The 57671-nt window shown below is 37.8% G+C and carries 63 protein-coding genes (1 of these 63 running past the window's edge); 49 read left to right on the top strand and 14 right to left on the bottom strand.

Going from position 1 to position 57671, the window contains the following annotated elements; all coding sequences use genetic code 11:
- Positions 1-826 carry the 5' portion of a class I SAM-dependent methyltransferase gene (locus tag A3GQ_RS0103680; RefSeq protein ID WP_028775905.1) on the bottom strand. Its footprint begins 179 nt before the window's first position, so the window shows 826 of its 1005 coding nt (coding positions 1-826); the start codon lies at positions 824-826; its stop codon lies beyond the left edge, outside the window.
- A 158-nt stretch (positions 827-984) separates the two neighbouring features.
- Here A3GQ_RS0103680 and A3GQ_RS0103675 point away from each other — a divergent pair, with 158 nt between their 5' ends.
- Together A3GQ_RS0103675 and A3GQ_RS0103670 are read left to right on the top strand one after the other, a co-directional pair.
- Positions 985-2157, top strand: a complete 1173-nt coding sequence (locus A3GQ_RS0103675; protein WP_051271172.1) for an aminotransferase-like domain-containing protein — start codon at positions 985-987, stop codon at positions 2155-2157.
- Positions 2158-2243: 86 nt separating this feature from the next.
- Entirely contained in the window at positions 2244-2591 is a 348-nt protein-coding gene (locus A3GQ_RS0103670; protein ID WP_156877528.1) for a hypothetical protein, read from the top strand.
- Positions 2592-2747: 156 nt separating this feature from the next.
- Here the strand turns inward: A3GQ_RS0103670 and A3GQ_RS0103665 are convergent, their stop codons facing one another.
- Positions 2748-3197 (bottom strand): hypothetical protein, encoded by a 450-nt coding sequence (locus A3GQ_RS0103665; protein WP_028775902.1) that lies wholly within the window; start codon positions 3195-3197, stop codon positions 2748-2750.
- 213 nt (positions 3198-3410) lie between these two features.
- Between A3GQ_RS0103665 and aroC the strand changes: the two genes are divergently transcribed.
- The 12 genes from aroC to aroA all read left to right on the top strand — a co-directional run bounded on the left by aroC (position 3411) and on the right by aroA (position 15711).
- A complete protein-coding gene (gene aroC / locus A3GQ_RS0103660) occupies positions 3411-4571 on the top strand; it encodes a chorismate synthase (RefSeq protein WP_028775901.1) in 1161 nt (386 codons plus the stop codon).
- A 1-nt stretch (position 4572) separates the two neighbouring features.
- Positions 4573-5673 (top strand): 3-dehydroquinate synthase, encoded by a 1101-nt coding sequence (gene aroB, locus A3GQ_RS0103655; protein WP_028775900.1) that lies wholly within the window; start codon positions 4573-4575, stop codon positions 5671-5673.
- Complete coding sequence (aroH, locus tag A3GQ_RS0103650) at positions 5674-6036, top strand: chorismate mutase (RefSeq protein WP_028775899.1); 363 nt, start codon at positions 5674-5676, stop codon at positions 6034-6036.
- A 220-nt stretch (positions 6037-6256) separates the two neighbouring features.
- Positions 6257-7753, top strand: coding sequence for an anthranilate synthase component I (gene trpE / locus A3GQ_RS23305; protein WP_051271171.1), 1497 nt, complete (start codon positions 6257-6259; stop codon positions 7751-7753).
- A gap of 18 nt (positions 7754-7771) precedes the next feature.
- Complete coding sequence (trpD, locus tag A3GQ_RS0103640; RefSeq protein ID WP_028775898.1) at positions 7772-8800, top strand: anthranilate phosphoribosyltransferase; 1029 nt, start codon at positions 7772-7774, stop codon at positions 8798-8800.
- A complete protein-coding gene (gene trpC / locus A3GQ_RS0103635) occupies positions 8790-9587 on the top strand; it encodes an indole-3-glycerol phosphate synthase TrpC (protein WP_028775897.1) in 798 nt (265 codons plus the stop codon). Before trpD ends, trpC begins: the two co-directional genes overlap by 11 nt.
- Entirely contained in the window at positions 9569-10207 is a 639-nt protein-coding gene (locus A3GQ_RS0103630) for a phosphoribosylanthranilate isomerase (protein WP_083964090.1), read from the top strand. Before trpC ends, A3GQ_RS0103630 begins: the two co-directional genes overlap by 19 nt.
- Positions 10188-11375: a tryptophan synthase subunit beta gene (gene trpB / locus A3GQ_RS0103625; protein WP_028775895.1), complete on the top strand. Its 1188-nt coding sequence runs from the start codon at positions 10188-10190 to the stop codon at positions 11373-11375. The genes A3GQ_RS0103630 and trpB overlap by 20 nt, the downstream gene beginning before the upstream one ends.
- Entirely contained in the window at positions 11372-12166 is a 795-nt protein-coding gene (gene trpA / locus A3GQ_RS0103620) for a tryptophan synthase subunit alpha (RefSeq protein ID WP_028775894.1), read from the top strand. Before trpB ends, trpA begins: the two co-directional genes overlap by 4 nt.
- Positions 12167-12207: 41 nt before the next feature.
- Positions 12208-13314, top strand: coding sequence for a histidinol-phosphate transaminase (gene hisC / locus A3GQ_RS0103615; RefSeq protein WP_156877565.1), 1107 nt, complete (start codon positions 12208-12210; stop codon positions 13312-13314).
- Complete coding sequence (locus A3GQ_RS23300) at positions 13311-14447, top strand: prephenate dehydrogenase (RefSeq protein ID WP_051271170.1); 1137 nt, start codon at positions 13311-13313, stop codon at positions 14445-14447. The genes hisC and A3GQ_RS23300 overlap by 4 nt, the downstream gene beginning before the upstream one ends.
- Complete coding sequence (aroA, locus tag A3GQ_RS0103605; protein ID WP_051271168.1) at positions 14428-15711, top strand: 3-phosphoshikimate 1-carboxyvinyltransferase; 1284 nt, start codon at positions 14428-14430, stop codon at positions 15709-15711. The genes A3GQ_RS23300 and aroA overlap by 20 nt, the downstream gene beginning before the upstream one ends.
- Before the next feature lie 46 nt (positions 15712-15757).
- Here aroA and A3GQ_RS0103600 read toward each other — a convergent pair whose 3' ends face one another.
- Both A3GQ_RS0103600 and A3GQ_RS0103595 read right to left on the bottom strand, forming a co-directional pair.
- On the bottom strand, positions 15758-17389 hold the full coding sequence (locus A3GQ_RS0103600; RefSeq protein ID WP_028775891.1) for a M20/M25/M40 family metallo-hydrolase: 1632 nt from the start codon (positions 17387-17389) through the stop codon (positions 15758-15760).
- 59 nt (positions 17390-17448) lie between these two features.
- A complete protein-coding gene (locus A3GQ_RS0103595) occupies positions 17449-18189 on the bottom strand; it encodes an IclR family transcriptional regulator (protein ID WP_028775890.1) in 741 nt (246 codons plus the stop codon).
- A 481-nt stretch (positions 18190-18670) separates the two neighbouring features.
- Here A3GQ_RS0103595 and A3GQ_RS0103590 point away from each other — a divergent pair, with 481 nt between their 5' ends.
- The 8 genes from A3GQ_RS0103590 to A3GQ_RS0103555 all read left to right on the top strand — a co-directional run bounded on the left by A3GQ_RS0103590 (position 18671) and on the right by A3GQ_RS0103555 (position 24597).
- Positions 18671-19795, top strand: coding sequence for a hypothetical protein (locus A3GQ_RS0103590; protein WP_028775889.1), 1125 nt, complete (start codon positions 18671-18673; stop codon positions 19793-19795).
- Positions 19796-19850: 55 nt separating this feature from the next.
- A complete protein-coding gene (locus A3GQ_RS0103585) occupies positions 19851-20399 on the top strand; it encodes a ReoY family proteolytic degradation factor (RefSeq protein WP_051271167.1) in 549 nt (182 codons plus the stop codon).
- Positions 20400-20454: 55 nt separating this feature from the next.
- A complete protein-coding gene (locus tag A3GQ_RS0103580; RefSeq protein WP_028775887.1) occupies positions 20455-20877 on the top strand; it encodes a DUF2487 family protein in 423 nt (140 codons plus the stop codon).
- Positions 20878-21050: 173 nt separating this feature from the next.
- A complete protein-coding gene (locus A3GQ_RS0103575) occupies positions 21051-21542 on the top strand; it encodes a QcrA and Rieske domain-containing protein (protein ID WP_028775886.1) in 492 nt (163 codons plus the stop codon).
- A 30-nt stretch (positions 21543-21572) separates the two neighbouring features.
- Positions 21573-22244: a menaquinol-cytochrome c reductase cytochrome b subunit gene (qcrB, locus tag A3GQ_RS0103570; protein ID WP_028775885.1), complete on the top strand. Its 672-nt coding sequence runs from the start codon at positions 21573-21575 to the stop codon at positions 22242-22244.
- Between the two features lie 24 nt (positions 22245-22268).
- Complete coding sequence (locus tag A3GQ_RS0103565; protein ID WP_028775884.1) at positions 22269-23063, top strand: menaquinol-cytochrome c reductase cytochrome b/c subunit; 795 nt, start codon at positions 22269-22271, stop codon at positions 23061-23063.
- A gap of 93 nt (positions 23064-23156) precedes the next feature.
- Positions 23157-23777 (top strand): DUF1405 domain-containing protein, encoded by a 621-nt coding sequence (locus A3GQ_RS0103560; RefSeq protein WP_028775883.1) that lies wholly within the window; start codon positions 23157-23159, stop codon positions 23775-23777.
- A gap of 49 nt (positions 23778-23826) precedes the next feature.
- Positions 23827-24597, top strand: coding sequence for a sporulation protein YpjB (locus tag A3GQ_RS0103555; protein ID WP_028775882.1), 771 nt, complete (start codon positions 23827-23829; stop codon positions 24595-24597).
- Positions 24598-24631: 34 nt separating this feature from the next.
- Here A3GQ_RS0103555 and A3GQ_RS0103550 read toward each other — a convergent pair whose 3' ends face one another.
- Entirely contained in the window at positions 24632-25483 is an 852-nt protein-coding gene (locus A3GQ_RS0103550; RefSeq protein WP_028775881.1) for a YitT family protein, read from the bottom strand.
- A 134-nt stretch (positions 25484-25617) separates the two neighbouring features.
- Here A3GQ_RS0103550 and A3GQ_RS0103545 point away from each other — a divergent pair, with 134 nt between their 5' ends.
- The 9 genes from A3GQ_RS0103545 (at position 25618) to panD (ending at position 33574) form a co-directional block, all read left to right on the top strand.
- Positions 25618-25941, top strand: a complete 324-nt coding sequence (locus tag A3GQ_RS0103545; protein WP_028775880.1) for a nucleotide pyrophosphohydrolase — start codon at positions 25618-25620, stop codon at positions 25939-25941.
- Positions 25942-25956: 15 nt separating this feature from the next.
- Positions 25957-26733, top strand: a complete 777-nt coding sequence (gene dapB, locus A3GQ_RS0103540; RefSeq protein WP_028775879.1) for a 4-hydroxy-tetrahydrodipicolinate reductase — start codon at positions 25957-25959, stop codon at positions 26731-26733.
- 10 nt (positions 26734-26743) lie between these two features.
- Positions 26744-27442 carry a bacillithiol biosynthesis deacetylase BshB1 gene (gene bshB1 / locus A3GQ_RS0103535; protein ID WP_037463927.1) on the top strand — a complete coding sequence of 233 codons (699 nt, stop codon included), beginning with the start codon at positions 26744-26746 and terminating at the stop codon, positions 27440-27442.
- A 12-nt stretch (positions 27443-27454) separates the two neighbouring features.
- Positions 27455-28576 (top strand): N-acetyl-alpha-D-glucosaminyl L-malate synthase BshA, encoded by a 1122-nt coding sequence (gene bshA / locus A3GQ_RS0103530; protein ID WP_028775877.1) that lies wholly within the window; start codon positions 27455-27457, stop codon positions 28574-28576.
- A 1-nt stretch (position 28577) separates the two neighbouring features.
- Positions 28578-29822 (top strand): CCA tRNA nucleotidyltransferase, encoded by a 1245-nt coding sequence (locus A3GQ_RS23295; RefSeq protein WP_051271165.1) that lies wholly within the window; start codon positions 28578-28580, stop codon positions 29820-29822.
- The gene (locus A3GQ_RS0103520) at positions 29800-30774 is read left to right on the top strand and encodes a biotin--[acetyl-CoA-carboxylase] ligase (protein ID WP_028775876.1); all 975 of its coding nucleotides are present in this window, start codon (positions 29800-29802) and stop codon (positions 30772-30774) included. Before A3GQ_RS23295 ends, A3GQ_RS0103520 begins: the two co-directional genes overlap by 23 nt.
- 719 nt (positions 30775-31493) lie before the next feature.
- The gene (gene panB / locus A3GQ_RS0103515) at positions 31494-32345 is read left to right on the top strand and encodes a 3-methyl-2-oxobutanoate hydroxymethyltransferase (RefSeq protein ID WP_028775875.1); all 852 of its coding nucleotides are present in this window, start codon (positions 31494-31496) and stop codon (positions 32343-32345) included.
- Positions 32332-33246: a pantoate--beta-alanine ligase gene (gene panC, locus A3GQ_RS23290; RefSeq protein WP_051271164.1), complete on the top strand. Its 915-nt coding sequence runs from the start codon at positions 32332-32334 to the stop codon at positions 33244-33246. Before panB ends, panC begins: the two co-directional genes overlap by 14 nt.
- Complete coding sequence (panD, locus tag A3GQ_RS0103505) at positions 33191-33574, top strand: aspartate 1-decarboxylase (protein WP_028775874.1); 384 nt, start codon at positions 33191-33193, stop codon at positions 33572-33574. The genes panC and panD overlap by 56 nt, the downstream gene beginning before the upstream one ends.
- Before the next feature lie 478 nt (positions 33575-34052).
- On the opposite strand, the gene A3GQ_RS0103500 is transcribed toward panD, so the two are convergent.
- A complete protein-coding gene (locus A3GQ_RS0103500; protein ID WP_028775873.1) occupies positions 34053-34790 on the bottom strand; it encodes an SDR family oxidoreductase in 738 nt (245 codons plus the stop codon).
- Positions 34791-35156 (bottom strand): MerR family transcriptional regulator, encoded by a 366-nt coding sequence (locus A3GQ_RS0103495; RefSeq protein WP_028775872.1) that lies wholly within the window; start codon positions 35154-35156, stop codon positions 34791-34793.
- 293 nt (positions 35157-35449) lie between these two features.
- Between A3GQ_RS0103495 and A3GQ_RS0103490 the strand changes: the two genes are divergently transcribed.
- The 7 genes from A3GQ_RS0103490 (at position 35450) to A3GQ_RS25520 (ending at position 40844) form a co-directional block, all read left to right on the top strand.
- On the top strand, positions 35450-35890 hold the full coding sequence (locus tag A3GQ_RS0103490) for a MarR family winged helix-turn-helix transcriptional regulator (protein WP_028775871.1): 441 nt from the start codon (positions 35450-35452) through the stop codon (positions 35888-35890).
- 111 nt (positions 35891-36001) lie between these two features.
- Positions 36002-36952 (top strand): ring-cleaving dioxygenase, encoded by a 951-nt coding sequence (locus A3GQ_RS0103485; RefSeq protein ID WP_028775870.1) that lies wholly within the window; start codon positions 36002-36004, stop codon positions 36950-36952.
- The gene (locus tag A3GQ_RS0103480; RefSeq protein ID WP_028775869.1) at positions 36949-37554 is read left to right on the top strand and encodes an alpha/beta hydrolase; all 606 of its coding nucleotides are present in this window, start codon (positions 36949-36951) and stop codon (positions 37552-37554) included. The genes A3GQ_RS0103485 and A3GQ_RS0103480 overlap by 4 nt, the downstream gene beginning before the upstream one ends.
- Before the next feature lie 104 nt (positions 37555-37658).
- Positions 37659-38570, top strand: a complete 912-nt coding sequence (locus A3GQ_RS0103475; RefSeq protein ID WP_028775868.1) for a macrolide 2'-phosphotransferase — start codon at positions 37659-37661, stop codon at positions 38568-38570.
- A 93-nt stretch (positions 38571-38663) separates the two neighbouring features.
- Positions 38664-39173, top strand: coding sequence for a DUF4309 domain-containing protein (locus tag A3GQ_RS0103470; RefSeq protein ID WP_028775867.1), 510 nt, complete (start codon positions 38664-38666; stop codon positions 39171-39173).
- Positions 39174-39431: 258 nt separating this feature from the next.
- Complete coding sequence (locus A3GQ_RS0103465; RefSeq protein ID WP_028775866.1) at positions 39432-40190, top strand: SDR family oxidoreductase; 759 nt, start codon at positions 39432-39434, stop codon at positions 40188-40190.
- A gap of 147 nt (positions 40191-40337) precedes the next feature.
- Positions 40338-40844 carry a gamma-glutamylcyclotransferase family protein gene (locus A3GQ_RS25520; protein ID WP_051271163.1) on the top strand — a complete coding sequence of 169 codons (507 nt, stop codon included), beginning with the start codon at positions 40338-40340 and terminating at the stop codon, positions 40842-40844.
- A gap of 18 nt (positions 40845-40862) precedes the next feature.
- Here A3GQ_RS25520 and A3GQ_RS0103455 read toward each other — a convergent pair whose 3' ends face one another.
- Together A3GQ_RS0103455 and A3GQ_RS0103450 are read right to left on the bottom strand one after the other, a co-directional pair.
- Positions 40863-41360 carry a GNAT family N-acetyltransferase gene (locus tag A3GQ_RS0103455; RefSeq protein ID WP_028775865.1) on the bottom strand — a complete coding sequence of 166 codons (498 nt, stop codon included), beginning with the start codon at positions 41358-41360 and terminating at the stop codon, positions 40863-40865.
- Positions 41357-42331, bottom strand: coding sequence for a helix-turn-helix transcriptional regulator (locus tag A3GQ_RS0103450; protein WP_028775864.1), 975 nt, complete (start codon positions 42329-42331; stop codon positions 41357-41359). The genes A3GQ_RS0103455 and A3GQ_RS0103450 overlap by 4 nt, the downstream gene beginning before the upstream one ends.
- 141 nt (positions 42332-42472) lie before the next feature.
- Between A3GQ_RS0103450 and A3GQ_RS0103445 the strand changes: the two genes are divergently transcribed.
- Positions 42473-43849 carry a tetratricopeptide repeat protein gene (locus A3GQ_RS0103445; protein ID WP_028775863.1) on the top strand — a complete coding sequence of 459 codons (1377 nt, stop codon included), beginning with the start codon at positions 42473-42475 and terminating at the stop codon, positions 43847-43849.
- A gap of 15 nt (positions 43850-43864) precedes the next feature.
- Positions 43865-44665, top strand: coding sequence for a non-homologous end joining protein Ku (gene ku, locus A3GQ_RS23280; RefSeq protein WP_037463922.1), 801 nt, complete (start codon positions 43865-43867; stop codon positions 44663-44665).
- Positions 44666-44740: 75 nt separating this feature from the next.
- Here the strand turns inward: ku and A3GQ_RS0103435 are convergent, their stop codons facing one another.
- Both A3GQ_RS0103435 and A3GQ_RS23275 read right to left on the bottom strand, forming a co-directional pair.
- Positions 44741-45268, bottom strand: coding sequence for a Pycsar system effector family protein (locus A3GQ_RS0103435; protein WP_028775862.1), 528 nt, complete (start codon positions 45266-45268; stop codon positions 44741-44743).
- Between the two features lie 221 nt (positions 45269-45489).
- Positions 45490-45822, bottom strand: a complete 333-nt coding sequence (locus A3GQ_RS23275; RefSeq protein WP_037463919.1) for a hypothetical protein — start codon at positions 45820-45822, stop codon at positions 45490-45492.
- A gap of 112 nt (positions 45823-45934) precedes the next feature.
- Between A3GQ_RS23275 and A3GQ_RS0103425 the strand changes: the two genes are divergently transcribed.
- A complete protein-coding gene (locus tag A3GQ_RS0103425; protein WP_028775861.1) occupies positions 45935-46342 on the top strand; it encodes a GNAT family N-acetyltransferase in 408 nt (135 codons plus the stop codon).
- Positions 46343-46403: 61 nt separating this feature from the next.
- Here the strand turns inward: A3GQ_RS0103425 and A3GQ_RS0103420 are convergent.
- The 3 genes from A3GQ_RS0103420 to A3GQ_RS0103405 form a co-directional block, all read right to left on the bottom strand.
- Positions 46404-47584 (bottom strand): IS3 family transposase gene (locus A3GQ_RS0103420; RefSeq protein ID WP_156877527.1). Its coding sequence is split into 2 segments (ribosomal slippage): positions 46404-47293 and positions 47293-47584, totalling 1182 coding nucleotides; the frame shifts between segments, so codons are not numbered across the junction.
- Between the two features lie 107 nt (positions 47585-47691).
- The gene (locus tag A3GQ_RS0103410) at positions 47692-47889 is read right to left on the bottom strand and encodes a CDGSH iron-sulfur domain-containing protein (RefSeq protein WP_028775858.1); all 198 of its coding nucleotides are present in this window, start codon (positions 47887-47889) and stop codon (positions 47692-47694) included.
- Between the two features lie 20 nt (positions 47890-47909).
- Entirely contained in the window at positions 47910-48689 is a 780-nt protein-coding gene (locus A3GQ_RS0103405) for an alpha/beta fold hydrolase (protein WP_028775857.1), read from the bottom strand.
- A 109-nt stretch (positions 48690-48798) separates the two neighbouring features.
- On the opposite strand from A3GQ_RS0103405, the gene uvsE reads away from it, so the two are divergent.
- From uvsE to A3GQ_RS0103360, 8 genes are all read left to right on the top strand, one after another.
- On the top strand, positions 48799-49761 hold the full coding sequence (gene uvsE / locus A3GQ_RS0103400; RefSeq protein ID WP_028775856.1) for a UV DNA damage repair endonuclease UvsE: 963 nt from the start codon (positions 48799-48801) through the stop codon (positions 49759-49761).
- Between the two features lie 84 nt (positions 49762-49845).
- Positions 49846-50790 (top strand): thioredoxin-disulfide reductase, encoded by a 945-nt coding sequence (gene trxB / locus A3GQ_RS0103395; protein WP_028775855.1) that lies wholly within the window; start codon positions 49846-49848, stop codon positions 50788-50790.
- Positions 50791-51033: 243 nt separating this feature from the next.
- Positions 51034-53238 (top strand): ribonucleoside-diphosphate reductase subunit alpha, encoded by a 2205-nt coding sequence (locus tag A3GQ_RS0103390; RefSeq protein ID WP_037463914.1) that lies wholly within the window; start codon positions 51034-51036, stop codon positions 53236-53238.
- Between the two features lie 16 nt (positions 53239-53254).
- Positions 53255-54289 carry a ribonucleotide-diphosphate reductase subunit beta gene (locus A3GQ_RS0103385; RefSeq protein ID WP_028775853.1) on the top strand — a complete coding sequence of 345 codons (1035 nt, stop codon included), beginning with the start codon at positions 53255-53257 and terminating at the stop codon, positions 54287-54289.
- Between the two features lie 123 nt (positions 54290-54412).
- On the top strand, positions 54413-54787 hold the full coding sequence (locus tag A3GQ_RS23270; RefSeq protein ID WP_051271161.1) for a group I truncated hemoglobin: 375 nt from the start codon (positions 54413-54415) through the stop codon (positions 54785-54787).
- 742 nt (positions 54788-55529) lie between these two features.
- On the top strand, positions 55530-56300 hold the full coding sequence (locus A3GQ_RS0103375; RefSeq protein ID WP_245596730.1) for a MerR family transcriptional regulator: 771 nt from the start codon (positions 55530-55532) through the stop codon (positions 56298-56300).
- Positions 56301-56864: 564 nt separating this feature from the next.
- The gene (locus tag A3GQ_RS0103365; RefSeq protein WP_028775850.1) at positions 56865-57146 is read left to right on the top strand and encodes a hypothetical protein; all 282 of its coding nucleotides are present in this window, start codon (positions 56865-56867) and stop codon (positions 57144-57146) included.
- 9 nt (positions 57147-57155) lie between these two features.
- Positions 57156-57407 carry a hypothetical protein gene (locus A3GQ_RS0103360; protein ID WP_028775849.1) on the top strand — a complete coding sequence of 84 codons (252 nt, stop codon included), beginning with the start codon at positions 57156-57158 and terminating at the stop codon, positions 57405-57407.
- Positions 57408-57671: the final 264 nt, after the last annotated feature.

Genomic DNA, 57671 nt, shown 5'->3' with positions numbered 1-57671 from the left:
ATTGATTTGTCGGTGTTACACCATCTATAAGCAACAAGTATCTTGCATTAGGAAAAGCCTGTTTTAGAGAACAAAGTGTTTCCGTACATAATGAATCCGGATTGAGGTGATGGGTTATAAAATTGGTATAGAGGATATCCACCTCTGGATAAGAGCCTTTGAACGCTGTAATGTCCGCAAGATGTGCTTGTCCATAAAATTTTTCAGATTGAAAAGCCCAATGTAAATTTTTATTCGCTACATCAACCATTGCTTGGCTTTTATCAAATCCAAGCCCATTTACTTGAAATTCATTGCAAATGTCAATGATAGTGTTTCCTGTACCACACCATAGATCACAGAAATCGCCTTGAATATGAATCTCTTTCATTACTTTCTTCATAACTGGTAGAAAACGTTTTTTTACTAGATCACCAGTAAAAGCGACTTCTTCCATTGAAAAGTCTTCCAATTCCGCTTTTTCTTTTCCTTGCGCAATCATCACACTTTTTCCTAATAGCTTAGAATAGGATTCAAACCAATGCAGGAAAGAGGGTAATTCATCCATTACTTCATTGCCAAAAGTAGTTAATGAGTATTTATCATCTATTTTGTCGATAATTTCGCCATATTGTAAAACTAAGAGTGCTCCTTTAATTGCTACAGAATCTGGATATTTTTCACTATCATAGATTTCATTTATGTTTACGTCCCTACTTTGAAGTAAAGTTAGCAAACCAACGGAATGAATGACTACAAGTGCATTGGCACATAATCCATAAGTAAATACTTTAGCACCAGCACTAGGTGTGAAATTGGATGGGTATTTCCATATTTGTTCTGACAAAGATGTCCCTCCTAGCGAATATTGTTTCTTTATTAAATAATATTAATCTATAGTATAATGTAATTGTTTTTAATAGAATAGTTATTTTTTATTAATAAATGTTTTTTAATGGTAAATAAGTTCTGCTTTTTAAATTTGATATAGAAGGGGAGATGATAATGTCACCAGTTGATAATGGGAATTTGTTGCAGAAATTATTAAAAAAAGCATCCAGCGAATCACTTATCTCTTTCACAGCGGGTTTTCCAGCGAATGATATGCTGCCTGTGGAAGAGATTAGAAAGTGTTATGAGAAAGCTTTAAAAGATCATCAGATTTTACAATATAGTACCGATTCCAAAGGAAATCGCTCCTTGCGAGAAGAAATCAGCAAAAGACTGAAACACAAACATATTATTATAACAAGCGACAATATTTTAGTTACCACTGGGTCATCTCAAGCAATCGATTTGATTACGAGGATCACTGCTGCAAAAGGCGATGTTGTCTTGGTGGAAAGGCCTACGTATCAAGAGGTTTTAAAATCTTTACATCAACAGGGTATCCAAGCTGTTGGGGTGCAAAGTGATTGGGAAGGCATGCTTCCTGAAGATGTGGAAGAAAAAATAAGAACATTTCGTCCTAAATTTGTTTATGTTAATCCTACATTTGGCAATCCGAATGGAAAAGTTTGGAGTATAGAGCGGAGAAAACAACTTATTCAATTATGTAAAGCTGCTGGAGTTCTCATTTTAGAAGATGATCCTTATGGTGATCTTCGATTTCAATCGATGCATATCCCATCTCTATACGAATTGGATGAAGCTAGTGATCATGCTACTGTTGTATATGTTAGTACCTTTTCCAAAATTATCGCACCTGCTGTAAGGGTAGGTTATATCGCTGCAAATCCAACCATCCTACAATCGCTAGTACAATTGCAACATCTCTCTGTAATTCATTCGGGTACTATTGATCAACAAGCAATTTCCCATTATCTCCAAAACTATGATTTGGACAAGCGCAATGCTCTACTCGTAAAGGAATATCAATCTCGATTAAACGAAATGGAAGATGAATTGGTTGTCCAATTAGGGAACGAAGTAAAGTGGAACAAACCTACCGGTGGAATTTATTTATGGATGGAAATATCTCCTGATATTGATTCCATGCAGTTATTAGAAGATTCCTTAGCAAATGGTGTTTCTTATTTTCCTGGACATTTTTTCTACGTTGATGAGCCAGATGTAAATGGTATACGGTTAAATTTTACGTTTACTTCTAAGGAGAAGATTCGAACAGGAATACGAAAATTGGCTCAAGTTTATCAAGAGATGAAGGCGTCGGTATAAAATTAGAACAAAAAATCAACTATCTCGGTTGGTTTTTTGATTATGAAAATTTATCTGAAATTAGGTTACAATAACAATGATTATCCATGAAACCAAGGAGAGAAATGGATATTTCACGAGAGGCTTATGAGCGTGTTGGGTTTGTCTTTTCCGCAAAGGGAGAGCAGGATGATGTAGGAATTGCAACGGTAGGACGTTGGGTGAGGATTCAGCATTCAGGGAAGCGCCCCTTGGACAGCGTAACTCTTGAGATCGAAGAGTGGAAGGAATTCCTCCAGGTTGTAAACAAGGGAAACTGGAAGGAAAATCTGATTGCAGGAAATAGCCAAGTCACATACAACTTCCCTAAGTCTGGTGCAATGACCTGCCCGATGGAAATGTGGGATCGGTTCATCCTCGCAATCCAGCAAGGGAAATTTCCCCAAGTAACCTAAGTCTTTCGTTGGCCTCGATCATTCGATTGAGGCCAACTGCTTTTTAGGGATGTGCAAAAACAAAGTACTCTATAAAGCAGATCGAGCCTCTGATCGAATGATCAGAGACTCGACTTCTTCTTTCGATCCGTAAGGAACAGGCCGAAGAAGCTTCTCTCACTTTACCCAATAGATGAGCTTATTTACAGCGGAACAGATGTTCTTCACCGCCGATGAGGTATTGAAGTCTTCGTCGGACACGAGCTGATCCAGAAGTTTTTCCATTTTCTTCCGAATTAGCTCGAGTTCGATGGAAGCGTTTGAATAGCTTTTCAGGCTGAGCAGCCCTACAGCTTCCGCATCTGCTTCCAGAGCTACCATGTTATCGAGTGCGCTTTTGACTCGCTTGCGGGAGACTTCACGCTCCTTGAGGCTGATTCTTTCCAGCTTCAAGGTGTACATTCGCGTAAGGAGCTCACGAAGCTTCTTTTCTTCCAGTTCCTCTGGAGTAGTTGCCAGCTCAGGCAGAACCTTCTTCAGTTGATCGATCTGTTCTCCGGAAAGCTGGTATCCGTCGAGCTTGATCGCACCGATGACGTACGCAAGCGCTACACTTACATTGTCCATGGATTGCTCCAAATCTGAGGAATGGGCTGAATCTACTAAATTTATTATAAAGACATGAAATACTTTGTAAATTGAATTCTGAATATTAGTAGTTGCTCCCTTCTGCAATGAAATATTAGGGAACTGTTTTTGTTTATACTAGCCCTAGTGGACATTTTTTTGTTACACTTACAGATAACGATTTTGTAATTGCATAGATGAGGAGAGTTTAAGATGAGGTATTTAACAGCGGGAGAGTCACACGGACCCCAATTGACAATTATTATAGAAGGATTACCAAGCCAATTGCCATTATCCAAAGAGAAATTGGATTATGAATTACATAGAAGACAGTTAGGGCATGGTCGTGGTCGAAGGATGCAAATCGAAACAGACCAAGCTCAAATGTTGTCTGGTGTTCGTTTTGGAAAAACAACAGGTGCACCTGTGACATTGGTGATTGAAAATAAAGACTGGACACATTGGCAAAAAATCATGAATCCATTAGCTGATCCTGAGGAAGCTGGAAAACGTCGTATTTCACGTCCAAGACCAGGACATGCCGATCTCAATGGCGCGATCAAGTACAATCATCACGATATGCGAGATGTATTAGAACGCTCAAGTGCGAGAGAAACTGCCTCTCGTGTAGCTGTAGGGGCTGTAGCAAAACAAATTCTTGCATTATGCGGTATTCATATCGGAGGACACGTCCTTCGAATTGGTGAAGTAGAAGCAGAACGAGTAGATCTTACTTTAGAAGAACTGGTTCAACGTTCCGAACAATCTTCCGTACGTTGTGTAGATCCCAAAGCAGAGCAGCCGATGAAAGATTTAATTGATCAAGCAAAAAAAGAAGGAGACTCATTGGGCGGAATAGTAGAAGTAATTGTTGAAGGAGTTCCTATTGGACTTGGTAGTTTTGTCCATTGGGATCGCAAGCTGGATGCAAGAATTGCGGGGGCTATTGTAAGTATTAATGCATTCAAAGGGGTAGAATTTGGAATCGGTTTTGAAGCTGCTAAACGACCCGGTTCAGAAGTGCATGATGAAATTGTTTGGTCCGAAGAAGAAGGATTTGGTCGTGCTACCAACCGATTGGGTGGTTTTGAAGGTGGGATGACCACTGGACAGCCTATCATCGTTCGTGGTGTGATGAAACCGATTCCTACACTATATAAGCCTTTGATGAGTGTAGATATTGATACAAAAGAGCCGTTTGCTGCAAGTATTGAACGATCCGATAGTTGTGCGGTGCCTGCTGCAAGCGTAGTTGCTGAAAATGTCGTTGCATGGGAAATAGCCCAAGCTTTACTTGAAAAATTCCCGGCAGATACCATTGATGAATTGGTAGAGCAAGTGAATCAATACCGTGAAAAAACAAAGAGGTTTTAAGATGAGAGAATTACGTGTTTCGACAAAATCTAGGGCTTATTCTGTTTATGTAGGTACAGCACTATTGGCTCGTTTACCGGAATTGCTTAAACAACATAACATACAAACCAATCAAAAGTTGTTTCTTGTAACCGATAGTCACGTGGCTCCACTCTATTCAGAAAACATAGTAGAACCTCTCCGCAACGCTGGGTTTCGAGTTGATATGAGTGTGGTACCTGCGGGAGAAAGCAGTAAATCATTGGAGGTGTTGGATCGGTTGTATGCAGATGCCATACAAGCCGGTCTCGACCGCTCCAGTGTAGTATTAGCTTTTGGAGGGGGAGTAGTAGGAGATTTAGCTGGGTTTTTAGCAGCAAGTTTTATGAGAGGAATTCCTTTTGTACAACTACCTACTACCCTATTGGCACACGATAGTAGCATAGGTGGAAAAGTGGGAATCAACCATAAACTTGGTAAAAATTATATGGGTGCTTTTCATCAGCCTCTGTTTGTTCTATTTGATGTTAATATTCTAACAACTCTGCCTGAAAGAGAATTGACAGCTGGTTTTGCAGAAGTTATCAAACATGCTCTTATCTGGGACAGTAACTTTGTTTCTTGGTTAGAGAAGAACAATATGGCTTTGCGAAATAGGGATCTTCCTATACTAGAAGAAGCTATCTATCGTGGTTGTAAAGTGAAAATTAGCGTAGTTTCGGATGATGAGACAGAAAGTGGTATACGAGCAATTCTAAATTATGGGCATACCATCGGTCACGCTTTGGAGTCCGTTTCTAGTTATAAACGGTATACACATGGTGAAGCCATTGCCATAGGAATGGTAGGTGCTGCAATGTTAAGTGTAGAGATTTTGTCGGCACCTGCTCAATTGGTTGAAGATACAGAGCTTTTGTTACGAAAATTTTCATTACCAACAAGAATACAAGATCAATGGACAGAGGATTCCTTATTGCAATTGATGAAGAGAGATAAAAAGGCAAAACATGGAATCTATACTTTTATTTTGAGTAAAGAGCTAGGGCGAGTGGAAGTAGTTCATGATATTCCAGAAGAAAAGATAAGAAAAGTTTTGCATCAGTTAAAAGAGGTGAGTAGGTAATTGGTAAGAGGAATTCGTGGAGCTACAACAGTAGAGTTCAATACGAAAGAAGCTATTTTAGCTGCTACAAAGGAACTTTCCTTAGCGATCATTGAACGTAATGAGTTAGAAGCAGATGATGTTGCTAGTATTTTGATTACCAGCACACCAGACTTAAATGCGACTTTTCCAGCAGCAGCAGTTCGAGCATTACAAGGGTGGGAATTAGTACCACTCATGGGGGCTACTGAAGTAGATGTGCCAAATGGTTTGCCTTTGTGCATTCGGATGATGTTATTGGTGAATACGGATAGATCCGCAGAAAAAATCCAACATGTTTTTCTCAACGATGCGGAAAAACTCCGGCCTGATTTGAAAAAGTAATTTCATTATTGACAGAAAAGATCGTCCTCGTTTAGAGTAGAAGATAGTATTTATTACAGTGAGTTTGAGTAGATGAGTAGAGTAGAGAATTGGATATAGTTAGCGGAGTAGAGCTGAGTTTATATGCAAACAACAGCCAAAGCATCCCCGCTTTGGCTTTTCATATTTATTTTCCCTCTATATCCTTTTCTCTCCGATTTTATGAAGGAGGGAAATTGATTTGATTTATCCAACCAAAAGTGAAGTGCTTGCATTCGCCAAGCAGTATTCTCATATTCCCATTTGTAAGAAAATCCAAATAGATACAGTCACGCCTATTCAGTTGTTTCATGCGTTAGAAAAAGATGATTATTCTTTTCTCTTGGAGAGCGTAGAAGGGGATCAAAAATTTTCTCGGTATTCATTTATGGGTTCCCAGCCTTATCAGATATTAACAGGCAAAGATAGTATGCTAACCGTAACTACTTCAGATAGAATAAAAGTATTTCCAGCTGATGATCCACTTCCGCATCTAAATGAAATGTTAGAAGCGAGTACTTCTCCGAAATATGAAGGTTTCCCCCCGTTTCTCGGTGGTGCAGTAGGATATTTTAGTTATGAATTAGTTCAAGCATTTGAACCGAATGCGCTTCTTACCAATCCAACAGGTAAAACAAAAGCGTATGATACGCATCTTGCATTTTATGATCGGTTGATCGTCTTTGATCACCAAGAACAAGTATTATATTTGGTTATGCATCTCACTCCTCAAACGGATGGAGCAGATGACTATGAAAAAATAGTGACAAAGCTAGAAAACTGGAAAGTGCAACTGCAAAAAACGCAGCCTTTCATTGAACCGTTGCCGACTCTTGTAAGGGAAGAAGTAGATTTTAGTCAAGTTACTTCTAATTTTACGCGTGAAAACTTTTGTAAAGCAGTGGAGAAAGCAAAAGATTATATTCGAGCAGGCGATATTTTTCAAGTGGTGCCTTCACAAAAATATACGATAGATGGTATACATGATCCAATGATGGTTTATCGAATTTTGCGCTATCTTAATCCTTCTCCCTATATGTACTATCTTCAGCTAGGTGAGGAGAAAATAGTGGGGACTTCACCTGAAATTCTGGTCAGAGTACAAGATCGATTGGTAGAAACAAGGCCAATCGCAGGATCGCGTCCTAGGAGTCAGGATAAAGTAGAAGATGATAATCTAGAAAAAGAATTACTTGCTGATCCTAAAGAAAATGCGGAACATATCATGTTAGTGGATTTGGGAAGAAATGATGTAGGTCGTGTTTCTAAATTTGGTTCTGTACAAGTAACAGCATTTAAACAGGTGGAGCGATACTCTCATGTGATGCATATCGTTTCGCAAGTAACAGGGGAACTATCACCCAAACACACACCATTAGATGCATTTCGGGCTTGTTTTCCCGCAGGGACTGTTTCTGGATCTCCTAAAATACGAGCGATGGAGATTATTGCTGAACTTGAGCCAGAAGCACGTGGGATTTATGCAGGTGCTGTTGGATATTTTGATTATGCAGGAAATGTGGACACATGTATTGCGATAAGAACTATTTATTTTCGAGATGAGAAAGCTTATGTGCAAGCAGGTGCTGGAATTGTATTTGATTCCGATCCTGATAAGGAGTATGAAGAAACACAGCATAAAGCAAAAGCAATGTTACTTGCACTTCAACTCGCCAAAACATCAAAAATAGGCACATAGAGAGGGGAGAATAGAAATATGTTTTTAACATTACTCAATCGATTGCTAGAGGGAGAAGATTTGTCAAAAAACGAAACATTTTATTTGATGGAACAGATGATGAGCGGCTCTTTAAATGACATTCAGATTGCTGCTTTGTTGACAGCTCTTCGCATAAAAGGTGAGACAGTAGAGGAATTGATTGGATTAGTAGAAGGCATGAAAGCATATGCGACTTCTCTGCCTCGTGTTATTGCGGATAGCGTAGATACTTGTGGAACTGGTGGCGATGGGGGAAAAACGTTCAATATTTCTACTGCCACTACTTTTGTTGCGGCAGCAGCAGGAGTTTCTATTGCTAAACACGGAAATCGCGCTGTATCGAGTAAAAGTGGTAGTGTAGATGTTTTAGAACAATTAGGGATTACACTAGATTTAACACCTGATGAAGCGTGTAAACAACTACAAGATACTGGTGTTTGTTTTCTTTTTGCTCCACAATATCACCCTGCTATGAAACATGTGATGCCTACTCGAAAGGCTTTGGGTTTTCGGACATGTTTTAATCTTCTTGGACCATTAGCGAATCCAGCAAATGTACAACGGCAGTTGATAGGTGTGTTTTCTCCGAAATACACAGAGAAAATGGCAAAAGTACTTCAGGCTCTCGGTACAAAACATGCACTTATCGTTTCTGGATTAGATGGTTTAGACGAAATTACATTGACAGCTCCGACACAGATTAGTGAATTGAAAAATGGGCAAGTGGAAACCTACACCATTACTCCTGAGGATCTAGGCATTTCGTCGAGTTCTATCCATGAATTAGAAGGTGGGACACCAACAGAGAACGCAGCTATTATACTCGAGGTTTTGCAGGGGAAGAAAAGTGCAAAACGCTCCATTGTAGAAGTAAATGCTGCAGCTGTTTTATATGTGGCTGGTAAGACAGACTCGTTACAAGCTGGTATTTCATTGGCAGCAGATGTAATCGATTCTGGTTTGGCACTACAGAAATTACGCCAAGTAGCTCAAATCTCCCAAGAGGTGAAATCGCATGTTTCTTGAAAAAATGAAAGTGATCAAACAAAAAGAAATTGCAATACTCGAACAAAAGTACAACCAATCGGATTGGGATATTGCTGCATCCATGCCAAAGGGCCGCTCTCTCCGTAATGCAATTGAATCTTCTTCCTTTGCGGTTATTGCTGAAGTCAAACCTGCATCTCCTTCTAAAGGGATCATTGCATCGAATGTTAATCCAGTTGAACAAGGATTGAGTTATGAAAGAGGAGGCGCAAACGTTATCTCTGTATTGACAGAGACTGAATACTTTCATGGCAAATCTGAATCTCTCACGCAAGTGCAAAAAGCAGTTTCGATACCTGTCTTAAGAAAAGATTTTATTCTTGACCCTCTACAAGTGCTGGAGAGTAAGTTTTTAGGTGCAGACGCGATTTTATTAATTGTTGCTTTTCTAGACCGCACTACTTGTATTCATTTAGCCAACTTAGCACATCAGTTAGGCATGGAGGTTTTACTAGAGATTCATGAGGAATCTGAGGTGGATACCGCACTCCATGTAGACGCGGATGTTATTGGTATCAATAATAGAAATCTCCATTCCTTAGAAGTAGATTTAGTTACTACAAGTCACTTACGTCCCTTTATTACCACGAATGTACCAGTCATTGGTGAAAGTGGCATTCACTCTTTAGAAGATGCAAAAACGTTAGCAAATGCGAATATTAATGGAGTTTTAGTGGGGGAGTTTCTTATGCGCCACGAGAACCCATCCAGAGCAGTGGCAGAATTAAAGACGGTAGGTGAACAGCAATTAAGCAAATCTCGGTAAAATTTTGCGGATTCCGAACAAAAGACGACGTGAAAACTGCTGTTTCTCATGCTGTTTCTGCTATCGGATTTATATTAGTACCTGATCGTAAACGCACGATATCCTTGCTTCAATTAACATCGATGATACCTCTGATTCCAAAACAGATAGAAAAGGTAGGAGTGTTTCAAAATCCTACTCTAGAAGAAGTGAACAATGCTGCCTCTCTAGGGTTGTCTATGGTACAGCTTCACGGTCAAGAGACACCGGCTTTTTGTCAGCAGATCAAGAAAAACAAACAAATCCCGATTATCAAAGTTTTTTCGGAGAAAGAAATACAAAAGATCCCTCTTTATGAAGGATATATTGATGTAGTTTTACTGGATCATTCCGCAGGTGGAACAGGAACTACTATTGATTGGAGTTGCATTCCAGTAGCAAAGCAATTAACTGAGCGATTACAATTGCCACTTTGGATAGCGGGTGGATTGAATGAGTCCAATATAGAAAACTTAATAAGGGATTATGAAATAGATGGAATTGATTTATCCTCTGGAATCGAGACAAATGGCAAAAAAGATACGCAAAAAATGAACAAAATTATAGAGAGGATGAAACAGCATGACAAAATCGAGCAGTAGATTTGGGGCATTTGGTGGAAGATTTGTACCAGAAACATTAATGAATGCTGTTTTAGAGTTAGAACAAGGATTTGAATCGATTTTAAATGATCCGACTTTTGAAAAGGAAATGCGAGACTTATTGGTAAACTACTCTGGAAGGCCAACACCGTTAACGTTTGCTAAACGGTTGACCGAATTTGCTGGAGGAGCTGAAATCTATCTCAAGCGGGAAGATCTAAATCATACAGGTGCACACAAGATTAACAATACGATTGGGCAAGCACTTCTTGCGAAGAAAATGGGTAAACGAAAATTAATTGCTGAAACTGGTGCGGGACAGCATGGTGTCGCTTCTGCAACGATTGCTGCTTTGTTAGGAATGGAATGCAAAGTTTATATGGGTGAAGAAGATGTACGACGACAAGCTCAAAATGTTTTTCGTATGGAATTACTAGGTGCCGAGGTGGTTCCTGTTACATCAGGTTCAAGAACACTAAAAGATGCAACAAATGAAGCGATGCGTGCATGGGTTGCAGCAGTAGAGGATTCTTTTTATCTTATCGGTTCAGCTGTGGGCCCTCATCCATATCCACAGATGGTAAAGTATTTTCAGCGAGTTATTGGTGATGAAGCACGTGCACAAATGATAGAACAAACTGGCAGTTTGCCAACGGATGTTGTTGCATGCGTAGGTGGAGGTAGTAATGCGATCGGAATGTTTACTGCTTTTGTAGAAGATAGTGCAGTAAAGATCCATGGTGTGGAAGCAGCAGGTAAGGGATTGGATACAAATGAACACGCAGCTAGTTTGAGTCTTGGAAGACCTGGTGTGTTACATGGCTCCTTTAGTTATATCTTACATGATGAAAATGGACAGATTATTCCAGCTCATTCTATCTCAGCGGGATTGGATTATCCAGGAGTTGGACCAGAACATGCACATTTAAAAGAAATAGGAAGAGTACGTTATACAGCAGTAACAGATGAACAGGCAATGGAAGCGGTTAAGTTATTGTGCAGATTAGAAGGTATCATTCCTGCTATTGAATCTGCCCATGCACTTTCAGAAGCTGTACGTTTAGCTTCACAAGGCAGTGTTGCTGAAAAAATATTAGTTTGCCTTTCTGGTCGTGGCGATAAAGATATGGGAACGATTCGAGAATATTTTCAGGGGGAATCGGAGTGAGTCGATTAGCGAATGCTTTTCAAACCAACCAAACCAATTTAATACCATATTTAGTTGCAGGTTATCCTTCTGTTGAAGCTACGATTGATCTCATTCATTTGTTAGCAGAAGAAGGTGTAACTGCGATTGAATTAGGAGTACCTTTTTCAGACCCAGTTGCCGATGGTCCAATCATCCAGCTTGCCGCAGAAAAAGCATTGTCTAATGGAATAACATTGTCGGATGTTTTCGCGATTGCCCAAACCGTTCGTGATCAAGGGAATACTATCCCATTGATCTTGTTTTCCTACTATAATCCTTTGTTATCATACGGATTAGAAAAAGTAGCGATAGATGCTGAGAAAGCGGGTTTTTCAGGGTTCATCGTACCAGATTTACCATATGAAGAAAGTGATTTACTTCGAACGCAATTGGAACAGGTGAGTTTGGATTTGATCCCATTAGTTGCTCCTACTTCAGAAGAAAGAGTTGCTAAGATAGCTGCAACTGCCAAAGGTTTTGTATATTGTGTTTCTTCTTTAGGAACAACAGGGGTAAGGCAAAGTTTTGCTTCGAATTTGGACTCATTTTTACAACAAGTAAGATCCAGTAGTAGGGTGCCTATTGCTGTTGGATTTGGTGTTTCTACGGCATCACAAGTGCAAGAATTACGGACAAAAGCTGATGGGGTGATTGTTGGAAGTGCACTTGTAAAACAAGTTACAGAGATGGAACAAGCACTTTGTAAGGAAGATGAAAAGCAAGTTGCATTAAATACTATCCGTGGATTTGTCAAGAAACTTCTAAGCTAGTAAGATAGATAGAAAATAAGTAAGTTGGGGGATTAATCATGATATCAGCCAAAAAATCGATACAAGGCTTACCTATATATCAACCAGGGAAATCATTAGAAGAAGTGAAGAGAGAACTTGGATTGGAAAAAGTAATCAAGCTAGCATCCAATGAAAATCCTTTTGGTTGTTCACCAAAGGTATGGGAAGCTCTGACACAAATCAAAGAACAATTTCATCTTTACCCAGAAGATGATGCTCCTATGCTTCGGAAACAATTGGCTGAATCGTTGGAAGTAGATGAACGTAGATTGGTGTTTGGAAATGGTTCAGATGAAGTAATTCAAATGATAGCACGTGCCTATTTAGAATCAGGAATAGAGTCAGTCATGGCCACCCCTACTTTTCCAAGATATGGGACTGCAACCCGGATTGAAGGAGCTGTACCAGTAGAAGTTCCGCTAAAAGACGGGAAACATGATCTAGATGCAATGTTAGCAGCTGTTACAGAGAAAACCAGATTGGTTTGGATATGTAATCCTAACAACCCTTCTGGTACTTTCGTTGATCATGATGCACTGAACTCTTTTATTGATCAATTACCAGAACATGTCTTGGTTGTAATCGATGAAGCATATTTCGAATATGTTACAGATGATTCATACCCTGATTCATTATCGTTATTGGACTACAACCCTAGAATTATTGTATTGCGTACCTTTTCAAAAATATATGGACTTGCTTCTTTTCGTGCGGGATATGGTATAGCACATCCCGAAGTGATTCAACAACTATCTCGTGTTCGTGAACCTTTTAACTTAAATCGCTTGGCGCAAGCAGCTACTCTTGCAGCTTTAAAAGATGAGACTTTTGTTGTCTACTGCCGAAATCAAAATAGATTAGGTATGAAACAAGTGATGGAACAGTTAGATGAATGGAATATCGATTACTACCCATCCCAAGCTAATTTTTTACTAATTGATACAGGTTACGATGGGGATGAGGCATTTTCGTATCTGCTGAAACAGGGAGTTATTGTAAGATCTGGAAAAGCTTTAGGTTTTCCGACCTATTTACGTGTAACAATTGGTAAAAAAGAAGAAAATGAAGCTTTCCTTATTGGATTGAATAGTTATTTACAGGAGAAAAAAAGTAGGGTTGTCACATGAGAAAGAGAGTTGCGATTCTTGGTGTTGGCCTGATTGGGGGTTCTCTTGCTTTATCTTTCAAAGAAAGAACAAACTACCAAGTGATCGGTTTTGACACCTATTCCGATACAATTGAAAAAGCAATTCGACTAGGGGTAGTAGATGAAGGTTATACCAAACTCTCACAAGCTGTACATCATGCCGACTTTATATTTATTGCTGTGCCAGTAGGTCAGATCGGAATTTATATCAGGCAGTTAGCTGGTCTTCAGCTCAAAAAGGGTGTAATAATCAGTGATGTAGGAAGTACCAAAGCTGAAATTTCGAACTATGGAAAAATGTTAACGGAACAAGGTTATACCTTCATTGGCGGACATCCCATGGCTGGTTCACATCGATCTGGTGTTCAAGCTGCCCATTCTTTATTGTTTGAGAACGCCTATTATGTACTGACTCCAGAACCGGATACATCTTTAGCTGATGTGGAGGGATTAAGCCAAATATTGAAACAAGCCACACACGCGCAACTGGTCATTATGGATCCAGAATATCATGATATGGTAGTAGGTGCTATCAGTCATTTGCCGCATGTGATAGCTACTGGATTAGTTGCTCAAGTAGGTAATTATAATGATGCCAATGGATGGTTCCATCGGTTGGCTGCTGGTGGATTCCGCGATTTGACACGTATTGCAGCTAGTCATCCTGTCATGTGGAGAGATATATTACTTAGCAATAGAGATAAACTGTTACCTCTTTTAGATGATTGGATTAAACAAATGTCCGATTTTCAACAAGCCATTGATAGAGGAGACGCAGAGTGGATTGAAACGATCTTTGCTCGTTCCCGTGATTTACGGCAAGGTTTACCAGATAAAAAGCGTGGTCTATTAGCTCCTATATATGAATGTTATATAAATATTCCTGATGAGCCGGGACTTATCGGTCAGATAGCCACTTTGCTTGGAGAACATAAGGTGAACCTAAGCAATATTAGCATCATGGAGAATCGAGAAGAAGTTCATGGTATCCTTCGTCTAACCTTTCGTAAATTACAAGATTATGAGCGTGCTATTCCGATTTTAGAAATAGCAGGTTATACCACTTATACGGAAAATACCAAGGAGGATCACCATGTCCACATTAATAAGTAACCGAATTGAGCCATTTCGAAAGACAATTACGGTTCCGGGTGATAAATCTATTTCCCATCGCGCCATAATGTTTGGTTCTCTAGCAAAAGGAATCACAATGATCGAAGGTTTTCTTCCCGGTGCGGATTGTTTATCTACTATCGCTTGCTTTAAAAAGCTAGGGATACAAGTAGAGCAGACTTCACCGACTAGTGTAAGAGTAAAAGGAGAGTCCATTAAAGGTTTAAAGGCACCAAATACTGTATTGGACGTAGGAAATTCTGGTACTACGATACGTTTGATGATGGGAATTTTAGCAGGTACTTCGTTCACAAGCACATTGGAGGGAGATGCATCTATTGGAAAAAGACCAATGGATCGTGTCGTTAACCCTCTTCGTCTTATGGGAGCGAAGATATCAGGTAGGGAAGATGGGAAATTTACACCTCTTACGATTGAAGGAAGCTCTCTAAAGGGGATTACATATGAGAGTCCTGTTTCCAGTGCTCAAGTAAAGTCTGCTATTCTTTTGGCCGGTTTATCAGCCGAGGGGAAAACTACAGTTCTAGAGCCTGCTCTTTCTCGTGATCATACAGAAAGAATGCTAGGTGCTTTTGGAGTAGACGTAGAGCGGTTAACAAATGGAGCATCTATCTCAGGAGGCCAACACCTTACAGCCACAAGAATTACTGTGCCAGGTGACATTTCCTCTGCCGCTTTTTTCTTAGCAGCCTCCTTAATGGTCCCTGGCAGTATTTTATCGATTGAAAATGTTGGCTTAAATCCAACTCGTACTGGTATTATCGATGTATTTAAGGCGATGGGTGCTGAAATAAAGGTAACAAATCTACGAGAATCATCAGGAGAACCAATCGGAACCATTACCATCACATGTAACGAATTAAAAGGAGTGGAGATTGGTGGAGATCTCATTCCTCGTCTGATCGATGAAATTCCGATCATCGCTGTTGTAGCGACGCAAGCGAAAGGCAAGACGATCATCCGTGATGCAGCAGAGCTTAAAGTGAAAGAAACAAATCGTATTACTACTACTGCGAACGAGCTCCGCAAGCTAGGTGCCCAAGTTGTGGAAACTGAGGATGGTCTTATTATCGATGGTCCCACTCCACTTCGAGGTGGGGTTTGCGACAGTCATGGCGATCATCGAATAGGGATGGCGATGGCGATTGCAGGTCTTGCTACGGATGAGCCTGTAACGATTAACAATGCTGAAGCAATTCAAGTATCTTTTCCTGGATTCTATGATTTATTGAAGCAATTGTAAAAAAAAGAAAAACACCCTCTATACTCAAAAGGGTGTTTTTCTTTTTTTATTCTCTATTTTCGAGTAGCTTATGAATACAGGTAGGCAAAAGATCATACAACGTTTCAAACGTATAGGTGATATCAAGGCGTTCGGTCCGTTGATGAGCATCTTTGCCGACAGAACCTAAATTAATGACAGGAACATCAAATTCTTCTAATTCTTTTAAGGGGACAGAGTATCCTTTTTCCCATAAAGGCATGTTTTTCACAAAAGGTTGCAATGATGTAATGGGATACTGTAATCCGACATAACTTAGATCTGAAATGCCTCCGAAATAATTTATTTTTTGCAAGGAGATTTCATGATTTTGTCTGGCATAATCAATCATTTCGGTGGTGACTTGTTTAATCAGTGGGTGATTACGTGAACAGATAGCAGGATAGTAGGGTGGTGCGAAAAATAGTATCATCATTGGTGCTAGTTCTTTGCAAAGTATCGCTAGTTCATCTACTAGTTCGATCGTATATTCACGTTCATCCAGGTGATTTTCTTTTTGTGATAATACTCGCTTTTCGATTTTTTGTACTTGTTCTCTTCCGTATTTCTCGATTGCATAATCTAGTAGATCTTGATAGGTCAAAACACGAACGTTTACGTTTTGTGGTGTATAAGGTTCGTATTGAACATAGTTTTTGGCGTGTTTGGAGTATGTTTCTTCGATGTTTTTGGCAACTGTTTTTGCCGAATCCATTAAGGATTGGACAATACTGTCCATTTGCTTTTCTAATACAAATAAATTAAATAAAGTAACGGCACGATGTGGGATTTGTACCGAGTAATCCTTTTTTAATCCTTTTTGAATTAAATTGGTAGGAGGTGGGGTTGCTTCTCCATCGACTACCTCGCAAAAATCGGTATTCAACTCTAATTCAGAAGATAGTTGTGAAGCCATAAAGTTCGCATTCAGTCCGAGAAATGGTTCGCCAACATGTGTCTCTTGACCATAACATAAAAAACCTGGCAATACTTTTCCGATCGTGCCAGTATAGATGTATTTATTTTGGTCTCCAGGAAAACGTGTAAACATCGATTCGGAATTTAATACAGCTTTATATTTTAATTCATTTTCTTCAGCAAACTCTAATAAAGCAGGAACAGCTTTCCTCATGCCGATCGAATTTACTTCTTCATCAGGAACAGTAAGTAATAGAATATTACCATCAAATGTACCAGATGTAGCTTGCTCAATGATAGACATGTGCATGGCTAATCCGCATTTCATGTCCATAGTTCCTCTTCCGAATAACCATTCACTTGTCTCTAATTCTTGTTGAATATCAGGAGACAACTCATCTTTATGATTGTAATAGAGCTGTGTTAATTGCTTAGCATCGAAAGCGCTTTCTTTCCAAAGTCCATAATCTTCTACATCGACTACATCGAAATGACTTACCAGAATAACTGTATTTTGGACGCTTTCGTTTTTCTTTACAAGTGCCATAAGGAATTCTCGACCATCTCCTGTAGGGCATAACCGAAGGTGTTCAGGATGATGTTGATAGTAAGGTAGAGAGCTTAATTCATTGTGTACATGTTTAGGGAATTTTATTTCTGCTGAGCTACCAGTAACACTAGGGATTTTTACTAAATCACACAGTAAATCTAATAACTGTTCTTTGGTTTGCCATTTACTCATCTTGGATCCTCATTTCATTCCGTATTACGGAAAACTTTTCCGTTATCTGGTGAAAAAAATTAGTTTGCTTTGCCTAGTCGTTTTGAAATTTGTTCTGCTCCATTTTTTACTCGATCAATTAAAAAAGTTATTCGCTCTTCTGTAATGTTGTAATTTAAGATACCAATACTTAGTGCGCCCATTATTTGATTTTGAAATCCGATAATAGGGGAGGCAACAGAGGCGGTACCTTCTGTTTTTTCTCCATAGCTGATAGCATAACCAGATTTAGCAATTTGGGAAAGTTGATCTAAAATTTTTTCCCGTTCTGTTTTATGCACTTGTAATGTTTGTAATATTTCTAGTGTTTTTTCTTTTGGCATATTGGCAAGAATGGTTTTATTCGCAGCACCGATAGATAGGGGTATTCGTTCTCCGAGATTATCGATGATACGAACTTTTAATGGACTATCTATTCGTTCAATAATAATAGAATCCGTTTGATTAGGGATATTTAAATATATGCTTTCTTCTACTTCTAAAGATAGTTGTTCCATAAAAGGTCGTGCCACGACACGAAAATCTAAGTTTTCAAGCATTCCTAAACCAATTTCCATCCATTTATTCCCTATTTTATATTGCTTCGTTTCGGGGATTTGGGTTACAAGTTCATATTGAACCAAGCTACTGAGTAGGCGATGTACAGTGCTCAAAGGTAATTCAGTGTGATCCGCTATTTCTGAAATAGGCCAACACATTTTTTGTTGATCGGAAATCAGAAGTTGGATAATTTTCATCGCTCGGTCAATGGATTGAACCATTGGCATCCCCCTTTAATGGTAGATTCGAAAGATACTTATCTCATTTGTAACATATACTTACATTTGAAATCAATATAACTTTAAAAAATGAATTAGGAAATTTTTTTTAAGAAGATGGATATTATTCCGTTTCTATTTTTCGTTCTTGTAATTTAAAGGATAAATGAGATTTTCATCAGGTGGGATATCGGATATTTGATAATATTATTTTTTTATATTTGGAAATATATTATACTGAGGAATGTGTAGTCTGTTCACGATGAATTTTAAAAAAATAAAAATACAAGGGAATTTTGGGAAAGTAGCTTGATTTTTTCAAATTATCCACTTATACTATCTTTACAGTATGGTTTCTCTCTATTCCTTTCCATAATACAATTTATGTAACCGTTTTCGGAAGAACGGTTCTTTTTTTGTCTATCTTTCCCCTTTTTCGTCCAAACTGGAACTGTGAAGTTTGGTCCGAAAGGGGAGTTTTCTTTTGCGTATTGCAGAATGGCTGACGTATACAAGCATAGAACAATTGAGGCAACTCAATCGTACTTATCATGGACAAGAACTGGCGACTCACTCAAAGTATGATCTGATTCGTTCCTTGCTACCCAAATTAGGAACCAAAGAAAATTATCAAAAACAACTAAAGGATTTACCAGATATAGAATCGCGTTTTTTACAATTGCTCGTATTTGATACTGCATCTGCTTTTACAATGGAAGAATTACTTGCCAAAGGGAGGGCTGCACTTTGTAAAAAAGAAGGAGTGCCTAGAAACTTTGTTATAAAAGCAATCAAAAGAGGTTGGCTCTTTCAAGGGTATTCTCAGCGTACACACTATTTATATCATGTTCCTTCCGATACGAGAAAACAAGTAATTAACTGCTTCCTAGCTCCGTTTCGTGATTATGTGATGATTCGACCACCTCTTTATTATCGAGATGAAGGCACCGAAGTTGTCCATGATCTAAAGAAATTTTTGGATTTTTTAAGGCAGCAAATTGTCCGAACAACAGATAGTGGGGGTATTTATCGAAATCAATTGCGTCAGATGATGGATACATTTGCAATATCTGAAAATCTCCTAAGTGGAAAAGGCCCTAGATTCGGATTCGGAAGAAGTTACCATTTTTATCCGGATCGATTTTCTTTGCTATACGATTTTGCATTTTATGAGAAATATTTCCAAGAAACTCCAGAAGGATATTTGCGTTTAACAGAACAAAATTTCGGGAATATATTTGATACCGGCAAGGAAGAGTTGATCATTAACCTCTACCGGTTCTGGATAAGGTTGTATAAAAGACCTATTCCTAATTTACCAATTGTATTAAAGTGGGTTGGTTCTCTAGCACATTTGGGGTGGTTTCCAGTTCAAACAATCAAAGAAATTGTTGCTCCTTGGCTCCATCCATTCTATTATGAGTCAGAAGAACTACTTTTTGCACGTATTCTAAAGATGCTGGCTCATTTGGGAGTACTGCGTATAGGAGAAGAGAGCACAGGTGAACAATTTCTGACACTTACCTCTACAGGTGAAAAAATATTTTCTGATGTATCCGTTTTCCAAGAGAAAGTCATTGATGTTGCTTTTATTCATGGTAGGGATTGACCCTATGATTGTCGAATAGATAATTACCGGTGACTATCATTTGGGAGGGTGGGTATTGAGCACCATAACTGTTTCAGAGAAAAAGGAGTTTATTCATTGGTTTTTAGGACATCATGAGCTCCGTAAAAGGGAAGTAGCATGGTTGTTAAGTTACTTATCATCAAAAGACGAATTACTCGCGAGAGTTCATTTTGTAGAACATGTGTCATTATTGCCTAAGTCAATCATTATTTCAACAAAGTGTTCAGATATGCCACCTTTTCAGTTTTCTCGAAAAAAGCGTGTTGGTACAGATGTAGAATCTGTATTTTATGATCTGCAACTTTTCCCGGATGAAGATATATATATTGGGTTGTATTTTCAGGATAGGACAACATGTCCTAAATTTGCCGCCGTATTGGAGGGTAATCCCATGGAAAGACAAGACTTGGTGCAAGACCAGTTGCTCAGTCTGTTTGCGGAGATGCTTCTCGATCAATCGGTACGCAGGTTTCAAAAAAAGCAATTGTACACTAAAATAGATGAATCACTTATGAATCAAGATAAAGCTATGTTTCTAAAACTAAGCAAAGAACTCAAAAAACTGGTTGAAGAGAGCAAATAAGCAAACAAATAAGTAGCTCAGCTATGCTGAGCTACTTATTTTTGGAGGATAACACATGCGTTTATTAGAGCAAAGAGAAACAAATTGGTCTTCACTTGCGCCATACTTAGACACAATATGTTTACCTATTTATCAGTATCAAATGAATCAAAAAGAGTTAAAATTAGAAGAAGCTAGCTTGATTGAGTACATAACAGAAGAATTGGAGAAAAGATTAATAGGGAGGATGTTATTATTACCAGCCTGTAGTTTCATTGGACAAGATGAAAAGCTAATCACCCATACTATTTTAAGTATGGATAAAGGATTGGTACATAGTGGATTTCATTATCGCTTCTTGGTAATACTAGAACAGACATGTGAGATAGGAAATATAGATTCTTCCTTTCATGTTTTACAAGTAAAAAAAGATGTCGATAAAGACATAGAATTAGAGCGATTATATGAAAAAATACTAACCGTTTGGCAATCTGTTTAAACAGAGAGGATTTTCATTTTTTCGTTTTTGAAAACATCCTATCGGATTCCTTGACTTTTGTTTTACCGTTTCGCTATCATGGATATGTCCTAGTAAAGTATTTCATGTCCTAATAATGTAAGGTTCCAGTCCGTTGGACGGTGATGTTGTTATAGAGGGAGGTCGGATGTGTCGTGAGCAAGAAAATTTCCCGTCGGCAGTTTTTGACGTATACATTAGGTAGTACGGCGGGTTTCCTAGGTGCTGGAATGCTGTTCCCTATGGTTCGTTTTGCTGTTGACCCTGCTCTTAAGAAGGGTGGCGGTGGTAATTTTATAGATGTAAATTTACCACTTTCAGAAGTAACAGATAAACCAAAATCAGTTCAGTTTAAAGTGCACAAAAAAGACGGTTGGTACTCTTTTGATGAAGTATTGACTGCATGGGTTTTACGAGACAAAGGTAAGATCTTAGCACTTTCCCCTGTCTGTAAACACCTTGGATGTACAGTATCTTGGGAATCGAACCCTCAATTTCCTAATACTTTTTTCTGTCCTTGTCACTTTGGGCGTTATACCAAAGATGGTACGAATGTACCAGGTACACCCCCAGCGAAACCGCTTGATCATTACGAAACAAAAGAAGCAAATGGTAAGTTGTTGATTGGTCCTTTGATGAAGACATAATGTTTTTTTCCGATTGGAGGTGACGTGCTTATGTTACGCGCCATATACGACTGGGTGGACGAACGATTAGATATTACGCCTCTTTGGCGTGATGTTGCAGATCATGAGGTTCCAGAGCATGTGAATCCAGCCCATCATTTTTCGGCGTTTATTTATTGTTTTGGAGGACTTACCTTTTTTGTAGTAGTTATTCAAATTTTGTCGGGAATGTTTCTTGCCATGTATTATGTTCCTGATATTATCAATGCACATGCCAGTGTGAAATTTTTGCAAAATGAAGTAGCAATGGGTGCGATAGTCAGGGGTATGCACCACTGGGGAGCAAGCGTTGCCATTGTGATGTTATTTTTACACACACTTCGAGTCTTTTTCACAGGTTCGTATAAACATCCTCGTGAATTCAACTGGGTCGTAGGCATGTTAATCTTTTTTGTTATGTTAGGCCTTGGCTTTACAGGTTACTTATTGCCTTGGGATAACAAAGCTTACTTCGCGACAAAAGTAGGGGTAGAGATCGCTGCATCGGTACCGTATCTTGGCCCATATATTGCTACGTTCTTGCAAGGTGGAGACATTGTAGGTGCACAAACGATTGCTCGTTTCTTTGCTCTTCATGTATTTTTCTTCCCTGCGGCACTTCTTGCACTACTTGGAGCACACTTCATACTTATTCGTCGTCAAGGTATTTCCGGACCACTATAAACTTTGCGGGAGGAGGGAATCCACTTGGCACATAATCAAGATGGAAACCATAAAGAACAAGTCCACTATGTTGGAGACTCTCGCGTACGTGCTAACCGGAAGAAGATGTATCCGCCGGACTATACGGAGTTTCCAAGTAAATCGGAAGCATTTTTTCCCGATTTTCTATTGAAAGAGTGGATGGTTGCAGCTGTTTTTTTAGTTGGATTTATGACATTGGTCATGGCAGAAGAACCGCCACTGGGTGATATTGCTGATCCAACAAACACCGGATTTTTACCAGTTCCAGACTGGTATTTCCTATTCATGTATCAGCTTCTAAAGTACAAGTGGGCTTCTGGGCCATTTGTAATTGTGGGAACACTTATATTACCAGGTATTCTGTTTACTTCTCTGATACTGGCTCCTTGGTTGGATAGAAGTAAAGAACGTCGCCCATCCAAACGTCCAGTAACAATTGGTTTGATGCTTGTTTCTCTTGTTTCTTGTATTGCGCTTACATGGGCTGCAGAAGCAGAGCACGTAACACAATTAGAGTCCTCTGTTGGTAGTCCAACTGTGGATAAAAAGGTAGTAGATGCTAATTCGGAAGGGCAAAAGCTTTATTCTGAAAATGCATGTATACGTTGTCACGGTGATCAATTGCAAGGGAAGAATGGGCCTCCTCTTTTGGGGGTAGGTAATCGCCGGACTGCCGAGCAACTTCATACTTACATTAATGAGGGTAAAGGTGGCGTAATGCCAGCTGGTATGTTTCAAGGAACACCTCAACAACAACAAATCTTGGTGGATTGGCTGATGAAACAAAAACAAAAATAAAGTTATTGTTTTTACCACACAAGATATAGTTGTACTCTTGTAATTACAAAAACCCCGGATATCCGGGGTTTCTTTCTATAGAGGAGACATAGTATGCATGCACTACATCTATTTTTAAGCTGGAGAAAACAGCAATGGTTTTTAGCTATTTTATTTGTTGTTAATCTTATAGGTTCTATATATGGGTATTACTGGTATGGAAATCAGTTGGAGCAAACAAAATGGGAGCTACTAATTTTTGTACCTGATAGCCCAACTGCTAGTTTATTTTTCACGGGTGTCCTGCTTCTCTACCTTTTCAAGAAAAAAAGTGCATTGTTAGAAGCATTCGCAGCTATTACTTTATTTAAATATGGAATATGGGCAGTGGTGATGATTTTATGGGGAGCAATGCTATCACCGGATGGTTTTATTCCTTCTCTCACGTGGGAACATTACATGCTGATGTTTTCTCATTTAGGAATGGCTATACAAGCACTTATTTACGCACCGATATTTTCTTTTCGTTATCGAGAAATAGTCTTAGTTTCCTTATGGACTTTACTAAATGATGCACTTGATTATGGTTTGGATATACATCCTTGGCTCACTTCAGATTTGGAAGTATATGATCACCTAGTCGGGTGGTTTACCTTGTTACTCAGTTTCACTTCGATTTTTTTATTTTCCATATTTATAGAAAAAAGAAGATCAGAAACGACTTCTAATCTATAGACATAGAAGCATAAAGTTGTACCAATAAGACTTGAAAAAGGTGATCTTATTGGTACGAATATTTTGTATAGTAATACTTAGTCTTTTCTTTTATCCGAATATGGTAGATGCTGAACAAGCGTTTATGATATCGGATTCTAAACAGTGGACCTCTTCAGCTACACGCATTGTCAAAGAAGTAGATGCGGGAAGATATGTAGAAGCAAGACAAGAATTAGATGAATTAGCAAAGCAGTTCTCGCGTTCTAATTTTGCGGAAAAAGAGCTGAGTGTACAGGCTATTCAAGCGCTTTCCACTTGTATTATCGATTTGGAAGGGAGACTAAATCGTATTACTCCCAATCCAAACGAATTAAATTTTTATGCGAAGCGACTGCTCATTACGTTTGATGCTACAAGACATTCTAATCAGCCTATGTGGCAATCTTATTATCTTGTTTTAAAGCGCCAATTAGATAAAATGTTAGTGGATAGTACACAGAACAAAGATATAAGAGAAGAGTTGAATATTTTACATAATCACTATGTCATCTTACGCCCAGCTCTAGTAGTGACCAAAAGTCCAATCACTGTACAAAAAGTGGATTCGTTGTTTTTGTTTCTAGAAAGAGATTCCAATAAAGATCATCAGCAAGTAGCACTAGGCCAATTGAAGAAGTTGTTATTCCCTTTGTTTTATGGATCTGAGCAAGATGTACTGGCTGTGACGAATCCAAATGGTAAAGTTCCTATCTCCACTTTTTTATCCATTATTAGTGTGATTATCATTGGTATTTTAACGTTTGTTTCTTGGCGAAAAAGACTTCAATCCGCCATGTGAAGGAAAAGATAGGCGGTATGTAAGCCTATCTTTTTTAAATGGAGGTGCGCTCGAAAGAAAATCCTTCTCCATGAACTTCACGTGCATCATTCACAACTACAAAAGCATGGGGATCAATTCCATGAACAATATTTTTTAATTTAGGCATTTCTCGGAGAGATACTACAACATATAATACTTCTTTTTCATGTCCTGTGTACCCACCAGTACCTTTTAACTTTGTAACACCTCGATCCATTTTTTCTGTTATCAATTCTGCCAATGGTTGCGGAGAATGGGATATAATAAAAGCAGCTTTTGCCGTTTTTCCTCCTTCTACAACATAGTCAATCACTTTTGCTCCAACAAATACAGCTACTAATGTATACATGGCTTTATCCAAACCAATCAAGTAGATGGACACTAAGATGACGGTAAAATCGAACAATAAGAAAGTACGGCCAAGATTCCAGCCGAAATAACGGTCCATCAGTCGTGCGATGATATCTACTCCACCAGATGTACCACCTACTCGAAAAATAATACCAGCTCCTATTCCGACTAAGACACCAGTGAATAAAGCTGCTAATAAGAGGTCATCAGTAGGTTTCTGCCAATTTTTAGTTAATTCCAAGCATGCCGATACGGATGCTATACCTACAACGGTGTACCAAAATGTTTTTTTCCCAAAAACTTTATATCCAATAACCAGTAAGGGAATGTTTAATATAAATATCACTAGCCCAGGGGACCACTTAAAATAGTAAAATAGGATCAAGGCAATTCCGGTGAATCCTCCTTCAGCTAGCTTGTTAGCTAGGGCAAAGCTATTGATACCAAGTGAATAAATAAAACCTCCGACAAAGATAGCCAATAAGTTACGAAGATGAAATAAAAATAGTTGCAATGTGTTCGCCTCTTTCTTCTTATGCTGTGTCGTATTTTATTGTGTCTTATTCTATTATAGGGTTCCCAAAATTCCTTTCAATAGTTGCCGAGATGGAATTAGTGGTCTAACATGGATGGGTAAGGAGGAAACACATGACGAAAAAAACATTAGATGAAATGCAAAAGGAAGTAGATCGATATATAGGTCAGTTTAAAGAAGGTTATTTTCATCCTCTCTCCATGCTTGCAAGGATGACAGAGGAAGTGGGTGAACTTGCAAGAGAAGTAAACCATCAGTATGGTGAAAAACCTAAAAAAGCTACAGAAGATAAAAATACGATCGAACAAGAACTTGGAGATTTGTTATTTATTATCTCATGTTTTGCTAATTCGTTGGGGATTAGCCTTGAATCTGCATTTGAACAAGTAATGGAAAAATATAATACACGTGATAAAGACAGATGGACCAGAAAATAGAAGGAGATATACATCATGACGATTCGCATCATCGTGGCAGGAGCATCTGGGAAAATGGGTCAAGAAGTTGTAAAGCTAATTGAACGTACCGAACATTTTCAGCTCGTAGGTGCTGTCTCTCGTACATATGCTGACCAAGAAATAAACGGAGCAAAGTATTATGCTTCATTGAAAGAAGCACTGGAAGCAAATCAAACGGATGTAGTAGTAGATTTTACCAATCCGGAAATGATTAGGAAACATTTACAGATTTGTTGTGCATTTCGTGTAAGCCCTGTGGTAGGAACAACCGGGCTCACAGAAGAGGAATTGAATCATTTAAGAATGGAATTCAAACAAGCTAATTTAGGGGGGATTATTGCTCCTAATTTTGCTGTTGGTGCCATTCTTATGATGCGTTTTGCTGCTCAAGCAGCTAAATATTTACCACATGTCGAAATTATTGAATCTCATCATGATCGCAAATTGGATGCTCCTTCTGGTACGGCGTTAAAGACAGCAGAATTAATTACCGAAAGTCGCAAACAACTCAAACAAGGTCATCCAAGTGAAATGGAAATGTGGGAAGGTGCTAGAGGAGCAGAATATCATGGATTTCGAATTCATAGTGTACGATTACCGGGTTTAGTTGCTCACCAAGAAGTTTTGTTTGGAGGGACAGGACAGCTTCTTACTATTCGACATGACTCTTTAAATCGAGAATCTTTTATGCCAGGAGTACAATTAGCTGTAGAGAAGGTACTTGAATTAAATGAGTTGATTTATGGTCTAGAAAATATTATGGAAGTATAGGAGTAATATCATGAACAAAGTGGATATTTTAGCTTTTGGAGCACATCCAGATGATGTGGAATTGGGTGCAGGTGGAATACTAGCAAAACACGTAAGGGCTGGTTTTAAGACTGCTATTTGTGATCTTACTTATGCAGAATTATCTTCAAATGGAACAGTAGAAAATCGGCAAATAGAGGCAGAGCGAGCAGGGGAAGCATTGGGTTTGACAGCAAGGTATTGCCTTGGTTTTCCCGATAGAGGCCTAAGTGGGACCAAAGAACAAATTTTGTTAATCACACAGATTATTAGACAATTGAAACCAAAAATAATTTTCACACCCTATTTTCGGGATCGTCATCCAGATCATGTGGCATGTAATCGATTAGTAAATGAAGCAATATTTGATGCTGGAATTAAAAAGATAATTACACCTGGTAACGAAGAGATACATCGTGTTAGCAAAGTATACCATTATTTTATTAATGACCTTGCAGATGCGGATGTTATTGTAGATATAGGGTCGGTTTACCAGCAAAAGATTGCAGCGTTTAATGCGTATCAAAGTCAATTCGGGCGACAAGAGAACAATGCAGTTACTCCTCTAAATAAACCAAACTTTTTTGGCATGATTGAAGGAAGAGATAGACTTTGGGGACAACAAATTGGAGTTACTTACGGGGAAGCATTGGTTAGTGCACGAGCTATTTCATTAAGCTACCTATTGTAAGGAGAATCCATCATGAAAATTGGTTTTACTTGCTATCCCACCCATGGTGGCTCTGGTGTAATCGCAACAGAATTAGGGAAATTACTAGCAGAACGTGGACATGAAATACATTTTATTACGTATGATATGCCTTTTCGTTTAGGTGGCTTCAAACAAAATATATTTTACCATGAGGTAGAAGTAAGCAGATATTCCCTATTTAAATATCCACCTTATGATTTAACTCTGGCAAGCCGTATGGCACAAGTAGCCAAATTATATGAATTGGACTTGTTACATGTTCATTATGCTGTTCCTCATGCAGTTTCTGCATTTTTAGCAAAACAAATGGTAGGAGATCATTTGAAGGTAGTAACAACATTACATGGGACGGATATTACAGTGTTGGGTGAAGACCCAACACTTCACAATATCATCTGTTTTGGTATGAAACAAAGTGATGCTGTAACTGCTGTATCAGAAAGCTTAAAAAAACAGACACAAGAGTTATTCCGTGCAGATCAAGAAATTGAACGAATTTATAATTTTGTTGATCAGCGTACGTATCACCCAAGAAATGTTCGGTATTTGCGAGATAACTATGTGTGTCCAGATGAAAAATTAATTATTCATATTTCTAATTTTCGAGCTGTAAAGAGACCACATGATGTAATAAAGGTTTTTGACAAAATTCAAAAACAAATCCCTGCTAGGCTCTTGCTTGTTGGACAAGGCCCAGAATGGTCTTCTGTTCACGAATTGGTACAATCTCTTCATTTACATGACAAAGTAAATTTTTTGGGGAGACAGGATGATGTTGCTCAATTTATGTCGATAGCTGATCTATTAGTTCTACCATCAGCCAAAGAAAGTTTTGGATTGGTTGCTTTAGAAGCAATGGCTTGTGGAGTTCCAACAGTAGGTGCAAATATTGGAGGTATACCAGAAGTAGTCATTCATGGGGAAACCGGGTATTTAGCTGAGCTAGGTGATGTGGATAATATGGCAAACGATGCGATAAAAATATTAAAGGATGATGCTATGCATCAATTATTTGTTCAAAATGGATTGCATCGGGTTGATCAAGAATTTCGTGCTGATCGTATAGTGGATCAGTATGAAGCATTGTATAAGCGTGTGTTAGGGGAAAAATAAAATGAATGAGCAGTTATATGCTGCAAAAAAGGTTTTAAAAAAGCTTGAAAGAGCTGGTTATGAGGCATATCTAGTAGGAGGATGTGTGCGTGATAAACTTTTAAGAAAAGAACCTGCTGACTATGACATAACAACGAATGCTTTACCTTCAAAAGTGCAAAGTTTATTTTCTCATACTATCCCCACTGGTTTGCAACATGGCACGGTAACGGTTGTTTATAATAAACAAGTTATGGAGGTAACCACTTACCGAATAGAAGGATCTTATGTGGATCATCGACGACCAGATGAAGTCCAGTTTGTATCTCAGTTAAAAGATGATTTGATGCGCAGAGATTTTACTATTAATGCATTGGCGATGGACCATCAAAGTAAAGTATATGATTTTGTCAATGGTCAAAAGGACTTGGAGTTAGGATGGATTCGAACAGTAGGTAAAGCGGAGGAACGATTTGCAGAAGATGCACTTCGAATGCTTCGTGCGTGCCGATTTGCAGCTCAATTGTCTTTTCAAATCGATGCAACGACACTTCAGGCTATTGAAAAATGCAAATCATATGCCAATCATCTTGCAGTCGAAAGAGTAGTTGTGGAATTTAGTAAGATATGGAAAGCAAAACATTCTTCAAAAGGATTGATTCCTTTAGTACAGACTTATCTGGTAAAAGAATTGCCTCCATTTTATAATACAATAAGGGATACCAATATTACAGATCAAGAATGGGGCGTCTTGGACAAATTAAAAAGTTCAGAAGAAAAATGGATTTATTTTTTATATCTTGTTTTTCGCGAAAATGACATAAGCAAACAAGTTTGTTTTGCAAACATTTCGCAAGTAATTCCTAAATTTAAGTTTTCCAATACAGAAAAAGGGGAATTGCTTAATCTTCTTTTTCTGATTTCTACTTGGGATACAGATATTACAATCGAGAGAGGAAAGTTGTTGCTGTTACACTATCATATCGATATGGTACAAAAAGCACAGAGATTGTGGCAGTATATAACTAGGAAACAAAATGTAAGCCTGCCATTTGACAGTTGGTGGAAGCAGATGCCTATCCATCACTTTTCTGAATTAGCGATAAATGGCAATGATCTTCTTCGTGTAACAGGAAAACCTGCTGGTCCTTGGTTAAAAGAAACATTACAATATCTATATCAACAAGTCGCTTTTGGATATATTCAAAATATAAAAGTAGTTTTAGAAAAGGAAGGCGGAAATTATGGGGCAGGCCTTACGTCATAAAATCCTATCCGTCCTACTAGAAGATCGTTCTAATTTTTTGTCCGGGGAAGAAATTAGTAGGAAAGTAGGAGTTAGCAGAGCTGCTATTTGGAAACATATTGAAGAATTACGAAACGAAGGTTATGAAATAGATGCAAAGCCAAGGAAAGGATATCGTTTAATTTATCGGCCAGATCGTGTTGCGACAGAAGAAATAAAGAATGAGCTACAGACCGAAAATTTTGGGCAACATTTACGGTATGAGCCAGTGGCAAAGTCTACACAAATATTAGCACATCAGTGGGCAAGGGCAGGGGCTGAGGAAGGGTCACTTGTCATAGCAGATGAACAACAAGAAGGAAAGGGAAGGTTAGGACGTAACTGGCATTCTCCACCGAGAACCGGAATATGGATGAGTCTTATTTTACGGCCTAACATTCCTATCCAACAAGCTGCCCATCTAACGTTACTTGCATCAGTAGGGGTTTGCCTAGCTATTCGTAGAACGACAAAACTTCCAGTTAAAATCAAATGGCCCAATGATATTCTTATTGAAGGTAAAAAGGTTTGTGGCATTTTAACAGAGTTACGAGGAGATCAGGACAAAATAAACTATGTTATCCTTGGAATAGGTATAAACGTAAATCAGGAACCAGATGATTTTTCTTCAGAGTTAAGTGACATTGCAACTTCTCTTTCCATTGAAGGGAAAACAAAGTATTCAAGGGCAACTCTGATTGCCAATGTAATGAAAGAATTAGAAGACTATTATCAATTGTACTTATACAAGGGATTTGATCCCATTCGGATAAAGTGGGAATCGTTATCTGGTCTCATCGGACAAAAAATAACAGCTCGAACACCACAATCTTTGATTGAAGGTATAGCAGAAAGCTTGAATTCGGATGGATCGCTATTGATTCGAACGAATACAGATAATGTCACTATTTATTCGGCTGATATCAAGATTTAGAGGATAGACAAGTTAGAGGAATCGGTATCATTAGTAAATCAATAAACAGTGGTAACATAGAAAATCCGTTAAACTTGATCAAGTTTAACGGATTTTTGATATCCATATCTTATACTATGCTAGCGCTCTTGATACACAATTTGATCCGTTAAACTAAAGATCTACAAATGGAAAGGTAACATTGATATGGGCAAGCAAATATCTCGTTTTTAAAAGGAAAAGCGGTATCCATAGATCGAAGCTCTCATCATGAGCGGGTCGTCTTATTTTAAAAAAGTCTATCAAACCCCAAAATATTGATTCTGTTTAAATATTCATAAACAATAATTTTATAACATCAAAGCAGTATTCGCTCAGTGCATGAATTCAGTTGATAAAAGTACCTTTTTTGGAAGTTATGCATCTTATTATTATATAGAATATTTTATAAAAAAAAGGTAATGACTTATAAAATGATAAATTTAACCAATATAATAAGAAATTCCTATTGTTTTTTTGTGTTATTTTGGCTACTCTATCCATAGAGCAGGGTGATTGCATCCAATAATGGAGCGATACACAACATGCATTTACTGATTTCATCTGTTGATTTGTATCTACAGATTTTTTTGTTGTCAGTATGTATCGGCTAACTGCACCAGCCAGCTCTCACCTTATGAAGGAAGAGCTTTTTTTATTTCCTTTAGGGTATAATCATTTGCCTTAGGAGGGTATAACGGATGGGTGTAACTAGAAAAACATTAGAAAAAAAGGTATCGCAAGGTGAAAAAATTGCGATGGTGACTGCTTATGATTATCCAACAGCAAAATTAGCAGAAGAAGCTGGAGCTGAGATATTGTTAGTTGGAGATTCACTTGGCATGGTTATATTGGGTTATGAATCTACGATTCCAGTTACATTAGAGGATATGTTACATCATACGAAAGCAGTAACACGTGGTGCCAAGCAGTCCATGGTTGTAGCTGACCTACCTTTTTTAATTGCTCATCTTTCGACTGTGGAAGCATTAAAAGCAGCTGGTAAATTAATGCAAGAAGGATTAGCATATGGAGTGAAATTAGAAGGCGGAGATGCAATTCTAGATAAAATAAAAGCATTAACGGAAGCGGGAATTCCAGTGATGGGGCACCTTGGTCTGACTCCGCAATCAGTGAATCAATTAGGTGGATATGTCATTCAAGGAAGAGAAGAACCAGCAGTAAAAAAATTATTGATGGAAGCAAAGGCAGTAGAAGAAGCAGGAGCATTTGCATTAGTATTGGAATGTGTACCAGAAGAGTTAGCGAAAGAGATTACAGATATTCTTTCTATCCCAGTTATTGGTATTGGAGCAGGGAGAAATACAGATGGCCAAGTATTAGTCCTGCATGATCTTCTGGGAATGGGTGGAGATTGGTCTCCATCATTTGTCAAGCGTTTTGCTTCCGTGGGAAATACGATGCTAGTTGGTCTCCAACAGTATGTACAAGAAGTGAAAGGGCAAACATTTCCTAGTGAAGAACATGTGATCCATTTAAAAGAGGAAGTTAAATTAGCGCTATATGGGGGAAGAGTGGATGGAATTAGTTGAAACGGTACAAGAGTTAAATCATGTTTTACGCAATCATCGTAACAGCATTATTGGCTTTGTCCCTACAATGGGTTATTTACATGAAGGACATTTAAGCCTAGTAAAAAAAGCAAAAAAAGAATGTGACTTTGTAGTGATGTCAATTTTTGTGAACCCACTCCAATTTGGACCCAATGAAGACTTAGAACGATATCCAAGAGATTTGGAACGTGATTTCGATTTAGCAAGACAAGCTGGGGTACATGTATTATATCATCCAAGTATAAAAGAAATGTATCCGAATGAACCATTGGTCACAACAACAGTCTCAGAAAGTATCTCCAAAGTTTTGTGTGGCAAGTATCGTGAAAGTCACTTTGATGGAGTAGCAACGGTGGTTGCTAAATTATTTAACCAAATCAAACCAAATCGAGCATATTTTGGGCAAAAAGATGCACAACAACTAGCGATAATGGCTCAACTGGCAAAAGATCTATCTTTTCAAATAGCCGTTGTCCCCTGTGAGACAGTGAGAGAAGAAGATGGTCTTGCTCTTAGTTCTCGGAATGTATATTTGTTGGAAGAAGAGAGAAAACAAGCCGTAATTCTTTCTCAAACTTTAAGCGAAGTAAAGTCTGGTTTGATAGCTAGAAAATGGCAAACTCCCGATGAAATAAATAATTTTGTAAGAGACAGAATATCTACAAAACCATTAGCCAAACTACAATACATAGAAACACTTTCTTATCCAGATCTACAATCGACAACTAGTTTGTATGACAAACAAATTCTTGTAGCCCTTGCTGTATTTTTTGGCAAAACTAGATTAATCGATAACATTTTATTCTCAGCAGAAGGGGAAAGTCATGTTTCGAACAATGATGAAATCCAAATTACATCGGGCAACCGTTACAGAAGCTAATTTGAATTATGTGGGTAGTATTACGATTGACGGTGATTTAATGGATGCAGTAGATTTGTTACCAAATGAAAAAGTGCAAATTGTTAACAATAATAATGGAGCACGCTTTGAAACGTATGTGATTCAAGGGGAAAGAGGTAGTGGTGTAATCTGCCTTAATGGTGCAGCTGCTAGGCTTGTCCATCCTGGAGATAATGTGATAATTATTGGATATGCTATGATGAACGATGAGGAAGTAAAAACGTATCAACCTAAGGTAGCGATTTTAGATGAGAATAATAAAATCAACCAGTTGATAGGTAAAGAATTACCAGGAACCGTTTGTTAATGAATAAATCAAAAATAAAACCACTAGAGCATAAAACTCTGGATGGTTTTATTTTTGATTTAAGATAAACAGATATTTATTTGAGGATTTTTTCATTATGATTTAAACGATATGGATACAACCAGACAGTGTTTTTTGTTTTTCTCTCAGGTTAGGATGCATTGCTATGTTTGATTTGTAATCCATATTCATTATGAAATGTAGACCAAGGCAAACATAAAACAAATTAATCCAATCCCAATGAAAATGAAGAAAAGTCTTGTAATAACAAAGTGTCCTCTTTCTATCAGTATAGAGAAAATAAAAGCAAGGAGATTAGTTGGATTAGTATCAATGCTCGTCATTTCTTTAAAATCATGGATACTATCTCAAGCCTAAAAACATGTATTGTCTTACTATTGTTTTGTTAAACGGATATCAGGGATCACTTTTTTAATTACCTGTTTTGCCATATTGTACATCTTTTCATTTTTCTATGTTACCAATTAATCGGCTGTCTGTCTCGGAAGTAACCTCCATTTGGTCCATTTTCATTTAATGTTGCCAACCACACAGCTGTATCTGCTCCTTGTTCAATCGTATTGGGTGCGTCGGATCCTCCCATATCTGTTTGTACACGACCTGGACATACAGCGTTAACTTTGATATTGCTATCCATTACCTCTTGAGCAACTAAACATGTTAGAGCATTGAGCATCGATTTGGAAATTCGATAAGCAGAGGATGATCCATGTAATTGGATTGGTCCTTGACCACTCATTATTTCAAAAGAGGCTAAACCGGATGAAAGATTGACAATTCGTCCATATTTTTGCTTTTTCATCAAAGGAATAACAGCTTGTGTTATTCGAAAAGCACCAAAAAAATTGGTTTCAAAAGTTTCTTTTATTACAGACTCTTCAATTTTTAAAACAGAAACACCCCTGTCAAGAATTACCCCTGCATTATTCACAAGTATATCCAAACATCCAAAGTTATTCGTTATTCTATCTATCGCCTCTTCTATGCTTTTCTTGTTATTTACATCAAGGACTTGTAGATCGATAGAAAGACCTTCTTTTTGCATTTCTTCTACAACTCGTTGTCCTTTTTTTGCATCTCGGCAACCAATTAGAACATGATGATCTTGTAGAGCTAACTGACGAGCTATTTCTTTTCCGATGCCACGATTTCCACCTGTAACCAATGCTATTTTTTGTCTTTTGGAATGATTCACTTATTGTTCTCCTCTTACTTTATTTTTTAAATCTTCGACCACTTCCATAAGCTGCATTTCAGCTTTACGGAGAATGTCGATTTGTTCTCTGATTTCAGTTAGTTTTAATTCGCCTTTGCGGATGCCATTTTGCATACAAGCATCTTTGTTTTTGTTCCAATTGCAGTGGAATAAATCAGCTATCTCATTTGTTTTTAAACCCATCCTTAAATAAAGCTGAATCATCCGAATTTGTTCCACATCTATCTCACTGTATTGACGATAACCATTTTCTAATCGTTGTGGAGTCACAAGTTTTTTTTCTTCGTAGTATCGCAAAGATCGAAGACTTACCCCTGTCTTCTCAGCTAATTCGCTAATTTGCATAATATCACCTCATGAAGATTTTTTATTATAAATTCACTATAAACCATCACATCATGTGAAGGTAAAGGTGAAAAGGAAATTCTTTATAAAAAATTATTCGTTATATGAATGAATATAAAAAGTAGGAAGTACATGGTTAAGGAGGATCTAATTTTTTCTATGCTATACTGATAACAAGATAGATAACCTTCACTAGTAAACTCTTCAAAATAAAAAATGAAATAGCGCTTGACAATTACTTCATATTGTTATATCTTAAATTTAAGATAATTATTCAGAAAGGAGTGGCGCTGATGGCTACAACAAAAAATACATCATTGGAATTGTTTATTGCACTTTCTAGAGCACATCAATGGGTCAATGCACATGCTGATCGAGATATCAAAAAACTAGGATTAAATCGTACTGAATTTGGTGTTTTGGAATTGTTGTATCATAAAGGGCCACAACCTTTACAACGTATTGGAACAAAAGTGCTCATGAGTAGTGGAAATATTACTTATGTAGTGGATAAATTAGAAAAGAAAAACTTAGTTATTCGCAACGCATCTTCAAGTGATCGACGTCTAATATATGCCGAAATCACAAACAAAGGAATAGAGTTTATTGAAGAAGTTTTTCCAAATCATACAAATGTTATTGAACATGCAGTACATGGTTTATCAGATGAAGAAAAAAAGATAGCTAGTAAATTGCTAAAGAAATTAGGATTGTACGCAGAACAGCATTATTAGAAAACAGTGTTGTCATTTGCCTTTTATCTTAAATTTAAGATGTTTAAATATGAAATAATTAATTTGTTGAAGATCAAAGGGGAAAATAGAAAAAAGAAAGAAGTGTTCACAATGAGACAACCAACACAAGGAATACATCATATAACAGCTTTTGTTCAAAATGCACAAAAAACAGTAGATTTTTATGCTGGAGTATTAGGATTAAGATTGGTGAAGAAAACAATAAATTTCGATGCTCCTGAAGTTTACCATCTTTATTTTGGAAATGAAATTGGGAAACCAGGTACCATTATTACTTTTTTTCCTTGGGAGAACTCAAGAAAAGGACGAATCGGCGGAGGCCAAGTAGGTATAACAACATATGTGGTACCACAAAATTCATTGGATTTTTGGCGGAGAAGGCTGGAGCGTTTTCAAGTGAAAACGACGGAACAGGTAAGATTCAAAGAAAAATATCTACAATTTAAAGATCCAGACGGTTTACAACTGGAAATTGTAGAACGGGAGAACGGAGAAAACAGCAACTGGACTTTTGGAGATGTGTCCGTGGATAAAGCGATAAAAGGGTTCGGGGGAGCTGTACTTTATAGCACAAAACCAGAAAAAACAGCACAAACACTGGGAAATGTTATGGGTTTAAAACGAGTCGGTATGGAAGGATCTTTTATCCGCTTTCAAGCGACAGGGGAGATAGGAAATATTATTGATATCGATCAAAGTGTTACCTATGCTGGTTTGGGTGGTGCTGGTACCGTACATCATATAGCATGGAGAGCAAAATCAGATGAAGAACATGTTTTATGGAGAGAGCACGTGGAGCAAAGTGGTTATCATCCTACTACGATTATCGATCGTCAATATTTCCATGCCATCTATTTTCGTGAAGACGGAGAAATTCTCTTTGAAATTGCGACTGATCCTCCTGGTTTTGCAAATGATGAACCAGCAGAGCACCTTGGGGAAAAATTAATGTTGCCAGCTTGGTTTGAACAATACAGAAAAGGTATTGAGGAAGGATTACCCAAAATTGAAGTGAGATCACCAGAGGAGGAAGTCCAATGAAGCATATTTATAACCAAGGATCAGATAAATTATCTCCAGTTCTCCTTCTACTACACGGTACAGGGGGAACAGAGCGAGATTTACTCCCGCTTGCGGAAGTGGTTTCACCAACTTCTTCTGTCCTGAGCGTGCGTGGAAATATATTAGAGAATGGGATGCCTCGTTTTTTTAAAAGATTATCTGAAGGTGTTTTTGATGAAGAAGATCTCATTTTTCGTACAAAGGAATTAGAAGTATTCCTTGATAATGCAGCGAATGAGTATCACTTCGATCGACATAATGTCATCGCTATTGGATATTCCAATGGCGCAAATATTGCTGCTAGTATGCTCTTTCACTCTCAACACACTCTAAAAGCAGCGATTTTGCATCATCCAATGGTACCTCTTCGGAATAAGGAACTCCCTGATTTATCAGGCAAAAAAATTTTTATTGGAGCAGGAACCAATGATCCTATTTGTTCTCCACAGGAAACGAATGAATTAGAAAGAATGCTGGCAAGTGCTGGGGCATCGGTTTCTATTAATTTGGAATCATTTGGTCATCAGTTAACCTCATCGGAAGTAGAGGCAGCAAAAGTTTGGTTTCATAACAATTTTTAAATAAATAAAATATCAAGTGAGTGTTTCGATGTACCTGCTTTTTTCATTTTTCAATAAAATTGTGTACATTTAAAAATGTTATGTAAAAAGGAAGGTTGATAGGAATGTCTTTAACAGAGGAACATGTGTTAAGGTTAGCTAAGAAGCATGGTCTTTCTTTAAAGAAAGACACATTAAAGAATAATGATTCTGGTCTCGATTTTCAAGTGGTCATCGCAACGGATATGGATGATCAAGACTGGGTACTTCGATTACCAAGGAGGAAAGATGTACAAAGCAAGTTGCAGAATGAAAATAATATTCTGAAAGTAGTGAATAGCCAAGTTTTATTCGAAGTTCCCATATGGACTATTTGTACAGATGAGCTTATCGCTTATAAGAAACTAGACGGAGTTCCTACAGCAACTATTGACCATCAGATTATGAATTATCGCTGGATACTCGATAAAGATAATATCCCATCAACTTTTTATGAGACACTGGCAACTGTATTATCATCGCTTCATCAAATACCACATGAATTAGCTTCGAAAGAAGGGATATATGTAGAAACCCCTACTCAGTTGAGGGGGGGATGGGAAAAGAGAATGGATACTGTTAGGGAGCATTTTAAAGTTAATGAGCATTTATGGGATCGGTGGCAAAGATGGTTAAGTGATGACAAATATTGGCCGTCTCAGACTGGATTTATTCATGGAGATATCCATCCTGGTCATATTTTAATCCATGATAAGGCAAAAGTTACGGGTTTAATTGATTGGACGGAAGCGAAAGTTTCTGATACTTCCCATGATTTTGCTGCTCATTATCTTATTTTTGGAGAACAAAGTTTAAAAGAGTTGGTAAGGTGTTATGAAAAACAGGGAGGCTTTGTTTGGTCTCAAATGGTGGAGCATATACAAGAATTGACGATGACAAATGCAGTGCGGGTAGGTGAATTTGCAATGGAATCAGGTTTAGAAAAATACCATACGATGGCCGCAAATCTTCTATATTCTGAACCAAATGAACGATAGATTATTTTAATTTATTTATAAATTATGATATATTAAAATTGTAGTTTAATATAGGAGTATCGGTGTATATTTCTGTTGAAATGGGGTTTTTTAATGAAACGTTCCAGTCGATGGAGTTTCGCTTTGCTAATTGCGTTTTTATTTGTTTTTGCAACTACTCCTGTTTTTGCAGCAACAAATGTTTCTTCTTCTACTCTCCTAGATACAATTAAACAAAGATCTGTAAAAGCAAAAACACTTAATAGTCAACAATTTGCAGTTGGAAGTAGTTTAAATGATGTAGAGGATGCTTGGGGTCCAGCAGAGGATTTGAGTACTGTAGCTGCAAACTACTGGACTCGAAACATACGATTTCTTTATGATGGAAATACTCCCAAAAGAACGATAACTGCTATAGATGATTTTGATCCTCAATTACAAACCATTCGTCTAAAACAAGTGAAACAAAAATTCGGTAAACCGATCTCTGCTGTTGAGCAAGAAGGTAACTATTATGTGACCTATAAAGCAAATAATAATCATCATATTACATTCGTGTTCCAAAGCAAGTTTACCAATAATAATCCAACATTAGAAATGTATACGATATCTTCGGTCCAATAAAAAAGCCATGAGAGGTCTCTCTCATGGCTTTTTTATTATAAAATAAATATTAATCGTACAAACAGTGGTGAGGAATTGGATAAACGGAAAGGAAAAGGGAGGACATTACAGTGTATCCCGATACACTATCATTAAAAATCTCTTAAAGATTCTCTAGGGTTTGTATTGTATGTTAGCTTGTATTCGACCATTCCATTCATTTCGTAAAGGTGATGAGGGAAATCAATAACATACACTCATAAAGAAAGGATTGGTTTTATGTCTTTTGTTTCTGACCCTACCATTGCCATTGTAACGGGAGTTAGCCATCAAAAAGGAATTGGTGCAGCAATTTGTAAAGAATTGGCTAAATGCGGGATCGATATATTTTTTACTTATTGGGAAGCAGAAGAAGGTTGGCTAGACTATTTTTCCAAAGAAATAAAAAATAGGAATGTAAGATGTTTTGGTATAGAAATAGATTTATCCAAAAAAGATTCTCCGGATTTTTTAATGGATGTGGTTACGAATAAAATGGGAGTTCCTACTATTTTAGTTAATAATGCTGCTTATTCGACTAGAGACGGCTATCAAAAATTGAATGCAGACATATTGGACAAACATTATGCAGTGAACGTGAGGGCAACTTGCTTGTTAAGTGCGTTATTTGTTCAACAAATTAAAGAAGTTCAGTTAAAATTCGGTAGAATCATCAATATCACATCAGGACAAGCTCAAGGACCAATGGTAGGCGAATTATCTTATGTCGCCTCAAAAGGTGCTATTTCTGCATTTACATTATCTCTATCTGCGGAAGTAGCACCACTGGGAATTACGGTTAATGCAGTGAATCCTGGACCAACAGATACAGGATGGATGACATCAGAACAAAAAGAAGAGATGCTTTTAAAATTTCGATTAGGTAGATTGGGACAGCCGGCAGATGCGGCCCATCTGGTTTCTTTTTTGGCTAGTAAAAATGCAGGATGGATAACAGGGCAGGTCATAAATTCGGAAGGCGGATTTTTACGTCAATAGGACTTTAATTGGAATATTAAAAATATATATGCTAAAATGAATTAGATTCATTTTGTGCGACTGCAGAAGATTGTTTTGATTTGAGAAATTCGACCTGCGAATATAAAAAAAGAATATACTTATATTCTACGGAAAGAGTGGTTAAAAATGAGCACTTACTACTTTGCTTATGGGAGTAATCTTTGGTTCGAACAAATGAAAAAAAGATGCCCTGAATCAGTCCCTATCTCACTTGCTACCTTGTCGGGCTGGAAACTTGTATTCCAAGTATGCCCTACTGCCAAGAATGTAGCAGCCAATATTTTACCTGGTTCAGAGACGGATAAAGTAATCGGAGCTATTTATTCCATTACCGATGATGATATTCAAAATCTTGATAAATTTGAGAAGATTGACCTAGATTATTTTCATACATGGGTAAATATGGACGTAGATGGGCAAAACTTTTCTTGTTTAACCTATCAAATGAGCTCCGAGCATGAGCACCAAATTCCAACAACAGAGTATGTTTTGAGGTTAGTGAAAGGGTACCTCAATTGGGATATACAAATTGCTGCTTCTGTTCTTGAACCATATTGTGTGGATATAAAAGAAGAAGATCATCTATTAGAAAAATCGATTGTTACCAAGGTTTTAAATCAAAAGAGCCTCTAAGAGACTCTTTTTTTATATTTATAATTCATATTCCCAATCATTGGATGTGATAAAATGTCCCACTGGATATTCAAATTTGCATTCTTGAACTAATTTGAAGTTTAATTTGCGGCAAATAGCATTAGAAGCGGAGTTATCTATGCTTGGAAAAGCATGGATAGAAGTATGTTTTTTTTCTAGTCTAGCCTTGTCGATAGCTACTGCTACCGCTTTTGTTGCTATGCCTTTTCCTTGAAATTCAGGAAGTACAGCCCAACCCATTTCATAAATCTTTTCTTCTGTCCACGTTCTTTCCCAATATCCAACAGAGCCTACTACTTCTCCTGTAGAACAAAACTGAATGTAATACATTTTCCCAGTTTCACCAAGATTAAGATATCTGTTGTGGCGAGCGAGTATTTGGGCCTCCGTTTCTGGTCCTCCAAGATGTTCCATCAGTTCTGGCGCATTTAATTGGTGTAGTAATGATAGGCAACTTTCTGACCATGTTTCCAATTTGATGTCAGTGGATATCATGTAAGTCCTCCAGTTTGTTGATGATGATTAACCAATTCTCTCGATCGTTCTACTAATGTTTTCCGCAAAGATTCTGGCTCTACTATTTTTATGGATGAACCATAAAGTAGTAAAAAATTTGGGATAACCATGTTTAGATTGTCTCGTTCCACTAGAAACTGGATCTCTTCTTCCGTTTGTTGAACAAAATAATATTGGAGTTGCCAATGGTGACGAAGATATTGAATTGCTTCCTTTGTACCTTGTATGGTCATTTTAACATAGTTACCTTCATCTTTTTTAGGAGCTTGCCACTGTAGAAAAAAGTCAGTTGCGACGAAATTTTCAGGTCTGGAAAAGGTGGTATCCATTTTTTGTAGATTTTGCAGTCGATCCAAACGAAAGGTGCGATTTTCTGCGCGAAGATGGCAATACCCGATTACATACCATTTTCGATTCCAATGGACGATCCCATAAGGATTAATGAGCCTTTCCTCAGCAAAAGAGGAACCTTTTTTTTGATAATACAGCATTAATTGCAGGGAGTGGGCAATCGCATTTTCAATCGTTTGCAAGGTTTGTTCCTTTACGGCCACAATGGGTGGACTGACGACATCAAATCCTCTTGTATAATTATTTAGCTCTTTTTTTTGTTCTTCACTCATTTGATATTGGATTTTTTGAAGGGCGTTTTCCAGTGATCCTTCAAAAGGATAGCCTGCTTGTTTTGCGAATAAAGAGGCATAAAAGAGGGCTTTTCGTTCATCTGTATCAAAAAACAATGGTGCTTCCACAAATTGTTTGAGCAAGCGATAACCACCATCGTGTCCAGATTCTGCAACAATAGGTACTCCACTGGCACAGAGAGAATCAATATATCGATAAATAGTACGTACACTTGTTTCTAAGTGCTCCGCTAGTTCGGATGCAGTCATACGTTTTCTGGAAATTAGCAACCATAAGATGGACAACATATTATCTGCTTTTGCCATTTTTCAATTCCCTCGTTCTTGTTATATTTCTTCGTAAAGTATACATAACATTCATATTCCCCACAAGAAACTGTACAAAAGCATACAATTTCTTGGAAAGGAGATACTTTTTATAACCAGTTTTGAACGGGAGGTTTTAAGATGTTTCATGAGGTTTGGTTGCAAGATATGGAAGAACAAATAAATGAATTAAAAGAAAACTATCCTCATTCTTCAACTGATGAAAAGTTCAAATGGCGTAAGCGTTTTTCGGAGCTAAAACAAGCTTCCCATCTATTGTTAGAGGCTTGGGCAAAAGTAGAAGACAAAATGGCATCCATTTCAGCAGACCATCCAGAGTTGTCTTCAGAAGATGAAATGGAGATAGAAGACGAGTTTTGGCTTCATGAGTCTGTTGTTCGACAATTTCGCCAAGGGCAAGGTTATTATGGTTTAACAATGTTTCAAGAAGCAGAGAGTTTTTTTTCTGATGTAGTAGAAGAAGAACCAGATTTTTTATTAGGACGTTTGTATTTAGGATTAAGTCAATTTCATTCAAAAGATTGGGATGCTGCTTATCAGCATTTTCATCTAGTATCCGTTACAGCTACACAATCTCCGTTTTTAGCGTTTGCTCATCATATGATTGGATGTATACGTGTGAAGCAAAGAAATGAAACGGCTGCAATTCGATCATTCCAGCAAGCAATAGGACAGGATAAGGAAAATGCGGATACTTGGTTTAATCTTGGAGCTGCTTATTACCGATTAAAGCAATACCATGAGGCGATACCTGTGTTTTACCATGCACTTGCTCTTAATGAGCATGATTGGGAAGCAATGTACTACTTATCCAGCTGTTACCGACAGCATGGAGAGTGGAATAGTGTAACGTATTGGAGATTGGCGTCACTAGAAAAAACAAATCATCCACAAGTAATGCTATCGCTAGCTCATGATTATGAAGAGATGGAACAACCTGATCAAGCCATTATCTGGTATCGAAAATTACTGTCCCATCCAGAACACAGAAAAGCTGCCTATCATGGTTTAAGTTGGAACCATTGGACACTTAAAAACAAAACAGAAGCAGAACTATGGGTGAAAAAAGGACTTACTATTTTCCCGAATGATCCTGATTTGCTCTTTACCTTTATGTGGATTCAACTCGCAGAAGGAGATACAAAACGAGCGGAAAAAGCATATGAGATGTTGTCTGATGAGGTGAAAAGCGAACCGATTTGGCAAGCGATGAAAATGCGTATCTCTACGAGATCAGGAAAATTTGAAGAAGTAGATCAGTTAGCTCAAACATTAATAAACCAAGAGAAACCAATGGTACAAGCAATGGGTTACTATCATCAAGGCAGAACTATGTTGGAGATTGGTCGAATTCCAGAAGCGATGAATCATTTTCAATTGGCTAGAAAAAGGGCGACAAAATGGCAAGAGCCACTTTTTTATGAAGGTGTGTGTCATTTATTGGAAGGGAGACCCGAACAAACATTGGAATGCTGGGGACAACTTAATTTGACATAAGGTAGAGGTGATAAGATGCATACCATGTGGAAAGGTTCCATAAGTTTTGGACTTGTTAATATTCCGATAAAAATGTATGCCGCTACGGAAGAGAAGCCTGTTCGTTTTCGATCTTTACATAAAGAATGTCAAACACCGATTAAAATGGAACGTACTTGTGCTCATTGCAAGAAAGAAGTTTCTTGGTCCGAAGTAGTCAAAGGCTATGAGTACCAAGAAGATCGTTTTGTTGTAATGGAAAAGGAGGAACTGGAAAAGCTTCTACCCGATCAAGGAAAAACGATCGAGATTCTGGATTTTGTCGATCTAAAAGATATTGATCCTATCTATTTTCAAAAAACGTACTATCTTGGTGCGCAAGATGTAAAAAGTAAAGCATATGCACTTTTAAGAAAAGCGCTACAAGATTCTCAAAAAATAGCGATTGCCCAAATTACGATGCGATCCAAACAAACATTAGCAGTCGTTCGTGTATATCAAGATTGTTTGGTGATGGAGACGATTTTTTATCCAGATGAAGTAAGAGAAGTTGGATTAGTACCAGATGTACCACAAGATTTACAACTCAATGAAAAAGAAGTATTAATGGCCAATCAGTTGATTGAACAGTTAACGACTTCATTTGACCCAAGTAAGTACCAAGACGAGTATCGTATTGCTTTGGAAGAAGTGATTGAGAAAAAAATTCTAGGAGAAGAAATTGTAGAAGTGAAAGAAGTGCGTAATGAAAAAGTAGTCGATTTGATGGAGGCACTAAAAGCGAGTTTAGATGCAGCGAAACAGAAACCTGCTGAAGATCAAAGAGTAAGTTCATAGACTGAAAAGCAGGCGTCGCGTACCGATTAGATCGATACGCGACGGCCCTCTGACAGCTTCAAGGTGAGCGAAGGCTCACACGAGCAGTGTGATCCACCAGCTCAAGATGGTCACTGCCAGTACGGACACTCCGATCCAGCCGACCAGGATGCTGATCTTGATCCACTTGTTCTTGGTAGGGATGATGTGCGTCTGGAGATAGAGGCACTCATCCAGCAGACGGTTGTACTTGTCCTCGAAGAACGTCGGCGAGTTCTTCGCGAGCATCTGCTTGTTGAGTTCCTCCTTGGTGATCGTGTTGTTCATTCCCTTCGTTCGCGGATAGACCGCGATCTGGGTGGCGACGACTGCCGCCATCAAGAACAGGGAGGACACGAGCAGCATGCCCTTCAGCAGGTCCGAGAGGATGTCGGGAGAACTGCCGACCAGCGTCGCTGCAGCGATGGCGAGGGTACCGCCTCCGGTTCCCAAGAAGTTGGCCTTCGTGTCGGATGCCCGGATGATTTCTTGCGCGTTCTTGGTCGATTCCCTTACGTTCTCGACCGACTCCTTCTGCTGTGCAGGGGCCAGTGAGGAGATGGTGTCGTCGTTCTGAGTAGTCACGATGTGCCTCCGATGAGGTTTATCACCCCTGCTGTCAAAGGGTGAGTTCGAAATGCCATAATTATTATAATAGAATTTTTAACAAAAATCAAAATAAAATTTATATTTACAATTTTTACTTATTTATAAATCTGTTAATTTTGATTTTTCAACGGAAATTTTGTGTTTATTTTTTCGGATTATAAATAAAAAAAGACCAATCCTTTGGATAGGGCGGCCCTTTAATTTGCATGATCATCTGTAATGATTTTTTCTTTTTTTGAATTCCAATATCTCAAATAAGTATGTTCTCCAGTGGGTTCTTTTCTGATGATTTTCCCATTTTGATCATACCAAACTTCAATTGCTTCAAAGTCTTCTACAATGTAGTCTCCAAGTTTTTTGGAACCAACTTTTTGAGTGATAATCTCACTTTGATGAGTAGAAGTTTTCATATCTGCTATGGAAGGCACATCATTTTGTATTTTTACTGCATTTCTTTCCCATAAGAAAACAAGCAATACAACATTAATAAAAAGAAATGTCCCAATTAATGACATTTTGAGATGTGTCATTTTTGTTCTCCTCTGATTATAAGCCTTTAACAAGATGGTAGATTTTGTGGTGTTTTCGAATCGCATAACTATCGTCTACACTAGACATTATTATGATCAAAGGAGGCTAGACATGCCCGGTTTTGAATTAATTCGTCAGTTAGAAGAACACCAAATTTTGCAATTACATGATTTGTATTCTCATCAATGGTGGACAAGTGAACGTACTCTAGCAGATATAAGAACCATGCTATCTTCTAGTGACATGCTCTTTGCATATTGGGATCGTTATGCAGATAAATTAGTGGCGTTTGCAAGAGTACTGACCGACCATGTCTATCGTGCTATGATCTTCGATGTAATTGTAGATGAGCAGTTGCGTGGATTGGGAGTAGGAAAGCAATTAATGAATGATATTTTAAAAGAAACTGCGCATATCGAGCGTGTAGAGTTATATTGCAAAGAAGATAAAATTCCTTTTTATGAGAAATTAGGTTTTTCCGTACTGTCTACAACCCGATTGATGCGCAGGGAATCATAAATAAAACAAAAACACCTTTAATGTGAACTTACCCCTGTCAAGTAGACAGTGAGAAAAAAACCTACGCGACCAATGTTCTCCGGTAGAATACCGGAGAACATTGGTTTAATCTTTTCTGGAAACGTTCATGGTTATAGAAGCCAATGTAGTCTTGTACTGCTTGATGAAGTTCTTGTTCTGTTTTACACTGGGAAAAGTACAACGTTTCTGTCTTCAGATGAGAGAAGAAAGATTCGATGCATGCATTGTCCAAGCAGTTTCCTTTGCGAGAGTGGCTGCCTGTGACACCCAGTTTTTTGAGTCGCTGGTTGTACTGCCGAGATGTGTATTGGAAGCCTTGATCCAAGTGGAGAAGGGTTCCTTGCATGTCTCTTTTTCGTTGTAGTTCTTCTACTGTATCCATCACCAGTTTTAAGTCATTACGGGCAGATACTTTCCAAGCTACGATTTGGTTGTTGAACAGATCTTGAACAGCAGATAAATAATAGAAGCGGTTATTTATAGGTAAATAAGTAATATCTGTGACATAGAAACGATTTGGATGCTCGGTTTGAAACTGCCTATTCAACCGATTTGGGTGAATGACCGACGCTGTTTTTCCAAAATAACGACGCTTTTTCCGAATAACGGAACGGATATGTAACTCTTTCATCAAGCGATATACCCGCTTATGATTCACCCAAAAACCCGCCTTTCGTAAGGCAACGGTCATACGTGGGTAACCGAAAAAAGGGCGAAGACAATGAATTTCCATTATCTTTTCCTTTACGAATTGATCTTTTTGTCGAGCTGTTTTCCTTTCCTCTTGGGTGCTCTCCCACTTGTAATAACCTGATCGAGACACTTTCGCTATAGCTACAAGCCAAGTGAGCGGATAAGTTGCTTTTAACTTTTGGATGATTGCGAAACGATTTATTTTCGGGATCCACGCTCCTTGTGTAGGTTGGGATAACGCTTTTTTAAGTATTCAACCTGCGCTTTCAAGTAATCTCTTTCTTCCTCTACACTTTGAAAGGTTGTACGTGGTCGGCCTATGAATGGACTGTCACTGCTACCTCTTTTGTCTTCTAAAGATTCTTGATTTCGGTACTTTTTCACCCAAGCCTTCACTTGGGAAACGTTTCGTATCTCTAATTCCTCTGCAATTACTCGATAGCTTTTCCCTTGTTCTTCATGCATTTGTACTGCTTTTTTCTTTAACTCTTCCGAATAACGTTGAAACTTTTGACCTTTTGTCGCCATAGAAAATCCCTTCCAAGTAGAGTGTAACACCCACGCCTAACGGCGTGGGCTTTTTTACACTGTCTACTTAGAGGGGATAGTACCAAACTAAAGGTGTTTTTTTATAACTACTTTGCTCTGGTGACGCTTTCAAATTTACCTTTGTGACTACCATCGCAAAATGGTTTGTTATTCGATAGACCACATCTACATAACGAAATTGCTGGTTTCGTTTCAAATACATTTCCTTCTGCATCTACCAATTCAAAATCCCCTTGAATGAACAAGGACCCATTATCCCTTACTGTTATTTTAGCTTTACTCATTGTGCTACCTCCTTTAATACCTAACTCTCATTATGCCTATATTGGATAAAATCGGCAATGCAGGAATGAAGCGATTTTGCTGCTAGAGTGGGAAGTTGGTGCGATACTTTTTTTATTGTTTTTATCATGCGATTAGGTAGTTTTTCTTGAAGGATTCGCTTATCTTTCTGAAAATCAGTATCATCTTCTCCGAAAAGAATTAGATTTGGTTGTTGGATAACAGAGAGGCTAGTGGTGTAATCGAAAGTTAAACTATATTGATAGTATTCTTTTATTCGTTTTGGGTCGCCCTTCATCGCCTCTTGAAACAATCGTTCATATGTTTCTTTGCAATCCGAGTTACTCGTGCAAATAGCAGTAGCAAGTATCGAAATTGTAGTCTGATTAGACAAGGCAGAAGCTAGCCATATGAGTGATTTTAAATAAATACTTGTCGGTGCAACCATCGGGCTTATTTGTATTCCTGCATAAAATCGATCAGGGTAGTTTTTTAATAATGCCAATGCAATGGTTCCCCCAGTGGAATAGCCTGCGATGTACACTTTTGTAAGTTGTAAGTGATCCAATAAAGCCATTACATCTTTCATGATGAGAGGGTATGTGAAGGTTTCTTTACCTGAAGAACTTTTACCATGACCCCGAAAATCCATTGTAATGACTTGATATTGTTTTGCTAATTCTTTTCGTTGATAGTAAAAGTTAGCACTGGACAGAAGGGGTGGATGCAAAAATAAAATGGGGCTTCCTTCTCCGACGACCTGATAGTAAAGAGTGACATTATTTATATCGATATAAGGCATTTTCATCACCTGATTTATTTAATAGCATTTCTTTATTTTGGTTCAAAATAGACAGAAGTATGTTTGAGTTTTTTGAGAAGCACCGTGCATACTAATGATGGTGATAAAAATGATCATACGATTTGGATTTGTTGCGATGAGTACCCATGTATACAATTCATCTCCATCCAAAACAATGACAGTCAAAGCATTTCAATCTATACCTGATAAACGATTAGCACTTAGAAGAGTATTACGAATAGCAAAAGAAAATATTGCCCATACCAAGCGGATTTTATATCATGCTGCTCACAATGGAATATTATTTTATCGGTTTTCTTCTCGTCTTATCCCGTTACTTGGACATGAAGTGTTGGGTGATAAAGACTTTATTCGTGCTTTAAAAGAGGATTTTGCGGATATTGGGAAAGTAGTATTGGATAATAAGATGCGTGTTGGTTTTCATCCAGATCATTTTACGGTCCTCAATACGCCTCGAAAAGATGTACTTCGTTCTTCTGTAAAAGACTTAATTCGTCATGTTCGAATGTTGCAGTCAATGGGGTTAAATCAAGCTTACAAATGTAATATTCATATCGGTGGAGTATACAACGATAAAAAAGCAGCAGGAGAGAGATTCGTTGAACGCTTTTTGAGGTTAGATCCAAGAATCCAAGCATATATTTGTTTAGAAAATGATGATAAAACATTTACAGCACAAGAAACATTAGATATTGCTAAATCTGTAGGAGTTCCTATGGTTTTCGATCTGCACCATCATCGCTGTAATAATAATGGAGAGGCCATTGAAGACTTATTTCCGATCATTGTAGAATCTTGGACCAAAGAAGTTTTTCCTCCCAAAATACATGTATCCAGCCCGAAAAGTGAATCTGATATTCGTAGTCATGCTGATTATGTTGCTTTGGATGATATTGTTCCTTTTTTGCATGTAGCAAAGCAATATACAAAACAATTGGATATTATGATTGAAGCAAAACAAAAAGATGATGCTTTATTTCGGCTAGTAGAGGATTTAGCAGCACTTCCCGAAGTGAAAAAAATGGATGGAGGTATACTGGAAATAACTTAGAAAAATTAGTGCTGGTTTAGTAGCTGTAAAATAGGGTATAAATGTGGAGTGGTAATTTTTTCGTCTAGGAGGAACATTCAACTTATGCATAAAGCAATTGTACTGGGAACTGGACCAGCAGGACTAACAGCAGCCATTTATCTTGCACGAGCTAATCTTGAACCATTGGTAATAGAAGGGCCTGAACCAGGAGGACAATTAACAACAACAACAGAAGTGGAAAATTTTCCAGGATTTCCGGACGGTATCATGGGGCCTGAACTAATGGAAAATATGAGGAAACAAGCAGAACGTTTTGGAGCAACCTTTCGACGAGGTTGGGTAAAAAATGTGGATCTATCCAATCGTCCATTCACATTGTATCTAGGTGAAGAAGAGATACAAACAGAGACGTTAATCCTTTCTACTGGAGCTACAGCAAAATTGCTTGGTATTCCAGGTGAGCGTGAAAACATTGGACTTGGAGTAAGTACTTGCGCAACCTGTGACGGATTTTTCTTCCGAGGTAAGAAAATCATTGTTGTTGGTGGCGGAGACTCCGCAATGGAAGAAGCCAACTTTTTAACTCGTTTTGCTTCTGAAGTTCATTTGGTACACCGTAGAAACGAGCTTAGAGCTTCTAAAATTATGCAAGACAGAGCACGTTCCAATGAAAAGATCACATGGGGTTTAAATAAGACACCTCTAGAAGTAATTCGAAATGAACAGGGAGTTACAGGGCTAAAGGTGAAAAACAATGAAACTGGTAAAGAAGAGGTTATTGAAACTGGTGGTATCTTTATCGCTATTGGTCATAAACCAAATACAGAATTTCTAGATGGCCAGATCACCCTAAATGAAATGGGATATATAGAGGTGGAAGCTGGTACTACACAAACCAATATCCCTGGCGTGTTTGCTTGTGGAGATGTTCAAGATCATGTTTATCGTCAAGCCATTACTGCTGCAGGTACAGGCGCTATGGCTGCACTTGATTGTGAAAGATTTTTAGAAGGTAGTGCTGTGCATGATTGGAGTAAATCGCTCTAAATAAAAAAGAAAGCCTGCTCTACATTTGAGCGAAGGCTTTCTTTTTTTATTGTAGAAACCTATGTTCTCTGTTTTCGTCAACTATTGAAAAAGGTTGAACAAAAGAGAAAGAGATACATAATAAACGGTAAACCTCTTTTTGTACGCAAAAAGAGATTTTTCTCGTCTGAATTTCCTCTTTCCACAAGATATGGTATGAGTTATACTCTAATAGCAACTATATATAGATCGGACGTGAAAAAGATGATTGAGGCTAGAGACCAAGTCGCATATGAAGAGCAAGTTCGGGCAGCGTGTGCAGATTTTCCTCACTTGTCGATGGATGACTTAATTGAAGAGGCAAAAAACCAATTATTGGATGAAAAATCGAGAGATGAGATGCTTGCTGTTTTAACACAAGTAGCAGTAGAAAAAACAAGTGCAGAAGAGCCGGATTGGCAATTTGTAGCAGCGCGATTATTTCATTACCAATTATACAAGCAGGCTGCAAAAAATCGTCAATACGATGATAAAAAGACTTATGGTGATTTTTATTCTTTGTTACATACATTAACTAATACTGGGTTATATGGGACTTATTTATTAGATACTTATACCAAGACGGAAATCGATGAGTTGGGGCGTTCGATTTCTCCAGAAAAAGACAAGTTGTTTAATTATATCGGAGTCAAAGTACTTGCTGATCGTTATTTGGTTCGTACTTTTGATCAACAAGTGATGGAGTTACCTCAAGAACGCTTCATGGTTATAGCCATGCATTTGGCTTTAAATGAAAAAAATCGTGTTTATTGGGCAAAAGCATTTTACGAGGTGCTCTCTAATCTCGAATTAACTGTAGCAACTCCTACATTGGCTAATGCAGGAAAACCTCTCCATCAATTGTCTTCCTGCTTTATTGATACAGTTGATGATTCACTATGGTCGATCTACCAAACGAACTCTGCTACTGCCCAAGTTTCCAAGTATGGTGGAGGTGTTGGGATATATCTTGGTAAGGTGCGTTCCAAAGGTTCCAAAATTCGTGGTCACAAAGGTGCATCAGGTGGTGTAGTTCCATGGATTCGAAATTATAACAATACTGCTGTAGCAGTAGATCAATTAGGAGTTCGCCGTGGTGCATTTGCTATTTATTTGGATGTGTGGCATGCAGATATTTTTGATTTCCTAAATTTGAAAACGAACAATGGGGATGATCGTCTAAAAGCACATGATATTTTCCCAGGGGTTTGTATTCCTGATCTATTTATGAAGAAAGTAAAAGCAAGAGAAAGCTGGTACTTGCTCGATCCACATGAAGTACGTGAAGTAATGGGCTTTTCTATTGAAGATTACTTCGGCAAAGAGTGGGAAGATCGTTATCTTGCTTGTTTGGATCATCCTGGAATCGAAAAAATAGAAGTTCCTGCAATAGATATCATGAAAAAAGTGATGGTTAGTGCGTTTGAAACTGGAACACCTTTCCTTTTTTTCCGTGATACGGTGAACGAAGCGAATCCAAACAAACACCAAGGTATGATATATTCTTCCAACTTATGTACAGAAATATGCCAAAATATGGCACCAACGGAACTAGTGAGTGAAGAGTTAGAAGATGGTGTAATTGTAACTAGACAAAAACCGGGTGATTTTGTTGTCTGCAATCTATCTTCTATCAATTTAGGAAAAGTAAACACGTATGAAGATATTGCCCGCGTGGTCCCTGTTCAAATGAGAATGCTAGATAATGTGATTGATCTCAATATGTATCCAGTAAAACAAGCAGAGAGAACCAATAAAAAATATCGTGCTGTAGGATTGGGAACGAGTGGTTACCATCAGTATCTAGCACAGCATCAAATTGTTTGGGAATCACAAGAACACCTAGAGGAAGCAGATAAATTATTTGAGGAACTTGCTTATCAAGCGATTCGTTCTTCAATGGAAATAGCAAAAGAAAAAGGCAGTTATCCTGTTTTCGAAGGAAGCGAGTGGGAGACAGGTGAGTATTTTGAGCGTCGTAACTACACAAGTGAACGTTGGCAAAAATTAGCAGCGGATATAAAGGAAAGTGGTATGCGAAATGCATGGGTCTTTGCAGTTGCACCTACTGGTTCAACCTCTCTGATTGCAGGTTCTACTGCTGGAATTGACCCTGTATATGCCAAATATTTTGTTGAAGAAAAACGTGGTGCATCTATTCCGCAAACTGCACCTAATTTGTCTCCGAGTACTACCTGGTATTACAAAGAAGCGCATAAAATCGATCAATTGTATAGTATTGGTGCTGCTGGTAAGCGTCAGAAACATATCGATCAATCGCAATCATTTAATCTCTATATTACTCCAGAAACCAATGCTCGGGACTTTCTTGAGTTGTATATTGCAGCATGGGAAGCTGGATTAAAAACGATTTATTACATCCGAAATCAATCGGTTGAGATCGAAGAATGCGTAAGCTGTTCTTCTTAAGAAAAGGAGCGTAAAGATGGAAAAACTAGAGCGCAAAAAAATATTTAATGAATCAGGGCATCGAGGTACACAACGATTAATCAATGGAAATACAACCAATTTACGCGAATGGAATCGGATCAAATACGATTGGGCACATAAATTGTATCGGACGATGCTTAATAATTTCTGGATTCCTGAGGAAATTCCATTGGCTAGCGATGCAAAAGAATTTCAACAACTGTCAGAGGCGGAAAGACGTGCTTTTGACAAGACTATCTCCTTTCTTAACTTCCTCGATTCTATTCAAGGGGAAAATTTACCGAACATTAATGAATATGTAACTGCACCTGAAGTGTCTTCCTTGTTGAATATTCAAGCTTTTCAAGAAGAAATTCATGCGCAATCTTACAGTTATATTTTAGATAGCGTCTGTTCGCCTGAAACCAGAGAGAATATTTATGATGAATGGCGTACTGACGAGCATTTGCTAGAAAGAAATCGATTTATTGCAGACTTGTATGAGCAGTTTGTACATCAAAAGGACGATAAGCAATTTATACGTACCTGTATGGCAAACTTCTTATTGGAGTCACTGTATTTCTATAGTGGTTTCTCCTTTTTCTATGCGTTAGCTCGCCAAGGAAGAATGACAGCTACAGCAACGATTATCAAGTATATTCAACGGGATGAATTGACACATGTCGTGTTGTTCCAAAATATGATCAAGGAATTGCAGAAAGAGAACCCGGATCTATTTGACGATAATTTTAAAGAAGAATTACGAGAGATGACTCGTACTGCCGTTGAGCATGAAATCAAATGGGGCCAATATATTACAGCGAACCAAATTGCTGGTTTAAATAATGAAACCATTGAAAAATATATCAAGTTTTTATCCAATGAGCGATTGGGTCGATTGGGACTACCAATCTTGTACCCAGAAATTACTACCCATCCCATGCGTTGGGTAGAGAGTTTTTCGAACTTAAATGCAACCAAAACAGATTTCTTCGAGCAAAAAGTAACCAATTATACAAAGGCTAGTTCTCTAGATTTTAATGACCTATAGATAAAAAAGAAACGGATATATGGATATATCCGTTTCTTTTTTTGTTAGTAAATAGTATAATTGTTATGTTTTTATAAATATTTATTTACTATTGTATTTCATTCCTTTTTGGAGGGAAGTTTATTGCAACCCTTAAGAAATGTAACAACTAGTTTATATGACAAATATGGGGTTCAAGTTATAACAGCAGTGGTGAATGATTGTTATAATCGTATCTTAAGTGATGCTGAACTAAGTAAATATTTTGAAGGTGTGGATATGAATGTTCTCCGTAAACACCAAACATTATTTCTATCTCATTTGTTAGGTTCAAAAAGAACCTATAACGGGGCTAATTTAAAAGCTGCACATACGAATTTAAATGTTAGCGGTGGTCACTTTGAACTGTTTGTTCATCATTTAGATGAATCTTGCAAGTATTTCAACCTAGATATAGAAGATCGAGCTATGTTTATATCTTATATTCGCACTCTGAAGTATTTCATTGTAAATCAGTGAAATGTAAGGCAATTCTCTATTCAAAGAGGATTGCTTTTTTGTATTTGAATGATCTACGCAAAAGAGAGAAATAAAATGTCGCTAAGGGAATATGATAGAGGGATCACTGTACCATTTCGGAAAAAATACATGTTTAGACATATTTTAGACAGTTCAATCGGGCCTGTCTACATGATAAGTATGGATAATCGATTATTTTGCTCTATTTATTAGGAATCCTTTTTTCTCTCAAAATTTGAAGTTATCAAGCGAAATTCATTTTAGATTCATACATAATCATCTGTGAGATGGATGTGTTCCCATCCAAAGGGAGGAGAGATGCCTTACATATTCTTTGAAATATCTATCCCTTCCCGAACGACGCACATTATAGATTTACATATAGTTGGTTGATAGAATAGTTGCAATTATCGAATATATTGATACGATTCAATTGAAAAATTGTAAAACTGGAGTTGTATTCTACATCAATCGCAGAGTTAAGCATTACTAAGTGATTTGCAGTGATGGTTATCATGAGTTGGTACCGTGGGATCAGGTTAAAGAAAAAGCCGCCAATTGATGGTGGTTGTTTTTGTATGATGAAATACAATTTATCTTATAAAATCTTAGCCATAAAACTATACAAAGATTCTTCTGACTAGGGGTAACACCACGTGCCCATCAAGCTAAGCCAAAAGAATACCCAAATCAAAAAATAGTAAAAAGTCTTGCTCCTGACGTTACGTCAGGTTATATAGTAATGGTGTCGGCAAAACTACTCGCGCGAAATGAGGAGATGAGGATAAACAAAAAATATTGGAAAGTAGGAGAATTAGCTAAACTGACTGGACTTACTGTTCGGACCCTCCACCATTATGACCAGATTGAGTTGTTTTCTCCTTCACAATATTCACATACAGGTCATAGGCTCTATACCAAAACAGATATTGTTAAATTACAACAAATTATGTCCCTTAAACAGTTAGGTTTTTCTTTAGAAGAAATGAAAGAATCAATGGAAAACCCAAATTTTAATCCGATTGAAGTTGTCAAAATTCAATTAGAAAATGTAAAAGAGCGTATTCGTTTACAAGAAGATTTACGCAATCGATTGGAAGGAGTATACGAATTGCTTCATACACAACAAGAAGTAAAGACAGAAGAACTTATTAAATTAATTGAGGTGATCAATATGAGTGTAGAGAAATACTTTACTCCAGAGCAATTAGGAGAGATGAAAAAACAAACCGAACAATTCAGTTCAGAAGAAAGAAAGCAAGTAGAAAACGAATGGACTGAGTTAATTACTAAAGTACATGCGGAGATGAAGAAGAATACACCACCTGAGAGCCCAAAAGCCATACAATTAGCTAAACGATGGAATGAATTGACCAACATGGTTACTGGTGGAAACCATGCGATCGTCAAAGCAGCTGAACGATTCCATGCAGAAAATCCAGGCAATTCACTGCAGTATGGGATGGACAGGGAGCTTTATCAATATATAAAAAAGGCTATGTCACACATTTAATCTATTAAAAATGCCTGCTTTCTATATCTTGGAATAGGATTACTTCCTCTACCCTGTAGTCAAAAGAATCTCCAAAACGGAAAAAACTCGCTATTCTATCCTTTTGGAATCATTTAAAAAAAGGGAAAGATAGCGTTTTTCTGTGAATATATCCATTCGAGAAAACTATATTTATTTTCACAGGTGCTGCGAAAATATCTTTCTTCCACGCGCTCTATTGTTGCTTCTAAAATTTCTGCAATAATATTACGTCCGAAAGATTCATAATTATGAATGGCTAAGTGATTTTTGATGTATCCATGATCCAACATATTCGAGATTTTTCACCTTCATTATGGTAGTAAAATATTTTAAGTATTATGTACCTAATTTTAATATTAATACTAAATACAATTTTCTTTAGAAGGACAGAACCAGATGAAGGGGCAAAAGGGATAAAGGGAATATATACTAATTTTGGTATTAATTAATTATTATAGAAATTAATTCGAAACTACTAAGTATAAAAAAATGTAAATCAACCATATTAGGTAATAACAAAAAATAATTAAGGGATGGATAGCAATGGCGATTTCATATGGTTCTGAGGTTTTTACATTGGCACCAGGTACATCTGTTGGCATTAATACAGCTTTTGGCGGCAATACCAGTACGGGTGGAAATTATTTAGGTCCCATTGTAGTGGCCGCAGCTCCAATTCCTAACCAACGTGCCTTACAATCGTCCACCGTTGCAACTCGGTTTACATCAACTGGTGATCTTACTTCAAAGTGTGTTTATGACTATGCCATTCAAAATAACAATTCGGATTCTGTTTCTTTCAAACTTCACTTTTTCCACAATTAGGAGGGAATCATGAGACTAAATGTCTTAGCAGATCAAGCAGGTATCATTCTAGCGGCACAGTATACCGTATCACCAAGCCGCCTTCCTCTATCATCGCTGTCTATATCAGAGGTCGTCCCTTCTGAAGGCCAATCCCTATACGAAGTTGAAGTTCCCTCGGAACTTCAACAGCATATTTTACAAAATACGTTGGCAACAGAAATTTTTAAGTATAGGGTTGAAAGTCAAGGCGAAGGGACAAGGCTTATCAAAATTCCTTAATAACCTGAACAACCAATTTAGTTAGTATTGATGTTGAACTAAGTAATTGGCTATGTTATCTTAATTGAGACTCCACACGACTAAAGTCGTGGGATTCTTAGGTAGTTAGCGCACTCACTCCATTTCTGCTTTGTGCAACTCCCAAGTTCAGGGCTGTCTCATCAGCCCGTCCCATGCAGTTAGAAGGGTACCCACATGGGCGGAACGCCTGTTACCAGCGTTCTAGTCCTCTTCCTGCCTCTAATGGTTTTACTCGGTAGGAGA

This window comes from Shimazuella kribbensis DSM 45090, assembly GCF_000428065.1.
GTDB lineage: Bacteria > Bacillota > Bacilli > Thermoactinomycetales > Thermoactinomycetaceae > Shimazuella > Shimazuella kribbensis.
The sequence above is the reverse complement of the archived record's forward strand: the minus strand, read 5'-3'. Positions and strand labels throughout refer to the sequence as shown.

Coding starts and splice junctions, on each gene's coding strand:
- A3GQ_RS0103580 (WP_028775887.1), top strand. CDS start 20,455: ATGCGTTTATTAGAGCAAAGAGAAACAAATTGGTCTTCACTTGCGCCA.
- A3GQ_RS0103670 (WP_156877528.1), top strand. CDS start 2,244: ATGAAACCAAGGAGAGAAATGGATATTTCACGAGAGGCTTATGAGCGT.
- A3GQ_RS0103485 (WP_028775870.1), top strand. CDS start 36,002: ATGAGACAACCAACACAAGGAATACATCATATAACAGCTTTTGTTCAA.
- A3GQ_RS0103675 (WP_051271172.1), top strand. CDS start 985: ATGTCACCAGTTGATAATGGGAATTTGTTGCAGAAATTATTAAAAAAA.
- A3GQ_RS0103475 (WP_028775868.1), top strand. CDS start 37,659: ATGTCTTTAACAGAGGAACATGTGTTAAGGTTAGCTAAGAAGCATGGT.
- A3GQ_RS0103480 (WP_028775869.1), top strand. CDS start 36,949: ATGAAGCATATTTATAACCAAGGATCAGATAAATTATCTCCAGTTCTC.
- A3GQ_RS0103495 (WP_028775872.1), bottom strand. CDS start 35,156: ATGCAAATTAGCGAATTAGCTGAGAAGACAGGGGTAAGTCTTCGATCT.
- A3GQ_RS0103470 (WP_028775867.1), top strand. CDS start 38,664: ATGAAACGTTCCAGTCGATGGAGTTTCGCTTTGCTAATTGCGTTTTTA.
- A3GQ_RS0103410 (WP_028775858.1), bottom strand. CDS start 47,889: ATGAGTAAAGCTAAAATAACAGTAAGGGATAATGGGTCCTTGTTCATT.
- A3GQ_RS0103425 (WP_028775861.1), top strand. CDS start 45,935: ATGCCCGGTTTTGAATTAATTCGTCAGTTAGAAGAACACCAAATTTTG.
- qcrB (WP_028775885.1), top strand. CDS start 21,573: ATGTTACGCGCCATATACGACTGGGTGGACGAACGATTAGATATTACG.
- bshA (WP_028775877.1), top strand. CDS start 27,455: ATGAAAATTGGTTTTACTTGCTATCCCACCCATGGTGGCTCTGGTGTA.
- A3GQ_RS0103600 (WP_028775891.1), bottom strand. CDS start 17,389: ATGAGTAAATGGCAAACCAAAGAACAGTTATTAGATTTACTGTGTGAT.
- A3GQ_RS0103465 (WP_028775866.1), top strand. CDS start 39,432: ATGTCTTTTGTTTCTGACCCTACCATTGCCATTGTAACGGGAGTTAGC.
- A3GQ_RS0103665 (WP_028775902.1), bottom strand. CDS start 3,197: ATGGACAATGTAAGTGTAGCGCTTGCGTACGTCATCGGTGCGATCAAG.
- bshB1 (WP_037463927.1), top strand. CDS start 26,744: ATGAACAAAGTGGATATTTTAGCTTTTGGAGCACATCCAGATGATGTG.
- uvsE (WP_028775856.1), top strand. CDS start 48,799: ATGATCATACGATTTGGATTTGTTGCGATGAGTACCCATGTATACAAT.
- A3GQ_RS25520 (WP_051271163.1), top strand. CDS start 40,338: ATGAGCACTTACTACTTTGCTTATGGGAGTAATCTTTGGTTCGAACAA.
- A3GQ_RS0103595 (WP_028775890.1), bottom strand. CDS start 18,189: ATGGTTCAATCCATTGACCGAGCGATGAAAATTATCCAACTTCTGATT.
- A3GQ_RS0103390 (WP_037463914.1), top strand. CDS start 51,034: ATGATTGAGGCTAGAGACCAAGTCGCATATGAAGAGCAAGTTCGGGCA.
- aroA (WP_051271168.1), top strand. CDS start 14,428: ATGTCCACATTAATAAGTAACCGAATTGAGCCATTTCGAAAGACAATT.
- aroC (WP_028775901.1), top strand. CDS start 3,411: ATGAGGTATTTAACAGCGGGAGAGTCACACGGACCCCAATTGACAATT.
- panD (WP_028775874.1), top strand. CDS start 33,191: ATGTTTCGAACAATGATGAAATCCAAATTACATCGGGCAACCGTTACA.
- A3GQ_RS0103455 (WP_028775865.1), bottom strand. CDS start 41,360: ATGATATCCACTGACATCAAATTGGAAACATGGTCAGAAAGTTGCCTA.
- dapB (WP_028775879.1), top strand. CDS start 25,957: ATGACGATTCGCATCATCGTGGCAGGAGCATCTGGGAAAATGGGTCAA.
- A3GQ_RS23300 (WP_051271170.1), top strand. CDS start 13,311: ATGAGAAAGAGAGTTGCGATTCTTGGTGTTGGCCTGATTGGGGGTTCT.
- A3GQ_RS0103490 (WP_028775871.1), top strand. CDS start 35,450: ATGGCTACAACAAAAAATACATCATTGGAATTGTTTATTGCACTTTCT.
- panB (WP_028775875.1), top strand. CDS start 31,494: ATGGGTGTAACTAGAAAAACATTAGAAAAAAAGGTATCGCAAGGTGAA.
- A3GQ_RS0103560 (WP_028775883.1), top strand. CDS start 23,157: ATGCATGCACTACATCTATTTTTAAGCTGGAGAAAACAGCAATGGTTT.
- trpB (WP_028775895.1), top strand. CDS start 10,188: ATGACAAAATCGAGCAGTAGATTTGGGGCATTTGGTGGAAGATTTGTA.
- ku (WP_037463922.1), top strand. CDS start 43,865: ATGCATACCATGTGGAAAGGTTCCATAAGTTTTGGACTTGTTAATATT.
- aroB (WP_028775900.1), top strand. CDS start 4,573: ATGAGAGAATTACGTGTTTCGACAAAATCTAGGGCTTATTCTGTTTAT.
- A3GQ_RS0103545 (WP_028775880.1), top strand. CDS start 25,618: ATGACGAAAAAAACATTAGATGAAATGCAAAAGGAAGTAGATCGATAT.
- A3GQ_RS0103450 (WP_028775864.1), bottom strand. CDS start 42,331: ATGGCAAAAGCAGATAATATGTTGTCCATCTTATGGTTGCTAATTTCC.
- A3GQ_RS0103520 (WP_028775876.1), top strand. CDS start 29,800: ATGGGGCAGGCCTTACGTCATAAAATCCTATCCGTCCTACTAGAAGAT.
- A3GQ_RS0103375 (WP_245596730.1), top strand. CDS start 55,530: ATGGTGTCGGCAAAACTACTCGCGCGAAATGAGGAGATGAGGATAAAC.
- trpD (WP_028775898.1), top strand. CDS start 7,772: ATGTTTTTAACATTACTCAATCGATTGCTAGAGGGAGAAGATTTGTCA.
- A3GQ_RS0103445 (WP_028775863.1), top strand. CDS start 42,473: ATGTTTCATGAGGTTTGGTTGCAAGATATGGAAGAACAAATAAATGAA.
- trpC (WP_028775897.1), top strand. CDS start 8,790: ATGTTTCTTGAAAAAATGAAAGTGATCAAACAAAAAGAAATTGCAATA.
- A3GQ_RS0103365 (WP_028775850.1), top strand. CDS start 56,865: ATGGCGATTTCATATGGTTCTGAGGTTTTTACATTGGCACCAGGTACA.
- A3GQ_RS23275 (WP_037463919.1), bottom strand. CDS start 45,822: ATGACACATCTCAAAATGTCATTAATTGGGACATTTCTTTTTATTAAT.
- A3GQ_RS0103385 (WP_028775853.1), top strand. CDS start 53,255: ATGGAAAAACTAGAGCGCAAAAAAATATTTAATGAATCAGGGCATCGA.
- trxB (WP_028775855.1), top strand. CDS start 49,846: ATGCATAAAGCAATTGTACTGGGAACTGGACCAGCAGGACTAACAGCA.
- A3GQ_RS0103360 (WP_028775849.1), top strand. CDS start 57,156: ATGAGACTAAATGTCTTAGCAGATCAAGCAGGTATCATTCTAGCGGCA.
- A3GQ_RS0103405 (WP_028775857.1), bottom strand. CDS start 48,689: ATGCCTTATATCGATATAAATAATGTCACTCTTTACTATCAGGTCGTC.
- A3GQ_RS23295 (WP_051271165.1), top strand. CDS start 28,578: ATGAATGAGCAGTTATATGCTGCAAAAAAGGTTTTAAAAAAGCTTGAA.
- panC (WP_051271164.1), top strand. CDS start 32,332: ATGGAATTAGTTGAAACGGTACAAGAGTTAAATCATGTTTTACGCAAT.